At 42.1% G+C, this 53,823-nt stretch carries 50 protein-coding genes; 25 read left to right on the forward strand and 25 right to left on the reverse strand.

Annotation, left to right across the window (positions count from 1 at the left end):
- Positions 1-46: 46 nt before the first annotated feature.
- A complete protein-coding gene (locus tag E1160_RS14600) occupies positions 47-2,326 on the forward strand; it encodes an adenylate/guanylate cyclase domain-containing protein (protein WP_155156481.1) in 2,280 nt (759 codons plus the stop codon).
- A 294-nt stretch (positions 2,327-2,620) separates the two neighbouring features.
- Here E1160_RS14600 and E1160_RS14605 read toward each other — a convergent pair whose 3' ends face one another.
- Complete coding sequence (locus E1160_RS14605) at positions 2,621-3,487, reverse strand: LysR family transcriptional regulator (RefSeq protein WP_155156483.1); 867 nt, start codon at positions 3,485-3,487, stop codon at positions 2,621-2,623.
- Between the two features lie 140 nt (positions 3,488-3,627).
- Here E1160_RS14605 and E1160_RS14610 point away from each other — a divergent pair, with 140 nt between their 5' ends.
- Together E1160_RS14610 and E1160_RS14615 are read left to right on the forward strand one after the other, a co-directional pair.
- Entirely contained in the window at positions 3,628-5,175 is a 1,548-nt protein-coding gene (locus E1160_RS14610) for a trimethylamine methyltransferase family protein (protein ID WP_155156484.1), read from the forward strand.
- 14 nt (positions 5,176-5,189) lie between these two features.
- Positions 5,190-6,287, forward strand: a complete 1,098-nt coding sequence (locus E1160_RS14615) for an aminomethyltransferase family protein (RefSeq protein ID WP_155156486.1) — start codon at positions 5,190-5,192, stop codon at positions 6,285-6,287.
- 193 nt (positions 6,288-6,480) lie between these two features.
- Here E1160_RS14615 and E1160_RS14620 read toward each other — a convergent pair whose 3' ends face one another.
- The 19 genes from E1160_RS14620 to E1160_RS14705 form a co-directional block, all read right to left on the reverse strand.
- Positions 6,481-7,710, reverse strand: coding sequence for a beta-ketoacyl-ACP synthase (locus E1160_RS14620; protein ID WP_328597166.1), 1,230 nt, complete (start codon positions 7,708-7,710; stop codon positions 6,481-6,483).
- Complete coding sequence (gene fabG / locus E1160_RS14625) at positions 7,711-8,445, reverse strand: 3-oxoacyl-ACP reductase FabG (RefSeq protein ID WP_155156488.1); 735 nt, start codon at positions 8,443-8,445, stop codon at positions 7,711-7,713. It abuts the gene before it with no gap.
- A 1-nt stretch (position 8,446) separates the two neighbouring features.
- Complete coding sequence (locus tag E1160_RS14630; protein ID WP_155156490.1) at positions 8,447-8,908, reverse strand: ApeP family dehydratase; 462 nt, start codon at positions 8,906-8,908, stop codon at positions 8,447-8,449.
- Positions 8,905-10,077: a beta-ketoacyl-ACP synthase gene (locus tag E1160_RS14635; RefSeq protein ID WP_155156492.1), complete on the reverse strand. Its 1,173-nt coding sequence runs from the start codon at positions 10,075-10,077 to the stop codon at positions 8,905-8,907. The genes E1160_RS14630 and E1160_RS14635 overlap by 4 nt, the downstream gene beginning before the upstream one ends.
- Before the next feature lies 1 nt (position 10,078).
- Positions 10,079-10,639 (reverse strand): DUF3261 domain-containing protein, encoded by a 561-nt coding sequence (locus E1160_RS14640; protein ID WP_155156494.1) that lies wholly within the window; start codon positions 10,637-10,639, stop codon positions 10,079-10,081.
- Positions 10,630-11,865, reverse strand: coding sequence for an NAD(P)/FAD-dependent oxidoreductase (locus E1160_RS14645; RefSeq protein WP_218048929.1), 1,236 nt, complete (start codon positions 11,863-11,865; stop codon positions 10,630-10,632). The genes E1160_RS14640 and E1160_RS14645 overlap by 10 nt, the downstream gene beginning before the upstream one ends.
- Entirely contained in the window at positions 11,866-14,172 is a 2,307-nt protein-coding gene (locus E1160_RS14650) for an MMPL family transporter (protein ID WP_155156496.1), read from the reverse strand. It abuts the gene before it with no gap.
- Positions 14,173-14,174: 2 nt separating this feature from the next.
- Positions 14,175-14,750 carry a LolA family protein gene (locus tag E1160_RS14655; RefSeq protein WP_155156497.1) on the reverse strand — a complete coding sequence of 192 codons (576 nt, stop codon included), beginning with the start codon at positions 14,748-14,750 and terminating at the stop codon, positions 14,175-14,177.
- Positions 14,741-15,154 carry an acyl-CoA thioesterase gene (locus E1160_RS14660; protein WP_155156499.1) on the reverse strand — a complete coding sequence of 138 codons (414 nt, stop codon included), beginning with the start codon at positions 15,152-15,154 and terminating at the stop codon, positions 14,741-14,743. The genes E1160_RS14655 and E1160_RS14660 overlap by 10 nt, the downstream gene beginning before the upstream one ends.
- 14 nt (positions 15,155-15,168) lie before the next feature.
- Entirely contained in the window at positions 15,169-16,713 is a 1,545-nt protein-coding gene (locus tag E1160_RS14665; protein WP_235914170.1) for an HAL/PAL/TAL family ammonia-lyase, read from the reverse strand.
- A gap of 43 nt (positions 16,714-16,756) precedes the next feature.
- A complete protein-coding gene (locus E1160_RS14670; RefSeq protein ID WP_155156503.1) occupies positions 16,757-18,430 on the reverse strand; it encodes a glycosyltransferase family 2 protein in 1,674 nt (557 codons plus the stop codon).
- Positions 18,427-18,789, reverse strand: a complete 363-nt coding sequence (locus tag E1160_RS14675; protein ID WP_155156504.1) for an ApeI family dehydratase — start codon at positions 18,787-18,789, stop codon at positions 18,427-18,429. Before E1160_RS14675 ends, E1160_RS14670 begins: the two co-directional genes overlap by 4 nt.
- 51 nt (positions 18,790-18,840) lie before the next feature.
- Complete coding sequence (locus E1160_RS14680) at positions 18,841-20,145, reverse strand: AMP-binding protein (RefSeq protein WP_155156506.1); 1,305 nt, start codon at positions 20,143-20,145, stop codon at positions 18,841-18,843.
- 2 nt (positions 20,146-20,147) lie between these two features.
- Positions 20,148-20,630 carry a COG4648 family protein gene (locus tag E1160_RS17195; protein ID WP_218048930.1) on the reverse strand — a complete coding sequence of 161 codons (483 nt, stop codon included), beginning with the start codon at positions 20,628-20,630 and terminating at the stop codon, positions 20,148-20,150.
- Between the two features lie 73 nt (positions 20,631-20,703).
- Positions 20,704-20,952 carry an acyl carrier protein gene (locus E1160_RS14685; protein ID WP_155156508.1) on the reverse strand — a complete coding sequence of 83 codons (249 nt, stop codon included), beginning with the start codon at positions 20,950-20,952 and terminating at the stop codon, positions 20,704-20,706.
- 3 nt (positions 20,953-20,955) lie between these two features.
- Positions 20,956-21,216 (reverse strand): phosphopantetheine-binding protein, encoded by a 261-nt coding sequence (locus tag E1160_RS14690; protein ID WP_155156510.1) that lies wholly within the window; start codon positions 21,214-21,216, stop codon positions 20,956-20,958.
- Positions 21,209-21,979, reverse strand: a complete 771-nt coding sequence (locus E1160_RS14695; RefSeq protein WP_155156512.1) for a lysophospholipid acyltransferase family protein — start codon at positions 21,977-21,979, stop codon at positions 21,209-21,211. The genes E1160_RS14690 and E1160_RS14695 overlap by 8 nt, the downstream gene beginning before the upstream one ends.
- On the reverse strand, positions 21,972-22,712 hold the full coding sequence (locus E1160_RS14700; RefSeq protein WP_155156514.1) for a beta-ketoacyl synthase chain length factor: 741 nt from the start codon (positions 22,710-22,712) through the stop codon (positions 21,972-21,974). Before E1160_RS14700 ends, E1160_RS14695 begins: the two co-directional genes overlap by 8 nt.
- A gap of 15 nt (positions 22,713-22,727) precedes the next feature.
- Complete coding sequence (locus tag E1160_RS14705) at positions 22,728-23,123, reverse strand: hypothetical protein (RefSeq protein ID WP_155156516.1); 396 nt, start codon at positions 23,121-23,123, stop codon at positions 22,728-22,730.
- A gap of 211 nt (positions 23,124-23,334) precedes the next feature.
- On the opposite strand from E1160_RS14705, the gene E1160_RS14710 reads away from it, so the two are divergent.
- The gene (locus E1160_RS14710) at positions 23,335-23,883 is read left to right on the forward strand and encodes a 4'-phosphopantetheinyl transferase family protein (RefSeq protein WP_155156518.1); all 549 of its coding nucleotides are present in this window, start codon (positions 23,335-23,337) and stop codon (positions 23,881-23,883) included.
- Positions 23,884-24,099: 216 nt separating this feature from the next.
- Here E1160_RS14710 and E1160_RS14715 read toward each other — a convergent pair whose 3' ends face one another.
- Both E1160_RS14715 and E1160_RS14720 read right to left on the reverse strand, forming a co-directional pair.
- Entirely contained in the window at positions 24,100-26,190 is a 2,091-nt protein-coding gene (locus tag E1160_RS14715; RefSeq protein WP_155156520.1) for a 3-hydroxyacyl-CoA dehydrogenase NAD-binding domain-containing protein, read from the reverse strand.
- Positions 26,191-26,221: 31 nt separating this feature from the next.
- Positions 26,222-27,049, reverse strand: coding sequence for an alpha/beta hydrolase (locus E1160_RS14720; RefSeq protein WP_155156522.1), 828 nt, complete (start codon positions 27,047-27,049; stop codon positions 26,222-26,224).
- A gap of 143 nt (positions 27,050-27,192) precedes the next feature.
- On the opposite strand from E1160_RS14720, the gene E1160_RS14725 reads away from it, so the two are divergent.
- The 14 genes from E1160_RS14725 (at position 27,193) to pcaF (ending at position 40,970) form a co-directional block, all read left to right on the forward strand.
- Positions 27,193-29,487 carry a bifunctional salicylyl-CoA 5-hydroxylase/oxidoreductase gene (locus E1160_RS14725; protein WP_155156524.1) on the forward strand — a complete coding sequence of 765 codons (2,295 nt, stop codon included), beginning with the start codon at positions 27,193-27,195 and terminating at the stop codon, positions 29,485-29,487.
- Positions 29,484-30,239 (forward strand): SDR family NAD(P)-dependent oxidoreductase, encoded by a 756-nt coding sequence (locus E1160_RS14730; RefSeq protein WP_155156526.1) that lies wholly within the window; start codon positions 29,484-29,486, stop codon positions 30,237-30,239. The genes E1160_RS14725 and E1160_RS14730 overlap by 4 nt, the downstream gene beginning before the upstream one ends.
- An 8-nt stretch (positions 30,240-30,247) precedes the next feature.
- Positions 30,248-30,715 (forward strand): MarR family winged helix-turn-helix transcriptional regulator, encoded by a 468-nt coding sequence (locus E1160_RS14735; RefSeq protein ID WP_155156528.1) that lies wholly within the window; start codon positions 30,248-30,250, stop codon positions 30,713-30,715.
- Entirely contained in the window at positions 30,696-31,511 is an 816-nt protein-coding gene (locus tag E1160_RS14740; RefSeq protein WP_218048932.1) for an enoyl-CoA hydratase family protein, read from the forward strand. The genes E1160_RS14735 and E1160_RS14740 overlap by 20 nt, the downstream gene beginning before the upstream one ends.
- Positions 31,511-32,674 carry an acyl-CoA dehydrogenase family protein gene (locus tag E1160_RS14745; RefSeq protein WP_155156530.1) on the forward strand — a complete coding sequence of 388 codons (1,164 nt, stop codon included), beginning with the start codon at positions 31,511-31,513 and terminating at the stop codon, positions 32,672-32,674. The genes E1160_RS14740 and E1160_RS14745 overlap by 1 nt, the downstream gene beginning before the upstream one ends.
- Positions 32,675-32,676: 2 nt before the next feature.
- Complete coding sequence (locus E1160_RS14750) at positions 32,677-34,299, forward strand: benzoate-CoA ligase family protein (protein WP_155156532.1); 1,623 nt, start codon at positions 32,677-32,679, stop codon at positions 34,297-34,299.
- 96 nt (positions 34,300-34,395) lie between these two features.
- Entirely contained in the window at positions 34,396-35,532 is a 1,137-nt protein-coding gene (locus E1160_RS14755) for an ABC transporter substrate-binding protein (RefSeq protein WP_155156534.1), read from the forward strand.
- Positions 35,533-35,590: 58 nt separating this feature from the next.
- The gene (locus E1160_RS14760; RefSeq protein ID WP_155156536.1) at positions 35,591-36,508 is read left to right on the forward strand and encodes a branched-chain amino acid ABC transporter permease; all 918 of its coding nucleotides are present in this window, start codon (positions 35,591-35,593) and stop codon (positions 36,506-36,508) included.
- A 2-nt stretch (positions 36,509-36,510) separates the two neighbouring features.
- The gene (locus E1160_RS14765) at positions 36,511-37,494 is read left to right on the forward strand and encodes a branched-chain amino acid ABC transporter permease (protein ID WP_155156538.1); all 984 of its coding nucleotides are present in this window, start codon (positions 36,511-36,513) and stop codon (positions 37,492-37,494) included.
- Positions 37,487-38,245, forward strand: coding sequence for an ABC transporter ATP-binding protein (locus E1160_RS14770; RefSeq protein WP_155156540.1), 759 nt, complete (start codon positions 37,487-37,489; stop codon positions 38,243-38,245). The genes E1160_RS14765 and E1160_RS14770 overlap by 8 nt, the downstream gene beginning before the upstream one ends.
- The gene (locus tag E1160_RS14775; RefSeq protein ID WP_155156542.1) at positions 38,242-38,931 is read left to right on the forward strand and encodes an ABC transporter ATP-binding protein; all 690 of its coding nucleotides are present in this window, start codon (positions 38,242-38,244) and stop codon (positions 38,929-38,931) included. The genes E1160_RS14770 and E1160_RS14775 overlap by 4 nt, the downstream gene beginning before the upstream one ends.
- A 3-nt stretch (positions 38,932-38,934) precedes the next feature.
- Positions 38,935-39,351 carry an acyl-CoA thioesterase gene (locus tag E1160_RS14780; protein ID WP_155156544.1) on the forward strand — a complete coding sequence of 139 codons (417 nt, stop codon included), beginning with the start codon at positions 38,935-38,937 and terminating at the stop codon, positions 39,349-39,351.
- Positions 39,341-39,736 carry a RidA family protein gene (locus E1160_RS14785; protein WP_155156546.1) on the forward strand — a complete coding sequence of 132 codons (396 nt, stop codon included), beginning with the start codon at positions 39,341-39,343 and terminating at the stop codon, positions 39,734-39,736. The genes E1160_RS14780 and E1160_RS14785 overlap by 11 nt, the downstream gene beginning before the upstream one ends.
- 28 nt (positions 39,737-39,764) lie before the next feature.
- Positions 39,765-40,970 (forward strand): 3-oxoadipyl-CoA thiolase, encoded by a 1,206-nt coding sequence (gene pcaF / locus E1160_RS14790; RefSeq protein ID WP_155156548.1) that lies wholly within the window; start codon positions 39,765-39,767, stop codon positions 40,968-40,970.
- Positions 40,971-40,984: 14 nt separating this feature from the next.
- Here the strand turns inward: pcaF and E1160_RS14795 are convergent, their stop codons facing one another.
- Entirely contained in the window at positions 40,985-42,007 is a 1,023-nt protein-coding gene (locus E1160_RS14795) for a helix-turn-helix domain-containing protein (protein ID WP_155156550.1), read from the reverse strand.
- A gap of 224 nt (positions 42,008-42,231) precedes the next feature.
- On the opposite strand from E1160_RS14795, the gene E1160_RS14800 reads away from it, so the two are divergent.
- The 3 genes from E1160_RS14800 to E1160_RS14810 are packed head-to-tail and all read left to right on the forward strand — an operon-like array spanning position 42,232 to position 46,531.
- The gene (locus tag E1160_RS14800) at positions 42,232-43,962 is read left to right on the forward strand and encodes an amidohydrolase (protein ID WP_155156553.1); all 1,731 of its coding nucleotides are present in this window, start codon (positions 42,232-42,234) and stop codon (positions 43,960-43,962) included.
- Between the two features lie 38 nt (positions 43,963-44,000).
- On the forward strand, positions 44,001-44,954 hold the full coding sequence (locus E1160_RS14805) for a CobW family GTP-binding protein (RefSeq protein WP_155156555.1): 954 nt from the start codon (positions 44,001-44,003) through the stop codon (positions 44,952-44,954).
- Positions 44,951-46,531: a zinc-binding metallopeptidase family protein gene (locus E1160_RS14810; RefSeq protein ID WP_155156557.1), complete on the forward strand. Its 1,581-nt coding sequence runs from the start codon at positions 44,951-44,953 to the stop codon at positions 46,529-46,531. The genes E1160_RS14805 and E1160_RS14810 overlap by 4 nt, the downstream gene beginning before the upstream one ends.
- Positions 46,532-46,560: 29 nt before the next feature.
- Here the strand turns inward: E1160_RS14810 and E1160_RS14815 are convergent, their stop codons facing one another.
- Entirely contained in the window at positions 46,561-47,163 is a 603-nt protein-coding gene (locus tag E1160_RS14815) for a TetR/AcrR family transcriptional regulator (protein ID WP_155156559.1), read from the reverse strand.
- Between the two features lie 144 nt (positions 47,164-47,307).
- Here E1160_RS14815 and E1160_RS14820 point away from each other — a divergent pair, with 144 nt between their 5' ends.
- The 4 genes from E1160_RS14820 to E1160_RS14835 are packed head-to-tail and all read left to right on the forward strand — an operon-like array spanning position 47,308 to position 52,672.
- Positions 47,308-47,520 carry a hypothetical protein gene (locus tag E1160_RS14820; protein ID WP_155156561.1) on the forward strand — a complete coding sequence of 71 codons (213 nt, stop codon included), beginning with the start codon at positions 47,308-47,310 and terminating at the stop codon, positions 47,518-47,520.
- A 10-nt stretch (positions 47,521-47,530) separates the two neighbouring features.
- The gene (locus E1160_RS14825; protein WP_155156562.1) at positions 47,531-48,439 is read left to right on the forward strand and encodes a DUF7379 domain-containing protein; all 909 of its coding nucleotides are present in this window, start codon (positions 47,531-47,533) and stop codon (positions 48,437-48,439) included.
- 39 nt (positions 48,440-48,478) lie between these two features.
- Complete coding sequence (locus E1160_RS14830; protein ID WP_155156564.1) at positions 48,479-51,901, forward strand: acyl-[ACP]--phospholipid O-acyltransferase; 3,423 nt, start codon at positions 48,479-48,481, stop codon at positions 51,899-51,901.
- Positions 51,902-51,910: 9 nt separating this feature from the next.
- On the forward strand, positions 51,911-52,672 hold the full coding sequence (locus tag E1160_RS14835; RefSeq protein WP_155156566.1) for a ceramidase domain-containing protein: 762 nt from the start codon (positions 51,911-51,913) through the stop codon (positions 52,670-52,672).
- 150 nt (positions 52,673-52,822) lie between these two features.
- On the opposite strand, the gene E1160_RS14840 is transcribed toward E1160_RS14835, so the two are convergent.
- Positions 52,823-53,797 carry an alpha/beta hydrolase gene (locus E1160_RS14840; protein WP_155156568.1) on the reverse strand — a complete coding sequence of 325 codons (975 nt, stop codon included), beginning with the start codon at positions 53,795-53,797 and terminating at the stop codon, positions 52,823-52,825.
- Positions 53,798-53,823: the final 26 nt, after the last annotated feature.

The raw sequence follows: 53,823 nt of genomic DNA on the forward strand, positions 1-53,823 counted from the left end.
ATTTATCTAAATTGATGTTAAACTCACTTTGTTGCTGTGGGATAAAATGGACGACCCAACATTGAAAAAAAATGATGATGCCGAAAAACCATCAAATGATGGTGGTTCAAAGGAAATAGTATCGGTAGATACATCGACGCCAGTCGCGAAACCACAGTTTGGTAATGATGGTACTTCAGTTTCATCTGAGCCTAAACGTGAGTATCATCGTCGTAGCTATGAACAAACCAATCGTTTCCGTATCAGTATTAAGCCGAGCTTGGTCATGCTGGCAGTCTTGATTACTTTGGCGACGTCTGCGGCTATTCATTTTCCTTGGATGTATACGGCGACAAGCAATGTTAAAGAGTTAGTTGCCCAACTTAATCAAGAAATTATCAGTGATATTTCAAGTGAAGTAAAAGTTATTTTTGATAATGCAGAACGTGTTCAAGATACCATTGCTGAGTCCATGGAAAATGGGGCAGTCGACGTTAACTTTAAAGGGCGACTTTTAAATTATTTTTTCCCCTTATTGAAAAATAACCCCGACGTAACCTGGATTAGTTACGGTGTGCCTAATGGGGATTTTTATGGGGTTAATCGAGTGAATTCTCAGAATTTTCAATCAGTTAGAAGTTATTGGAATGAAGAAGACAGTATAGCTGATCGCCATTATAATAAATATGTCCTACAAGAAGGTCGTTTGTTCCAAACGCAATCTTCTACAGAACAAAGGAAATATGACGCACGTGAGCGTCCATGGTACCAAAAGGCTATAGAGCTACCAATTGAAAGTTTAGATTCTGTATGGACAGATGTGTATATTTTCTCCACCAGCCGTTTACCGGGAATTAATATCGCACGTCGTGTTGATAAAGAAGGAGAATCTATAGGGGTTGTTAGTATTGCGATTGAATTGGAAAGACTGTCCAATTTTATGCGTCATAAGTTTAAAACAAAACCAGGGACCGCGGCAATATTACGTGGTGATGGCTCAATGGTTGCTTTTGTAGACGCGAATGAGGTTACCTATCTGGATGAAATAACGAATAAGCCCAAGTTACGCCCAATTAGTGAGTCCTATCATCCGCTTTTAAGTCTCGCCGCCAAAGCTATTGCGCAAAATTCGGTAGCCCTTGATCAATTAGATGACTACCTGCATTTTGATTTGGAAGATAAAAATCAGGATAAGTATTATGTGACACTTGCACCCGTAGGGCATCAAGACTGGTCAATAGTTACAATCGTACCGGAAAATGCATTTTTATCATCCATTAAAGAAAATAATAAAAAGCTATTGGTTACGATTTGCTTGTCTATCTTTGCCGTTGGTGTTTTTGCTGTCTTGGTTGCACGTCATTTGATTACTAAACCAATCTCCAAGATTATTAAACAAGCAGAGTCCATTGAGAAATTTGAACTAAACAAAGTTCGTAAAGTCAATTCACCCATTTCCGAATTGGATGATTTATCCAATGCTTTCAATAAAATGTCGCGTGGTCTTGGTGCTTTTAGAAAATACCTTCCCTCAGAATTGGTTCAGATTTTGGTGCAAAATGACCAACTCGCGCGCGTTGGTGGTATTAATCGGACGATGACCATTTATTTCTCCGATTTGGAGAATTTTACGACGATTTCGGAAATTCTAGGCCCTGCTTTGGTTCCGCATTTATCAGAATATCTAGATCAAATGTCTGGTGAAATTCATGCGGAGAATGGCATCATTGATAAATATATCGGCGACGCAATTATGGCCTTTTGGGGCGCGCCAAATGTGAATGATGACCAGGCCGTTGATGCTTGTCGGGCGGCCCTTCGTTGCCAACAGTTACTGTCGGCCATGGCGGAAGTTTCCAAAGATCCCAGCCATCCTGTGTTTAAAGCGCGTATTGGGTTGAATACTGGACGTGTGATTGTTGGTAATATTGGGTCGAACTCACGCATGGATTATACGGTTTTAGGAGACCCTGTGAATTTGGCTGCGCGTTTGGAAAGCCTAAACAAAACCTATGGGACCCGTATCCTAATTGGATCTACAACCTATGAATTCGCGAAATATGAAGTTGTTGCCCGGAAGATAGATACAGTGAATGTGAAGGGCAAAGATCAAAAAACTCCAATATATGAATTGTTGGCAATGCGGACGCATAGTGGTGCCATAATGCCTGAATATGATTGGGTTAATACTTATGAAGAAGCGCTGGATCATTATGAGCGTCAGGAATTTGAGAAATCGATTAAATTGTTTGAAAACGTGATTTCTGAACGTGGAGGTGAAGATGCGCCTTCTTCCTACATGATTGAGCGTTGCAAAGCGCGCATCGCGGCAATTACCAGCTTATAAATTGGCTTTTTTAGGTAGTTTAAGGATTTTCTCACGGTGACTTTCACAAAGGGAATCGTATAATCGTCAGACGGTCCTCGATTAATTGTTTGTATCACTCCGTGTGAATACCATTGATGAGCAGTAAATCATCAATCAACTCGATCAATAGGAAATTGAAACGTAGAGCTTAGCCAGACAAAATTTCGCTTTGACTGAGTGGAGGTTGTTTACAGCTTAAGTTTAGCGACAATTTTCCGAAGTTTTGTTTAAAGTATTTACTTTGACACTGCTATTTCCCTTTATAATCAGGCACTAACCTTGAGTCTTTATCCAGTCAATGAAGGCCATTACATTGGGATCGTTTTGTACTTCTTCAGAATAGACTAAGAAGTAGCCATAGTCTGACAATTCACAATCACTCAAACGAAACAATTGTCCCGCTTCGATTTCATTTGAAATAAGATCATCATTTAACGCCACACCTTGCCCATCCAATACGGCTTGAACGCGTACATTTGGGTCAGGAATAATCAACGTGTCATATCGTGTCCCGTGTTGGACACCAACTTTATTATACCAATTTGTCCAAGCTGAGCTTTTGTCACTGTCACGTAACAATGTGAATTTAGCAAAGGCGCTCTCAAGACCTTCTCGTTGAACTTTCTCATAAGCATCTTTATTCCCGGTAGGCCAGGCGGGGCAACTAAATAGCTTGGTCACTTCAACATTACGCCATTGTCCATTCCCCCATCGAATGGTGATCTGAATGTCTTTTTCAATCTTGTCAGACATATCAAGAATAGGTTCGATCCGAAGTCTGATATTTGGGTTGGTATTCATAAATTCCATCAAACGTGGCGATAGCCAACGAGAGGCAAAATAGGTGGACATACCAATCGTTAGTGCGTTATCGGAAATTTCTTTCAAATGAAAGATCTGGGATTCTATCTGCGCGAAAGAATTTTTCGCTTGCATCAATAGATCTTCCCCTTTGGGTGTTAGGGTTATCCCACGCACATTTCGTTTAAATAACATAAACCCAAGAGTTTCTTCTAAACGTTTAATTCTATGACTAAGAGCCCCTTTAGTAAGGTTCATCTTCTCAGCAGCATCAGATATACTGTTGAACTGCGCAATATCTACAAAAGATCTTAAGTCATCAAAATTACGAAAAGCCATCTATATCGTTTAATTAATTTAAACGATGGAGTCAAAATTTTTCGATTTTCATAAAGTAAGATATGCCCCACATATCTCATATAAACGCAAATCAACTTGTACATGATGTTCAAAAGCAAATCATATTAGGTTTCCCTCTCATGACAGAAACGTCACCAAGAATCAAGGTAACAGATCGTCGCAGCAGACGCGGCAATCGTATAAAGTCGGTTGCGAAGCAAAAGTCACCAATCCTGTCTAAACGATTCATAGCCCCCTACGAACTTTTGTCAGACTCTGTTTTGGAGAGGTTGGAAGAACAGGCTGATTGGCTTTTGGAAAATGTTGGCATGGAATTCCCAGAGGGAGATGATTATCTCGACATATTTAGGTCGGCTGGTGCAAAAGTTGAAGGAAGACGTGTCAAATTTAGAGTAGGTCAAGCCCGTCAATTCTGTGAAACCGCACCTACCGTTTTCAAACTTGAAGCACGTAACCCGGTCCATAGTCTTGAACTTGGTGGAAACAATATTGTTTTGATGCCGGGCTATGGGTCGCCATTCGTCACAAGTCGAGACAGTTCAAGGCGATATGCAACACTGGACGATTTTAAGAATTTTGTGAAGCTGACTTATAGTACTCCTTATTTGCATCATTCCGGTGGTACTATTGTCGAGCCCTCAGACATTCCAGTAAACAAGCGTCATCTGGATATGATGTTAGCCCATCTTACCTTGTCCGATAAACCATTTATGGGATCTGTCACACATCCTGCACGGGCACGTGATTCCATTGAAATGGCGCGCCTTGTATTTGGTCAGGAGTTTATGGAAACAAACGCAGTTATGCAGGGGAATATCAATATTAACTCCCCCTTTGTTTTCGACAAGACAATGGCCGATTCTCTGCGCGTTTATGCAGAAGCTAATCAATGTGTTTGCATTTCGCCGGCCATTTTTGGAGGCGCAATGGGGCCTGTTACACCAGCGGCAATTGCAGCACAGACACTGGCTGAAAGCATCGTCGGCATTGCACTTGTCCAACTAATTAACCCCGGATGCCCAGTTGTTATGGGGAGTTTTCATTCTACAATGAATTTACGCACGGGATCCCTGACCTTCGGGACACCTGAAGCCAATCTGGTCAGTATGGCCTTGGCACAATTGGGGAAAAGGCTGGGTGTTCCCATACGTTCTGGTGGAGGGGAGGTTACTGCTGCGAATACAGCAGATGGTCAAGCAATGGCAGACAGCACAAGCGCCATGTGGGCCACCTTATTGTCCGGTGCCCATCAGGTGTGGCATGCCGCAGGCTGGTTGGAAGGCGGGCTGACCATGTCTTACGAAAAATTCATTCTGGATATTGATAATTGCGGTGCCCTTCTCAGGATGCTGCAAGGTATGTCGGTAACGCCAGATACTCTTTCCAAAGAAAGTTATGAAGAGATTGGTCCAGGTCAGAATTTCCTTTCAACCCGCCATACCCTCGCCCATTTTGCCGATGCGAACTACGAATCCTTGCTTCCTGACGTTGGCCCCTACGAATCTTGGAAAGAGGCGGGCAGTTTATCTGCGGATCAAAGGGCGACAAGCGTCTGGAAGAACATGCTGGAAGCTTACGAACCACCTCAACTGGATTCAGAAATATTGTTGAATCTCAACGACTATGTGGCATCGCGCAAAGAAGAGATGCCTGACGCTTGGTATTAAAAAAGGAGTTTGATATGACCAAAGAACTAAGCCGTATATCTGCATTGGCTTCCCGACATACAGAATTAGGATCCGGCCTGGAAGACTGGAATGGTATGGGCACTGCCTGGAGCTATAACTCAGATCCAAATGATGAGCATGATGCCATTCGGGAAAAAGCAGGTATGTTTGATATGTCTCCCCTTAAAAAAATATTTATCCGCGGCAAAGATGCTGCCGAAGTACTTGATCATCTGACCACACGGGAGATGAGTAAGATTAATCCTGGTCAGGCGGCCTATTTATGCGTTTTGACTGAAGAAGGAACGCTGGCAGATGATGCGATTGTCTCCAATAATGGAGGAGATGAATGGATGATCGTACATGGGTCAGGTGAAACCATGGCACTTTTGGAGCAGTCTGCCACTAATCGAGATGTGAATATTGCCTTTGACGACGACTTGCATAATGTTTCGGTTCAAGGACCAAAATCACTTGAAATTCTTAATCCGCATTGTGATTTTGACCTACAGGCACTTGCTTATTTCCATCATCAACCAGGACTGTTATTCGGTCATCCCTGCCGTATTTCACGTACGGGATATTCAGGGGAGCGCGGCTACGAGATATTTGCGCATGGATCCGTTATTGGGGATATTTGGGATAAACTTGCGGCATCCGGGGTAATGCCTTGTTCTTTTGCGTCCTTAGATAAAGTTCGTATTGAAGCAGGGCTGTTATTCTATGGCTATGATATGACAACAGATCATACTCCCTTTGAAGTCGGATTAGGCTTCACAATTAGCAAAAACAAGAAAGGTTTCAGAGGCTGTGAGGCTTTATGGGCTAAACAAGGCAAAGAGCAAATTCAAAATGTTTGTTTAGACATTAACCTTGATGACATGGCAGTAGGCGGTGAGATTTTGTTTATGGAACAGCGCGAGGTGGGTGTCGTGAATAGTCCTGCCTATTCGCATCGTCTTCAAAAATCACTTGCTCTAGCGCATGTTCATGCAAGCTTGGCGAAGCCCGGCACTGTTCTGGAAATGCGAGGCGATAATATGAGCACTACTGCCACCATCGTGGAAATGCCAATTTATGACCCTGATAAGTCTCGAACGCATGAGGTTTAGCTTTTCAGGTAGATCTCTTCGTTAAAACTTGGCTTGAATGACTTTGCTTCAGAACGATAGCATTTAGACGCGGTTTTTATAAAAATTATTAGCGAGTTTCATTATTTGTGGTGCGCAGTTGAAAATTTGCGCCCATCTTCCGAAGTTTTGTTTGAAATATTTACTCGCGCACTGCCATGAATACTTATTGACTCTAGGAACATTTTCTAAAAATCAAAGACGTGTTTATGCCCCCAAACGCAAAATTATTAGACATCATATATTCAGCATCGAAGGTTCTGCCTTCGCTTACTATATAGTCTAAATCAGCACATGCGGGATCGACTGTCTTCAAGTTGGTTGTATGTGTGAACCAACCATCATGCATCATCTCAAGACCTAGCCAAGCTTCAAGCGCACCACAAGCACCCAAACTATGACCAAAATAGCTTTTTAATGAATGAATAGGCGTTTGACCGCCAATAACTTTCAACGTTGCATGGCTCTCTGCAATATCTCCACGCTCTGTAGCAGTACCATGCGCGTTGACATAATCAATTGCACTAGCATCCAGTTTCGCATCTTTTAACGCTGTCTGAAGGGCCATCTGCATTGTTTCTTGAGTGGGTTGTGTTATATGATTTCCATCGGAATTTGTTGCAAAGCCAACAACTTCACCATAAATCGTTGCGCCACGTGCCTTGGCCCGTTCATATTCTTCAAGAATAAGTGAGCCTGCACCTTCTCCTATAACCAACCCATCTCTATCTTGATCAAAAGGACGGGGGGTCAAGTCAGGTGCATCATTCTTGGTCGATGTGGCATAAAGCGTATCAAACACAGCTGCCATAGACGGACAAAGTTCCTCAGCACCGCCAGCAACCATGACATCCTGCAACCCATATTTAATGGATTCATACGCATAGCCGATCCCTTGGCTTCCAGATGTACAAGCACTTGATGTAGGTATAACACGTCCTGTTAAACCGAAAAAAATACCAATGTTAACCGCAGCCGAATGGCTCATCATTTTAACATAGCTAGTTGCGGTCAGATTTTTAATCATGCCGGTATTAATCAACTCAGAAAACGCCGTCATAGGTTGGGTGCTGCCAAAAGAGGAGCCATAGGCCACCCCCATACGACCACTGCCAAAGAGATCACTATCTCCGTCCAAACCAGCATGTTTTAGGGCAACCTCAGTCGAATAAACCGCCATACGGGATACAGGCCCCATAGAGCGCAACTGTTTTCTTGAATAATGCTTATCAACATTAAAATCCAATATCGGGCCAGCCAAACGGGTATTCAGGTCTTTGTAAAAGTCCCATGAATCCATTTTTTTTATGCCCGTTCTATTTGCACGGAAGGCTTCTCGAATAGTTGGCCAATCTTTGCCAAGCGATGTCACACCGCTCATACCAGTTACAGCTACGCGTCTCACTTAATACATTCCCCCATTAATTGATAGCACTTGCCGTGTTACATAAGCAGCTTCATCGGAACATAAATAAGACACAGCGCCAGCGACCTCATCAGGGGTCCCTAATCTTTGTAATGGGATCGTTTTTTTGATTTGGTCTAAAGGCAAATCATCTATCATTTGTGTTTCAATTAAACCGGGAGCAATAGTGTTTACAGTGATTTTACGCTTACCCAATTCTACCGCAAGAGATTTCGCTGCCCCGATCAAGCCAGCTTTTGAGGCACTGTAATTTGTCTGTCCCCGATTACCTACTTCACCAGAAAGAGAGCTCATGACGACAATACGACCTCCTTTACGAGCAGATACCATCGGCATGACAAGTGGATGCAGAACATTATAAAAACCATCCAGATTTGTATGGATGACTTGGTCCCAATCAGCAGCAGTCATGGCAGGAAAGGCGGTGTCCTTGGCTATACCTGCATTAAGTATTGCTCCGTAAAATGCGCCATTTTCTGAAATAAAACTTTCTATTTTCTCTTTGCATTCCATACGGTCAGCAATATCAAATTGTATCAAGCTGCCCTCACGACCCACATTTTGTACTTGTTGCAAAGTTTGCTGCGCCCCATCCCAGTCGCGACCATAATGAATGACGACATCAAAACCGTCATGGGCCAATCGGGTGGCAATTGCTTGTCCGATTCCTTTACTCGCGCCGGTCACAAGAATACTACGTCCTGTATTCGTCATTTCAGGTCATCTCCATAGCGTCAAAATTATCTGGTTGATAAACATTCAGTGTCGCGTTAGAGACTTTCACCCCTTCACGCATAATGATACATTCGAAAGCTGCCATTTCACCATCGTTATAAAGAACGCTTGCTTCAATCTCAAGGATATCACCAAGAAGAAAATCACTTTCCGATAGGGTTAATTTTCTCGTCCCCAATAAGAAGCCAATCTTAACGTCCTCCCCCAGATCCAAAGCTAGGACTCCTTTATGACAAGCAATGGTTTGTGCCATATATTCCACGGCGATATAGGCCGGTACTGCATCTCCATATAGGAAAGGTGCCTTTTCATTAATGCAGACAACAGACTTAATTGAAGTTTCATTATACCCAACAACTTTATCGACTAAGATCATTGGGGCTTCATGGGCCAATAAATCATTAGTTGAATAATGACAGCTTTTTAATTCTAGTTTACTCATAATGATCCACGCCCCAGAATAACACTCACATTATTGCCACCGAACGCAAATGAGTTACTCATCATATAATTGGATGAAGCTTCAGCCTTCGACGACACTAAGCGAATGTCTTTTGCCATTTCCGCAAAATTTTCACCACAATAGTGTTGGGGTAGCTTGTTATGTTGAAACGCCAAATATAAAAAAGCAATTTCATTAATCCCCGCAGCACCTAGCATATGACCTGTTAATTGCTTGGTAGAACTTACATAAGGTATATTTTCCGAAAAAACAGACCGGATAGCCTTGACTTCCATCGCATCATTAAGATGTGTACCAGTTCCATGTACGTTGATATAGCAAATATCTTTTACCTTTATATCTGCATCTTTGAGCGCGAATGACATGGCATTAGCAGCCCCAGTGCCTTCAGGATCAGGTGCACTCACATGATACGCATCACTGGTTTCACCAATACCCAATAATTCGGCACCAACCATTTCTCTTGTCAAAAGAAAAGCGGCAGCGCCCTCGCCGATATTAATGCCGTCCCTTGTTTCAGATAACGGATGACACAAACCATTTGACAGCGCTTCCAGTGCCTTAAAACCATTCAAAGTCAACTGACATAATGTATCAGCGCCCCCTACGATAACTGCATCACAAAGCCCAGTTGCAAGATAACGGCGTGCAGTAGATAAAGCTTTTACACTTGAGGTGCAGGCAGTTGAAATCGTCAATGCAATGCCATCGAGCCCGTAATAAGCACGCACAAATTCTGAAATTGAACTTGGTTCCTGTTTTTCATATTCAAAACTTTCGCCAAAACTGCCCAATTTACTTTTAAGCATAATCTGATCTTCATTATCAGAGATACCTGTCGTGCTGCTGCCTAAAACAACCGCAACTCTATCTTTCCCATATCGTTTTATCGCCTTTTTGATTTGTGCCTCTATTTGCATAAGAGCCGCCAACATCATACGATTATTACGACTATTAAATCGTTCAAACTCTTCAGATATCAAAGGAAGAGAGGATGAGACTTCACCGACAATAACAGACTGACCTTTGATCAAATCCATGCGTTCTTGCATCCCTAGCAAAGACGGTTGGAAAAGATTATATGCCACTTCGGTTGACGTCTTTCCCAAAGGATTGATAATCCCAAGGCAATTCAAGAAATACCCCATATTATGCCCCGACCTTTTGAGAATGGATGATTAACTTATAGCCAACGTCTTCATTAACTAGGGTAACATTTTGCTGCCACCGGTTATTAGGCGAGTCTTCGGAATGGATGATGACATGTGTCATTTCTGATTGATGAATTACACGTTGTCGTCCATCAACTTCAACATGTTGAATTGAATTATCAATATCTTTAAGGCGGTCCACAGGCCAGAAACTATAGACCATATCTCTGAAAATATGATGCATAGATATGGTTTTTGGAAAATGTTCATAAGTTTTATAGTCTACACCTTGTTCAGACCAATATGCCTCTGCCAAACGTTGACCAAATGTATCTAGAATAATCACTTTAATACCAGAATGACGAATGGAAAGTCTGGATTGAAAGACAAAATTCTTTTGCTTAAAACGTCCTTGCAAAAGCTGGATAACTTCACCTTCAAAGTTAGGTGATTGCCATTGCAATTTAGACGGTATTGTTTCTTTATATTCTAACGCATCAAGCTGGTCGCCTGAACAAGCACTAAGCAACAGAAAAAGCCAGATCAGAATTATTCGCATTGGGCAGCAACCAAATTGATATAATGGGCAGGTCTTCTGACAAATGCATTCTCTTGATCCCAAGCATAACCTGCCAAAATTGAGGTGATCATACGTTTGATATCATTATCAGTATTTGGGGATTGTTTGATAATGCGTTGAAGTCTGCCATCGTACCACGAAGAGACGAATTCCCTGAAACAATCCACTCCTACCATGAGTGGTCTTACATATTCCTGAGTCCAATCAATTTTACTTTCTTGTTTTTGTTTAAGATAAGCATCTACCGCTAAATCGGCAGATTTCATCGCAATAGTTACACCGGATGAAAAAACAGGATCCAGAAATTCTGCCGCATTCCCTAATAAGGCAAAACGTTCTCCAGCGAGTTGACGCACATTAGCAGAATAACCGGTGATTTTCGAAACTGACCTGATCTCTTTTGCGTCAGATAAAAGGTTTTTTAATTCCGTCATGCCGGAAATACCTTGCCATAGGATCTCCGCATTGCTTTGCGAATTATCTGCTGATTTGTCTGTTGGCATAACAATACCAATAGAACTCACATTGTTCGAAAAAGGAATCAGCCAGGACCATATATTCGCATCCTTTTCATGCACTGAAATTAGAATTTTATTGCGGTCAAATTCTTTCTTATCTAGTTGATCATGAATATGTGTGAAAAATGCAGTACGTGACGGAAAATCAGAAGGTTGATCCAGGTTCAACAATCGCGGCAATACCCGTCCATAACCGCTAGCATCCATCACAAAATCGCATTCAATTTTTTTTGTGTTTTGATGGTGATCTTGGATTTGCAACTCACATCCTGAAGGATCAATATGCGCTGCTATAACCTCACATTGATAATGGATAGAAATACCTGCCTTTTCAACGGCATCGGCAAGAATTTTATCAAAATGTTGGCGCTGTACTTGGAAGGTTGTGTCCCAACCATCTGCGGTTTTTTCCGAGAAATCAATACTAGCGAAGCCATCTGGAAATTGAAAATTAGCGCCATTTTTATATTGGAAATTCGCTTTCTCAACAACCTCAATCAAACCAGCCCTTTCCAAATATACCATCGATTGAGGTAGTAAGCTTTCACCAATCACAAAGCGGGGGAATTGCTGCTTTTCTAATACGATTACATGACATCCCGCATCATATAATCTTTTTGCAGCTATCGCACCAGCAGGCCCAGCGCCAATCACTACGACATCACATCTTTCCACTATGTCTTGCACTTATATATTCTCCCGTGACGTTCTTGCTAATGGAGCAAGAACAAAAGCAATTGTCACTCCTATTAAAACTGTTAATCCAAATGTATGAAGCGCATAATGATTACTAAAAACAAGTAATCCAAAAGCTAGTGCTGAAGAGATGGCAGATAATCCATTTGCATAAATGCTAATTGGATAATGTTCGTCACTGCTTTCAGCAGCAAACAAGGCATAATCCATCCCTAATGCAAATACCAGTATTAACCCCACTGCCGTAAAGAAAGAAAAACCATGCCCAAAACTCGATAATAATACAGGTGTAAGAAGTATCGCTATAGCTACTGGTAAAACGATACGCCAGCTATGTCGCTTTCCATACTTGAAAGCTAAAAGCCATGTAACCAGCAGTAGCGTAATACCTAAAAGGTGAACGATCTTTTCACGATAAAAAGCGAAACTTGCAGAGATATCCCCAGCAGGATCAACAAATGTAACATTTGGCATTTCAGATATTCGCATTAAATCTTGAATTTTCCTAATATCCGTTACTCCATCCAAACGAATGATATGTGCTGCACCAGACGTTGTGGCATCCTGAGTTAATATCTGCTTATTGACTTGCTCTACGAGGCGCTTATCTAAAACATTTTTAGGCGTAAGTAGCTGCCCTAAACTATCTTGATAAGCGGTTTTCGTTAAAAGTGGGTAGGCAGACCAATCGACATTCTCGAAAGCCTCTTGAATCAGTTGTTGATCTTCCAACTGTTGTCTTATTGATGGAAAAAATTCAGAAACCATCATATAATTTGTAAGATATCCTCGGTACAGCATATTTTCTAATACTGGTTTAAAGACCTCTTCGCTTTCCAAAACATCCTGTGTGTTTTGTCCCTCCACGATGAAAAATTGATGACTGGAGTTGGTTGAAAGCAAAGTTTGAATATGCTGTTCCTGCCTCTGAAGACTTTCAGATAAAGACTGCATCTTTCGAATATCATCATTCACATGTAAATTTGGTATAAACAAGATGAAAGCAATAATGGCGCCGCCTAAAATCAAGGCCGGTTTATGCCCTTTTGAATGGCGTTGCCAAAATAAAATCAAGCGGTTAGACAAAATAAATAAAGGACCAGATGGGGATTTAGTTTTCATACGATCAAGGTGCGGGATCACATAGCCCACCGTTAAGTAAGATCCAACTAAACCTGTTATCGCAAATAAACCTATTTGCTTTAGGCCAGGAAACGGTAAGAAAAAGAAGCAAAAGAAACCGACTACAGAACTAAGCATCCCTAAACGCATAGCTTTGTTAACAGCATGATGACGTTCTGTGGTCGTGCCTATATTTTTCACGAAAATAGTACTGCCATAATGGAAGCAATAATCGACCGTCACTCCTAGAATGGCGACTCCAAATACAAGGGTAAATGCATAAATTTGCTCATGGATAAAAAGAACAATCGCAATTCCCGAAACAAGTCCTGTATATATTGCAATTAAGGCATAGAAAATAGGGTAAGCAGAGCGAAAAGAAATCAATACAAGAAACAGAACACCAATTAGTGAAATACTGCCCAGTATTGTTGCTTCCCCCTTACCTTGTTCTATACCTTCATATGTATAAAAAATAGCGCCAAGCCTATGCAAATCCAGATCTATATATTGCGCCTCAAACTGCTCAATCAGCGGTAATAAATTTTGTTGAATTTCAGGGGCAAACGCACTTCCTGATAATTGGAATTCCAACAGTGCATGATATTTCCCATCTTTCATTAAAAAGGGAATGCCGTTTTCATTATTCCAATTTTTTTGATCTGCATTTAATTGTTGTAACCATCGTGCCTTCAACAATAGAGGATCATGGTAAACTGTATTCGCAGATAAAATGGAGAAAGGGTTTATTAATTGCGCCATTGTTTGTTGTAAGACATCGTTAATTTGCCCTGACTTTAACAATATCCTCGTCTCTACATCCAGTAAGCCTGAGCGATAAAGTTGCAGATTTTCAAATAAAGTAGATTTATTCAAATTTGAATGAATCTCAGGAGTTTCTTTCGTCAAACCAGCTTGCTTTAGATTTTCAAGAAGTTTGCTCGTTACAGACAACAAGAATGCTTTTTCTTCATGGGATAGAACCAGCAAAACACGGTTTTGTACATCTTCGGCAATTTGTTTTTTTGCTTGTTGTTTCCAACTATTTTGTGGCGCATCAGATGGAAGCAGTTCAAGTAGGTCGCCATTGATAGGTAAACCGCTGCGACTTTCCCATATAACAAAACTTGATAGTAATGCGAGACAAATTACCCAGATTGAAAACGCAATCCTCATCTTTAATTAGGCTCCGGCAGGCTTGGCATCTCACTTAACGGTAACAGTTCAATTTCCCCGAATTGTATTTCTTCCCGATCGCCTGTTTTGCGCTTCATATAAACAGAAGACAGCATGTTCTTTTGCCCGTTGAACCTGATCAGGTCAAAAGGTGTATTCTTCAACTTTTGCGTAGGGAGAGCGAATATCCAACCGGCTTCATTTTCAAGTAATTCTACTTGATATGTTTTGCTTATTTCTTCCTTAATATCCTGGCTGTCTAAAGTAAGCAGTAATGAACGAATAGATTGTAAAAACGGAAGTTGGCTTATGGGGACTTCCATTGATTTTTCCTTCGCAACAAATTGTATTATATTTGTTTCCGAAATTAACATCTCCGTCTCAAAGGGGAATGTCACCTGCCAATAGATAATATCTGAGGGATAAATACTTAAATAGCCTTCTGACTTGATAGGCTGATCCATACCCGATAGCCATTTATGTTGTAGAAAAGCAATGCGGCTACCCATTTGATTTGCTTGCGCCAGACCGATTGGGACAATCAAAAGAATGGTAAATAAAACAAGAATCAGACGCATTGATAAGCTTCCACCAGATTGATCAAAACATCCGGCGAGGCAAGGCGCATTTCCTGATCTTCAATACCCACAGCAACCTGCACAGTATAACCTTTATTAATCCGATGGCCTGTCTCTTTATCGGTGATCAAATATTCAATTTTTAAGCGACTTTCATACTCAACCAATTTTGCTTCTATGATCACTTCTTGCGCAAAGTGTATTGGTTTAACATATTTCAAGCGCATATCGACAATCGGCCACGCATAGCCGGACTCATACATCTCGTTATAATTATAGGATATTCTATCAAGTAATGCTGATCGGGCTTGCTCAAAAAAGCGAACATAATTTCCATGCCAAACGATTTGCATGGGGTCCAAGTCATAAAATTGTGCTTTTATTTCTATAGACGCTGTAATCATTTAAATATTCTATCTCACTTATATAGTTGCCAGTGACGCTTGCGTATATCAACAAGCAAGCCACGCAAAACAGCTTCAAGAGGCTTATCTTCGGTAATGAAGTCAATTCGATCTTTCAACTGAGTCTGAAAATTCTGTATCGCAATGGTCATTCTGGACATATCCAGTTCTTGATTGCGTTCACGTAAACGCAAGGCCTGACAACAAGCTATCAAATGCCCTGCAATAACCTGTTCTGTTAATTCTATGACACGCAAACAATCTCTTGCGGCTATGGTTCCCATACTCACTTTATCTTGGTTATGGCATTCCGTTGATCTGGAAAAGACACTGGCGGGCATGGTGTTTTTCAATGCCTCAGCCGTCCATGCAGAAACACCAATTTGCACGGCCTTTAAACCATGGTTCAAAGGTGCTCGCTCCCCAATGGCGCCTGATAGGTTCGATGGTAACCCATTGTTGAATTTTACGTCCACCAACAAGGCCATTTGTCGGTCCACTAAATCGGCGATATTTGCAATTAGATTTTTCATCCCATCCATGACAAATCCGATATGTCCTCCATAAAAATGCCCACCATGAAGAATACGTTCGGCTTCACCATCGATGATAGGATTGTCATTGGCACTATTTAATTCTGTTTCAATAAATTGCCTGAAGGTTGGTAGCATATCTTCCAGAACACCAATAACATGCGGAGCACAACGGATAGAATATCGATCTTGCAGACGATCCAGTGGTACATCTTCCATACAATTTGCAATATCTTCTCTAATATAAGCGGCAATTCGATTTTGACCCGGATGCGGTTTAGCAGCAAACAAAACTTCATCAAAATGTTGTGGATTGCCTTTCATAGCAAGGCTAGTCATCGCTGTCAGACGTGCAGTCAATTGACATAGATAATCCGCCTGTATATAGGCGAGACAGGCAAGTCCTGTCATGACGGCTGTGCCATTCATAATTGCCAAAGCCTCTTTAGGGCGCATGACAAGCGGCGTTACATTCAACTCCTTAAAAACATCCATAGTGGGGCGGCGTTCATCTTTATAAAGCACCTCACGCTCCCCAATGAGAACCGCTGCTACATAAGATAAAGGCGTCAAATCTCCACTGGCTCCAACGGAACCTTCTTCAGGTATAATTGGTAAGATATCTTCATTCAACAACGTGGTCAGTAAACGCAATAGATCAAAACTTACCCCTGACACTCCGCGACAAAGAGAGGCGAGGCGAACAGCTAAAACAGCACGCGTTTGGTCAGCGGAAAGAATTTTGCCCAACCCACAACCGTGAAAACGTGATAAATGGATAGGAAGTTCATAGGCATTTTCTACTGCAACGCCACGTGTTACGGAATCTCCATAACCTGTTGTCACGCCGTAAATAACGCCATCTTCTTGAAGTTTATTATCAAGGAAATCTGCACCTTTTTTGATCTTATCAACAAAGGCAGGTGTTTCTGATAGGAATGCTGTTCTTTTTCTTTGTGAGATTGCAAAAACATCTTCGATAGATATTTCGTCTTCACCAAAAATAACAGGTGCATTATCCAACATTTTCATTCTCTTTATAACAGAAGCTTCTAAAAATTTGCTCTTCTTAACGATGGTTATTCCAGAAGTCAAAGAAGTTAAACCATTGGTAGGGATAGCGCATACAATATTTCTCTAAAAATGTTGTATATTGTTTTTGATACCCAATGATGGCCTCTTCCTTATTTCTTCGAGGTAAAGTAATTTTCTCTGCCAATTTATCGAAAACCAAACGGTAACGATCTCCCTCTTCCATACATAACATCATATATGTAGGGGCTTTCAATAACGACGCCAAAATGACTCCACCTTGTGGGAAATAGGCTTCTTGCCCCAAAAAATCTATCTTTGAGACACGTCTACCTGCATCAACAGGTGTACGATCAGACGCAATAACAATCCATTCGCCTCTTTGGAGACGCTCTTCCATCTCAATCGCAGTTGCTGGGCCCATTTCGGTCACTTCAATCATATCGATCGCTGCTGCTGGATTATAATATGTCAGCATTCGATTAAACTTTATCGCATTCTTTGTATGTGCAAAAACCGTGATCTTTATTTGGTGTATATTCGAGGAAAGCGCCCGTGCAATTTCGATATTGCCAAGATGTGACGTCAACACCACAATTCCCTGTCCTGATTTAACGACCTCTTGAAAATCAGGATTTTCAGGTAAAATAATGGAGCTTTGGCCGATATCACCGGTCCATACCGCCAGTTTATCAAGCGCCGCGCGACCAAAATGCTGGAAATGCCGAAAGCTCTGACGCCAACTTACTTTTCCTGTCTTCCCAAGCGCCCGAAAAACCTTCTCAAGATATGAAATAGACGCTTTGCGTGGGGCCGATTGGCTCAAAAAGAAGTAAAGTAAAATTGGTTGCAAAATTGCCAAACAGATTGAGCGTCCAAATAGTTTATAGGCACCCGCAAGGAAACAAATTCCCCAATACATGCCTCTTTCACCGCGTTCAGACCAATGAAGGTTATCTCCTTTGCCAGACGCAGGCATCATTTTTCGCATAAGCAGCACCGGCATTCTAAAGAGCATCTCAAAAAACAATTTCGAATGCATTTTACTGATTCTGATATTATCTTCAAAGGTCTGGAAGTTAGATGTGTTATCTGCAGGGTAAGTTACTTTGACCGGAACATTTCGAATTTGTATGCCATCCCAGGCAAGTCGGACCATGATTTCAATATCAAAATCCATACGTAATCCGATTTGACGACGATTTAACAAATTCGAAACTGGTTCTAGGGGATATACACGAAAGCCACACATGCTATCTTTAATTTGGAAAGATAAGGTTTCAATCCAAACCCAAATATGGGTAATCCAGCGTCCAATTTTTCGGCTTAAAGGGATTGTATCATCATAAACAGGCACCCCCGTTATCAAATCTCTTGGGTGCTTTTCAGCAAGCGCAATTAAATCAGGTATGGCTTCAAGGTCATGTTGTCCGTCCGCATCGACTTGCAAGACATGTGTAAAACCCATTTCTTTGGCCAATTCAAAGCCATGGATAACCGCCTTACCCTTACCCTGATTCACGTCAAGATGATGCGCATATAGATGATTATCGGGATCATGTAGATTTGCAACAATTGATCGTGTTGGTTCTGAGCTGCCATCATCAATAATAAGAACGACATGCCCTTCACTTACCAGTTTTTTTGCAAGTGATTCGATAACCCTTGGATGATTATAGCAGGGAATAACGACACAGAGCCTGAAATTCATTGTGGCCTCAGCTTAATAATACCAGAGGAAAAAACATCGTCTAAAGAACTGTAACGGAAAGCAACGTGGTTTTTAACAGCCTGATAATCCAGCTTTAATTGAACGGTCATATCGGGCTCTATAAATTTGCGATATTTTAACTGCGATATTTCATGAATGGATGAGTGGATTTCAAAATATTGTCGGGTATATCTCACCGCCCAATCCAATTGTGCGACGCCCGGGAGAATCTTTTTTTGAGGGAAATGTCCCTGAAATTGAAATAAACTCGCCGTGGCGCATATATCCAATGTTAAGATATTCTCGACGCGATCTATTTTAATAATTTCTGGTTCTATATTTGAAGTCTGCCAGTCCATGTTCCGCCCATTTGAAATACCGCGACAATATAGGGGTTTCACTCATAGCTATCAATCAAACAAATCACGTAACTGTTTTATATTTCTCTTACCCTGACTATTGACGGGAATTTCATCAACGAAGCGCCATTTTCTAGGCAAAGTGACCCGTTCAAAACGCCCATTCAAACGTTTTTTCATTTCCAAACCCAATTGATACTTACCCATCTCTTCCATGACTTTCAAACCATAGGATGTCAAAACTACTATTGCGACCAATGACTGGCGATCATCCTCTAATCTGAGACAGACTGCATCTCTCACAATATCTTCATCCATGAGCGCATATTCCAGTTCAGGCAAGGAAAGACGCTTGCCTTCTATTTTAATAATACGATCATTACGCCCTTTAAGAATGAACCGACCATCTTGAAAAATTGAGACGCAATCATTGGTCTGATAGGCCTCGGGTAAAAACGGCGAGTTGATCAAGAGGGCATCGTGATGGGTTGATATCTTAATACCTGAAAAAGCAGTCCAGGCCGTATCGGTTTCAATCTGTTGACGATATGCAATACCTCCTGTTTCCGTACTGCCATATACTTCGATGGGCAATGCTCCCAATATATCAAAGGATCGTTGTGCATCTTCATATCTTAACGGTCCACCTGATGAAAATATTCCCTTGATTTTATTTTCTTTAGGCAGGCAAAAGCCTTGAGGATAGCGTGACAAATGAGCTGGACTGCTGATTAAGATCGATCTGTCAAAATCATGTATCAATAACTCTTCCCAAAAATGGATTTGTTCGTTGACAAATGAATGACCCGCACAGATGGGCCAAAGCAATTTAAAGATCAACCCATAAATATGCTGATGTGAAACGGTTGACAGGACGACGTCGTTTTTCCTTATTTCATACCACTGAGTATGCTGACATAAAATCTCAGCATCTAATTGCCAGAACGCTTTTTCGACTGCTTTTGGATTACCCGTTGACCCTGAAGTATAGAAGACGAGTGTTTGTTCGTCATAAGAGTACACTTCTTCAATCTCAGGAGTTTGAATTTCGCCATCCACGCAAATTGCAATTCCTTGCAGCAAATAATCTTTTAAAGTTTCGGACGCCCCGTTTTGAGGCAATAAGATTGTTTTACCTAAACGATATAAGGCAAAAAAATTAACTAGGAACTGGTAGCTATCCTGATGGAACAAGGCAACAGCAGATGATTTTACATTGGAAAAATTGGTTTGTTGTACATCCACATCTTTCTGAAAGCTGGAAAAATGGCATGCCTTATTTTCAATATATGCAACGACACATTCTGGATGTTGTTTGTAATTGGCAATATCATTTATTGAAAGAATGGACGTCATTATTAACTACTTTTAGTATGTTTCTTTTTGGCGTAGCGGCGTATAATAAATTCACCACAAAATAATAAGCCGATTAAAAGGTAAGATATAAATCCGTTATATAGAGTCCAGATCTCCAAAGAAGAGAAAAAGACTGTATAGACGGAAATCAAGGCGTTTAGGACAAAAAATCCAGTCCAAATTATAGTAACGTTACGCGTATATCTCACGCCCGCTTCGTTTAGATTTGGTTCTTGCATGCGCGCAAGCCGTTCAATCACTGTTGGTGGCTTGATCAGCGAAATTAGAAAAACCCCACCGAGACCGACGCTGACTAAGACCGGATAAAATTTAATCGCCGCAAGTTGATTAATAAAAAACAGTCCCACAAAACACAGAATAACCGGTGTCAAATAAACTTTAGGGGGGGTGATCGTTGGTTTCAAAAGCAACAAGCGGCACATAATTAAGACAGAAATTATCCCTACAAAAATTATAGGGGACAATTTCTGGATACCCAAATAAACCAGAAAAGGGTAGGTGATACTGAGCAGCGTCAGTATGATATCTATAAGGGTTTTATTTTTCTGAGACCAAGGCACTGACTTGATCTACCACATCCGCAACAGTGCGTACGGTTCGAAATTCTTCTGGTGCAATCTTTTTACCTGTCAGGTCTTGAAGTTTGATCACAAGATCAACGGCATCAATACTGTCAAGATCCAGGTCTTCGTATAAACTAGAATCCAGAATTACATCCTCTTCCGGGACATCAAACAATTCGACTAAAAATCCTTTAAGGTGGTCGAGAATTTCTTCACGAGTCATTTATTAATCCTTACGATTTTTTGATATAAATTCAGCTAGATTTTTAACAGAGGAAAAATAGCTTTTTACATCTGGATCTTGTGCATCAATCTTTGCACCATATTTTTTCTGAACCGCCATACCAAGTTCTAGAGCATCAATAGAATCTAAGCCCAAACCTTCTACAAATAATGCATCATTCTCATCAATTTCATCAGAAGAAATGTCTTCTAAATCCAAGGATGAAATAATCAGCTCTTTAATTTCTTCAATTAGCTTATCCATCTAATCGACTTTCATTATAATAAGTTTCAATATCTTTGGTGAGATGACGAACTGCTATCGATTTCCGTTCCTGCCGCAGATACGGTTCTATTTCCCATATTTGATCATAACTGACAACAAAATCCGCACGTCTTGATGGTACTTTATACCATGGCACGCCTTTGGATAGGGTAATAGGGTTACATTTAATCTTTAACATGCATAAATCTGCCCGTGCCCCCAAAGCCACATTGGCAAATCCACGCTTAAACTTCAGCTTCTGGTTTGGCTTGCTCCTAGTGCCCTCTGGAAAAAGAATTACATTCTCCCCACGCTCTAAAATATCCTCACAGGCTCTTAACAATTCTTCGGGATCTTCATTGTTGCGAATATATCCAGCTGCTCGCACAGGGCCGCCTAAAAACTTATTATCAAACAAAGCTGCTTTCACGACACATTGTGCTTTGTCCATCATGGACATCATGACGACAACATCGATAAGGGTTGGATGATTGGCAATAATCAATATACCTTTCAATCCTTTTAAAGCCTCATGACCAGACAAATGAAATCTAAACAACCCAAAACCACTCAGCAGGAAAACAAAGCATCGAAAAGTTCTATGAATTAGCTTTTGGCTTCTTTCATGTCGAAGTGTTGCATCTTTTGTGGTCAAATTTACGACTGGAAAAACCAGAGTTGTCAGCACAACACCGCCTAGACCGAATAGACAGAAGCAAAGACCAGTCCCCAAAATACGCCAGAGATAATTTAAGTTAGTCATCCGAATATTTCACAGTCCAACTTAAATTACCAACGCGCCAATGCCACTCTTCTGTGGCATTTGAAAGGAATCGAATAAACGATTTCAAACTATTCTTTTTAGTTGGTTCATTATCTGCAGCTGAAGCGATCATTTGCTTTCCGCCTACCTTAGCCGTTTGCTTTCTTTCAATGAGTAAAGCAATTGCTTGTGTTTCTTTATTTTCTGAAACTTCATAGAAATCAGGTAAAGGCGCATCATAATAGACAAGAAGAACTTTATGCTGACAACTTTCGGAAAGTAATGTTACAGCTTCGAGTAACGCAGCTTGAAAACTCTCTGCACCCGCCGAAATTGCTGTATGTGGCGCTTTATTCTTCTGAAAAATAGAAAAGACACCGGCAATTGCATTGTGGACAGACATGGAAAATTTTGCAGGAGAGACTAATGCTTCAGCTTCCAATTCCTGAAAAAGGGAGAGCGTGTTGGCCGCGTCACCATGGCGCGAAGAAAAAATAAGATGTATATCGGATGGCAATTGCTGATCTTTTAACACATTCAAAGCCACACGAAATACCATACGTCCTGTATCCTTTAACCGGCGACGTTGCATCATAGGCATTTCAGTTAGTTGAATTTTTTCATCACTGGATTTGGGCCCAATATTTTCCAATTGTGCCCAGTTTTCTTCCATATATAAACCAGGTATCCAAGCAGACCAAGCCGCTATGTTAAATTCAAAATTTGGCGTCATTCCAATAACTTGAATTTAATTCTGTCTAGCTAAACGCGACAAATTTATCCGAATATCATGTTCTAAATTCCGTATCCAGCGATTGTAATTTGTATGAATGTTACCATTCTTATATTTAAGGTTTTTACTATCAACATACTCAATACTGAATTCCGTTTCAGTGAATGTAATATCGACCATAGATACATGTGTGCGAATATATAACGAAGCAGCAATTTTATTGGACGAACGTTTCTCCATCACCCAACCTCTAACTTCACCCGCCTGCATAATAGCTTCCGCCACATCATCCAATGTCACATTGCTGTTAGAGTATGAAAAGGTTTGATTAGTTACGTTATAAACAGGCTTGGTCACGCAACCAGCCAAGATCACACAAAAGAATAATGCAGAAAGAAAACGTTTGCTCATTTCTATTTTTCCCAATTTAATACAGCCAAAAAATACATAGCGTAGATTCTCAAAAAATCGGCTATATTACTAACCAGAATTTCACTTTCTGCAATCAAAAATAGCCTGTAATTTTTTTCATTTCCCCCACCTGTAACGAATTAAAATGCTCAAACTCTGCCAACTCTCAATTCACTCTCCGTTTAGCCAGTTTTTGATCAAAGAATATGCAATGGAAGAAGATTTTAAATATGCCTCTCACTTCAAGCGGACGGAAAGGCAACAACAAAGCCTGCTTGGCGCATGTATGGGAAAAATATTGGCGTCCTCATTTACGGAAACACATCCTCTTGATTGGAAGGTATTAAGAAAAAATCGCAATATCCCAATTTTATCATCAGATAAAAAAAATGATCCTATATATCTGAGTATTAGCCATAGTCAGGATCAAGTCCTTGTGGCAGTCAGTACAAAATATAACATAGGTATTGATATAGAAATAATGAAACCAACCAGAGATATTGGCCGTATCATCGGGATGATCACCCCGCATATTTCCGAAACACTTCCAAAAACAATGGACGAATTATACGTTATCTGGACACAATTCGAAAGCTACTACAAAGTATCAGGCTATGCTCAGCTTCCAGCTCTTCCTAGACATATCAACAGTCATATCTCTAGCTTAGTTACCAAAAACAATCAGATAAGTCACATCTTCTGGGGGAGCAAAAAAGAACATGCCCATATAAGCTTGTGCCTTTCGACTTGTTCTATATAATTTCGGCTGTTCAGAACTAGTATTTCCTGATTATGATCCTGTTATGGATAACGTGGATATTTAATGAAAAAGTTCAAATTTTTAGGCGCTTGAAGATAGTTAAGTCAAGATGACATATGCGGAAGTGATATCTTCTTTAAAAATTTTGGTCTTTCCAAGAGAATTTGCAAGGAACAGCTATCTAACCTTTTCGCTTCGTTTAGTCATATACGTTGTTTAACTATTTAGATCGGAGAATGTCTTACCTTCGGCTACAAGTTTTTCGAGTAGGGAAGCGGGTTCCCAGAACCAATTATCTTCATTTTGTAATGCTTTAATGTCGTGTAAGATTTTAGCTAGACCCAATTGATCCGCATAATGCATCGGGCCACCTTTCCAGCGTGGAAAACCATAGCCATGAATCAGGGTCAGGTCGATATCAAGGGGGCGATGTGCAATGCCTTCTTCCAAAATTTTACAAGCTTCATTAATCATAGCAAGTAGGTAGCGTTTTGCAATTTCGTCAGTAGAGATATGCCTTGGTGAAATGCCTCTCTCATTACGTTCTTGATTGATTAATTCAAGGACTTCAGGGTCTTCCACGCCATTTGGATTTAGTTCATCATATAGATAGTATCCGCGCTTAGTCTTGCGTCCAAAACGACCCATTTCACATAGTTTTTCCATATAGTTAGTGACAAGTTCGCGTGGATCACGGATGGCAGCCCGCCGTTTTCTTGATGCCCACGCAATGTCAATTCCTGCGAGATCGCTGACCGCATAGGGACCCATGGCAAATCCAAACTTCACAATTGCTTGATCGACTTCATAAGGGCTGGCACCTGCGATGACGGCCGCATCGGCAGCAAGGCGATAGCGCATCATCAGCCGATTGCCGATAAAGCCATCACAAACACCTGAGCGCACAGCAATTTTTCCAAGGCGTTTGGCAAAGTCAAAGCAATTGGCTATGATCTTTGCATCAACCTGATCAGGTATGACAATCTCCAATAACTTCATGATATGTGCTGGGGAGAAGAAATGTAATCCGATAACATTTTGAGGGCGTGTTGTTGTCTGTGCAATTTCATTGAGGTCTAGATAAGATGTGTTTGAAGCCAGAATGCAATGGTCTGGACAATAGGATTCAAGTTGTTGGAAGACCGCTTTTTTGGCATCGAAATCTTCAAAAACGGCTTCGATAACTAAATCAGCATTTTTAAAGATTGAGTATTCTGTTGTGGCGATAAAGCTAGCTTCTATTTCATCATATCTTTTGGCACTTATGCGCCCTCTTTTGACAGCACTTGCCAGCATTTGGAAAACCGTTTGTTTTCCTTTTTGGGCCGCTTCCTCATCTCTTTCGACCATGCAGGTGTTATATCCTGCCAGAAGACAACTAACGGCAATACCTGCCCCCATGGTGCCACCGCCGACAATCCCTATCTGAGAAACTGAACCTGATTTTATATTTGCCAGATCGGGTAGCTTGGCCGCTGCACGCTCTGCAAAGAAAACATGCGTTAGTGCTACTCTTTGATCGCTTTCTCTGAGGGACATAAATATAGCACGTTCTTCTTTCATGCCATCAGCGAATGAATGGCTAGCAGCCATGTTAAGGGCCTCTAAGCATTTTAAAGGTGCGATTTGGCCACGGAATTTTTTCTTTAAAGTTTGCTGCCAATTGGATGCAATTTTTGGCTTAAGTGCTTCACAAGTTAAGCTGGAGAGGCGCTTGATCGGTGCTTGGTTGTTTAATATTATATGTGCAAAAGCTTTACCTGCTTGCAGTGCATCGGTCTCATCGGAGAGGTCATCAATAAGACCAATTTCCAAAGATTCGCTGGCGGACACAGGTTTCCCAAAAGTGGCTATTTCTATAGATTTCTCAATACCGATTAATCGAGGAAGTCGCTGAGTACCGCCCGCACCAGGGATAAGGCCCAATGTCACTTCAGGCAGGCCAAGTTTAGCATCTTTTAAGGCGACCCGAAAATGTGCGCCTAAAGCAACTTCAAGGCCACCGCCTAAAACCGAGCCGGCCAGAGCGGCTATGACAGGTTTCGTGCATTCTTCAATGATTTGAATTGTGTCAGGAAGGCTAGGTTCTTTTGGGGGAAGGTTGAACTCGCGAATGTCCGCACCGGCGATGAAATGTTTTCCTTGTCCATATAGGATGATTGCTTCGACATCAGTATCTTTTTGGGCTTCTGTGATAGCGTTAACTAAACTTTCTCGTATGGTTTGTGAAAGTGCATTGACTGGCGGATTGGAGATTTCAATAAATGCAAGATTATCTTCCATTGTGAGCGATACAGAGCCCGTCATGAATTTGCCTTTCTAAAATAATATGCTGAGTTTAACGGTGATCCAATAACGCATTTACGAATGGGCTATCAGAATCCTTAAGACCATTAATGACTGAAAAATGGTGATATGTGGACTCAACAACAAGTCTGGCGTTTGTGGCAGTTTTCCCCCATGCCTCAGAAATCAATGCTGATTGGCGTATAAATTCTGGTCTTTCTTTGCCTCCGACCCAAGCAATAACTTCCGCTTTACCTATCGGTTTATGGAGTGCGGAACTTTCGCTTATGCAAGAATCTTCATCTAAGCCAAGAATGTCATTCATCGCATGTAAACGAAGTGGTCTTAAATCATGGAGGCCGCTAATTGATATAACACGTTGAATACGTTCGATCAGATGAGTAGGAAGATCTATATCATCACAGATCATTCTTGTAGCCAGATGTCCACCGGCAGAATGGCCTGCTAGAAAGATGGGTCCCTCAATTAAATCAGCTGTGGTTTCAAGAGCTCGACAGATTTGTTGGGTGATGTGGGGTAAAGTTGCATCAGGTGCCAAGGTGTAGCTCGGCATTGCAACTGCATATCCTCTATCTACAGGGCCTTTTGCTAGGAAAGACCAATAGGATTTGTCGAAAGCTTTCCAGTAGCCGCCATGAATGAACATGACCAACCCTTTTGGGGCGTCTTCGGGGAGAAAAATATCTAGTTTTTCACGTTCTGCCTGACCATAAGAAATATCAAGTTTACCATTTGCACATGATTGACGAAAAGCGTCGGATTGTTGCGACCAACTATCCGGATATTTATGGGCATTCTCTATATAACTGCCATTTTCAAATGCGTCTTGCCAGTCGATGCCTGATGTCTGATTGCTCATTTGATCCTCCTGAAGAAGTGAAAATATGTAGCAAGAGAGCCGATTTATTTCAAGCTTAAAATTTTAAGCTTGAAATAAATTTTGGATGCCATATAGTTTTGGGCAATTGAACGAATTTTCTTCAGGCAGGGAGAGCTTTTGCAATGAAGATCTTATGTATGGGCGGCGGCCCGGCGGGTTTGTATTTCGCGATCAGTATGAAGTTGCGTGATCCGTCACATGAAGTGACGGTTTTAGAGCGTAATAAGGCGAATGATACTTTTGGGTGGGGAGTCGTTTTATCCGATGATGCGCTTGAGCGTATGGAGAAGAATGATCTGAAAAGTACAGAAACGATCCGTGATCATTTTGCTTACTGGGATGATATCGCAGTAGAGCATAATGGTGTTCGCACTGTCTCGGGAGGGCACGGTTTTGCGGGAATTGGCCGCCGCCAAATGTTGGTAGATCTTCAAGCAAGAGCAGCAGAGCTTGGTGTTGATATGCAGTTTGAGACTGAGTTTAAAGCAGCAGAAGAATATCGCAAAGATTATGATCTTGTCGTGGCAAGTGACGGGATTAATTCCTTGGTTCGTAGAGAATATGAACAACAATTCCAGCCAGATATTGATATGCGTGAATGTAAATTCATCTGGTTAGGCACGCATCAAAAATTTGATGATGCATTTACATTTATCTTTGAACAAACAGAGCATGGCTGGATGTGGGCGCATGTTTATCAGTTTGATGATAATACAGCGACTTTTATTGTGGAATGTCAGCAAGCTACATGGGATGCATGGGGCTTTGAAGATATGACGAAAGAAGAAACCGTTGAGACATGTCGCAAAGTATTCGAGAAATATCTAAGTGGGCACGAATTGATGTCCAATGCAGCCCATTTAAGAGGGTCAGCTGTCTGGATGAATTTCCCAAGAGTTATTTGTGGTAAATGGTATCATGAAAATGTGGTGTTAATGGGGGATGCTGCTGCGACAGGTCATTTCTCTATTGGGTCGGGGTCTCGTTTGGCATTTGATAGTGCGATTGCGTTGGCAGATTATCTTCATAGCGAACCGGATATGGAGCAGGCTTTTGAACGTTATCAAGAAGAACGTCGACTGGAAGTTTTACGCCTTCAATCTGCTGCGCGCAATTCACTAGAATGGTTTGAGCAGGTAGAGCGCTATCTTAATCTGGATCCTGTGCAGTTTAACTATTCTTTATTGACCCGTTCGCAACGGATTAGTCATGAAAATTTACGCCTTCGCGATCCAGCATGGGTGGAGACAGCGGAACGTTGGTTCCAAACTAAGTCAGGAATGGCGGAGGATGCACCTGTGCGTCCGCCAATGTTTGCACCTTATAAATTGCGTGAAATGGAATTGGATAATCGGATCGTTGTCTCCCCTATGGCACAATATAAGGCTGTTGATGGATGCCCGGCGGATTGGCATTTAGCACATTATGGGGAGCGTGCTAAAGGTGGCGCTGGTTTGGTTTATACAGAAATGACCTGTGTTAGTGCGGAGGGTCGAATTACACCGGGATGTCCTGGGTTATATGCCTCAGAACATGAGCTTGGCTGGAAGCGTATTGTTGATTTCATCCATCAAGAAACGTCAGCAAAAATTTGTTGTCAGATTGGACATTCCGGTCGTAAAGGTTCGACCCAAGTTGGCTGGGAAACTATGGATGCGCCTTTGGAAAACGGTAATTGGGAGGTTATATCCGCCTCTGCAATTCCATGGTCATCAAAAAATACGATGCCACGCGAAATGACGCGAGAAGACATGGATGACGTGCGCGATCAATTTGTGGCTTCTGCAGAGATGGCCGATCGTGCAGGTTTTGATATGATAGAACTACATGCGGCACATGGATATTTGATTTCGTCCTTTATCTCACCAACATCCAATCAACGTTCTGATGAATATGGTGGAACGCTTGACAATCGTATGCGTTATCCTCTGGAAGTATTTCAGGCGATGCGTGCGATTTGGCCAGAGGATAAGCCAATGTCGGTCAGAATTTCTGCCAATGATTGGGTGGGCGAAGAGGGGGTTACTCCTGAGGACGCGGTGGAAATTGCCCGTTTATTTGCGAAGGCGGGTGCAGATATTATTGATGTGTCTGCGGGTCAGACTTCAACAGATGCAAAGCCTGTCTATGGGCGGATGTTCCAAACCCCATTTTCTGATCGTATCCGTAATGAGGCGGGCATTAAAACCATGGCTGTCGGGAATATCTATGAAGCAGATCATGTGAATTCGATCTTAATGGCGGGACGTGCAGATTTAGTGGCCGTGGGGCGTCCGCATTTATCCGATCCCTATTGGACGTTGCATGAGGCAACTCGTATTGGTGATCGTCATGCTATATGGCCTTTGCCCTATGAGGCAGGGCGGGATCAGGCTTGGCGATTGGCAGACCGTGAGGCGGAGATTATTCGAGTATGAGGCTGTCCGATCAAAACCTATCTGGTAAAAATGTTTTAATCACTGGCGGTGGCAGTGGTGTCGGCGCTGCTTTGGCTGTTGCTTTCGTAAATGCGGGAGCCACTGTGGTGATTGCAGGCCGCCGTCTTGAGGTATTGGAAAAAACAGCGGTTTATTCTTCGGCAATTACACCAATAGTCGCAGATGTGACGAATGAAAGTTCCGTTGCCGATTTATTTAAAACTGCAGGTCAACAAGATGTGGTTGTTGCAAATGCGGGTGCAGCAGAAACAGCACCTTTTGGAAAGGTAAGTCTAGACTCCTGGGATAGAATGATTGCTGTTAATCTAACAGGTGTTTTCTTAACATTGCAGGCTGGCCTCAACCAGATGAACGGCTGGGGGCGCTTAATCAGTGTTGCCTCAACGGCAGGTTTGAAAGGATATCCATATGTTTCGGCTTATACAGCTGCAAAACATGGTGTTGTAGGTCTTACAAAATCCCTAGCACTTGAAGTTGCGAATAAGGAGATTACGGCCAATGCTTTATGCCCGGGGTTTTTGGATACGGAAATGACGGAAAAATCCGTTGAGAATATTGTTGAGAAAACAGGTATGACCTCTGAACAAGCAAAATTGAAATTGGCAGAACATAATCCGCAACAACGCCTTATCCGTCCCGAAGAAGTCGCAGCAACCGCTCTTTGGCTTTGTGGGGCTGGTTCTGAAAGCATTAATGGACAGGCGATCTCTATATCCGGCGGTGAAGTATGATGGGGGAAATGACACTGAGCCTACGCCGCCTGAGAGCATGGTTACGCCTTTTACGTTTGGTGCGTGGGTTAGAAAACCAATTACGAGAATTTTTGCGCGTGGATTATAACACGACTTTGCCTCGATTTGATGTGGCGGCTGCACTTTATCGTCATGACGGACCATTAAAGATGAGTGATCTGAGTAAGCAGTTGCTGGTTTCAAATGGCAATGCAACCTCAGTTGTGGATCGTCTGGAAAAAGAAGGTAAAGCAAAACGGGTTCCTCTTAAAGAAGATAAGCGTGTTGTTTTGGTTGAGTTGACAACAGAGGGGCGTGAATGGTTTAGCGAAATTGCCAAGTCACATGAAAAACAAGTGAATAAAATATTTTCAGGGTTAACGGATCAAGATTTGGATCAGTTACGAGACCTTATCAGAATTGTAGAAATAACCAATCGTATCACGGAAAGTGTGAATGATGAAAAAAATGCATGATTTAAAACCTCAATATTTTCAATGGGAATGGCAGGACCGGGTTGCGACAATTCGTTTGAATCGTCCCGATCGGAAAAACCCATTGACCTTTGAAAGTTATGCAGAACTTCGCGATACCTTCCGAGCGATGGTTTATGCAGAAGATGTTGATGTGGTTGTATTTACTTCGAATGGGGGTAATTTTTGTTCCGGTGGCGATGTGCATGACATCATTGGCCCGCTTACCAAGATGGATATGAAAGGACTATTGGCTTTCACGCGTATGACAGGTGATTTGGTTAAAGCCATGATCAATTGTAGCAAGCCGATTATTGCAGCAGTAGATGGGGTGGCTGTTGGGGCCGGCGCGATTGTCGCAATGGCTTCTGATATCCGTCTGGCGACACCGGAAGCAAAATGCGCGTTTTTGTTTACCCGTGTTGGGCTTGCAGGATGTGATATGGGGGCATGTGCCATGTTGCCGCGTATTATTGGGCAGGGGCGTGCAGCAGAACTATTGTATCTGGGGCGAAGTATGAGCGCGGAAGAAGGGCATTCATGGGGCTTCTGGAATGCGCTTCATTCTGCAGATGATATTGAAAATGAGGCACAAAAAATGGCGGCACGATTAGCGGCAGGTCCGGTCTTTGCGCATGGCATTACTAAAACGCAACTAAATCAAGAATGGAATATGGGGCTGGACCAAGCCATTGAAGCAGAAGCACAGGCGCAAGCTATCTGTATGCAAACACAGGATTTTGAACGTGCTTATAATGCGTTTGTTGCAAAAGAAAAACCAGTGTTTGAGGGGAACTGATGGCAGATAAAAGTTTTCTAGACTGGCCGTTTTTTGAGCCAAAGCATAGACAATTATCAGAGGCTTTAGAAGTCTGGGCTGCGCATAATCTTGTTGATGTTGATCATGGTGATACAGATGCGACCTGCAAGAGGCTGGTTCAGATGTTGGGGGCGGAGGGTTTCTTAAAACATTCAGCTATTGATCCAAAAACAGGATCCGGTTTGGATGTTCGCAGTCTTTGTTTAATTCGGGAAACTCTTGCTCGTTATGATGGACTTGCCGATTTTTCTTTCGCGATGCAAGGTTTAGGGACTGGTGCGATATCGCTTTTTGGAACTGATGAACAGAAAAATCATTGGTTACCTCTTACTCGATCCGGCGAAGTAATTTCAGCTTTTGCGCTGACTGAACCTCAATCCGGATCAGATGTGGCTAACTCTACAATGACGGCGACACGCGATGGGGATAATTATATCCTTAATGGTGAGAAGACATGGATATCAAATGGTGGTATCGCGGATATGTATACTTTATTTGCCCGCACCGGTGACGCACCGGGCGCGCGCGGTTTATCCGCTTTTGTAATTCCTGCTGACATTTCGGGTTTAACGATTGAAGAAAGATTAGAAACTATTGCCCCGCATCCTTTAGCGAGATTGAAATTTAATGATTGTCGAATTCCAGCTTCATCAATGTTAGGCGATGCTGGACAAGGCTTCAAAATTGCTATGTCGGTCTTGGATGTGTTTCGTTCTACCGTGGCTGCCGCGGCTTTAGGATTTGCAAGACGTGCTTTGGATGAAGCGTTGGAAAGAGTTTCATCGCGTCAAGTGCAGGGAGCTCCCTTGTTCGATTTGCAAATGGTGCAAGGACATATTGCTGATATGGCGATGGATGTGGATGCGGCAGCTCTTTTGGTTTATCGCGCCGCGTGGATAAAGGATATGGGGGCATCGCGCATCACACGCGAAGCGGCGATGGCAAAATTGTTTGCTACAGATCAAGCGCAGCAAATTATTGATAAGGCCGTACAATTACATGGGGGAGATGGTGTGAAGTCAGGAGAAACCGTTGAAAGGCTATATCGTGATATTCGTGCCTTGCGTATTTATGAAGGCGCATCTGATGTTCAACGCATTATTATCGCCCGACAAACAATGACTGATTTTATGGGAGGATAAAGATGTTAGGCCCTACCACTCATATTGATACATTCACCCGTGATGGTCTACCGCCTATGGATCAATGGCCTGATTTCTTGTTGGATGGGTTCGAGTATCCTGATCATATCAATGTTGGCGTTGAGTTAACCGATGTCATGGTGGAGAAGGGATTCGGTGATCATATCGCCCTGATTGGAAATGGTCGAAAGCGCACGTATAAGGAGCTTTCAGATTGGACCAATAGGCTCGCGGGTGCGTTGGCGGAAGATTTCGGTGTAAGGCCTGGAAATCGTGTTTTGATACGTTCTGCCAATAATCCAGCAATGGTGGCATGTTGGTTGGCGGTCATGAAAGTTGGTGCAGTAGCGGTTAACACAATGCCCATGCTACGTGCAGATGAGTTAGGCAAAATCGTTGATAAGGCTAGGATTACTCATGCATTATGCGATACACGTTTAATGGATGAAATGGTAAGTTGTGCAGATAAAAGTGATTTTCTTCAAACGCTGGTAAGTTTTGATGGCACATCCAACCATGAAGGAGAGCTGGATCGCATGGCATTGCAAAAGGCTGTTACTTTCGATGCTGTGCCAACAGGGCGGGATGATGTTGCACTTTTGGGTTTTACTTCAGGTACAACAGGAGAGCCTAAGGCGACGATGCATTTCCATCGTGACTTACTGATTATAGCAGATGGATATGCGAAGGATGTTCTGGGCGTCACTTCGGATGACGTATTTGTTGGATCCCCGCCTTTGGCATTTACTTTTGGCCTTGGTGGATTAGCTATTTTCCCATTAAGGTTTGGGGCCACCGCCACGCTTCTTGAAAATGCATCTCCCCCCAATCTAATTGAAATTATTCAAGAATATAAAGCAACTGTATGCTTTACGGCACCAACAGCTTATCGTGTGATGTTGCAAGCGATGGAAGAAGGTGCAGATTTATCCAGCTTACGAGCAGCTGTTTCTGCAGGTGAAACATTGCCAGCTCCCATTTATGAAGAATGGCAGGCAAAAACAGGGAAGCCAATGTTGGACGGCATTGGGGCGACTGAGATGTTACATATCTTTTTGAGTAACCGTTTTGATGATCATCAGCCAGCTTGCACGGGAAAGCCTGTGAACGGATATGAGGCAAAAATTATTGATGATGAGGGTAACGAGATTACCGATGGATCAGTTGGTCGATTGGCAGTTCGTGGACCAACGGGATGTCGATATCTTTATGATGAAAGACAGTCAAAATATATCAAGGATGGATGGAATATCACAGGGGACAGTTTCTCTCGTGATGAAAATGGTTATTTTCATTTTGCTGCACGTAACGACGATATGATTGTTTCTTCAGGCTATAATATTTCTGGGCCGGAGGTTGAAGCAGCTTTGTTGTCTCATGAAGCTGTAGATGAATGTGCGGTTATTGGTACGCCGAGTGAGGAAAGAGGAATGATTGTGCAAGCTCATATTGTTTTAAATGATGGATTTAAAGCGTCTGAAGGGCTGACTAAATCTCTACAAGATCATGTGAAGGCGACAATTGCACCTTATAAATATCCACGTTCTGTTTGTTATCGTGATCAATTGCCGAAAACACCAACAGGGAAGATACAGCGTTTTTCCTTACGGCAAGAAACTAACTAGTTTAGGGATACAGATTCTAAAGGTTCGACATTCCAACGATTGAACTATACATAAAATTGATGTCAGAAACTAAATAAATTCTTCAGGGAGAAACCTATGAAATTAAAACATATTTTAATGGCGGCTTGTGCTGCGATGATTAGCACCAGTGTTCAGGCAGAAGATTTAAAAGTCGGCATGATTACAACACTTTCTGGCGGTGGAGCCGGATTAGGTATTGATGTACGTGATGGCTTTATGCTGGCGATTGAGCAATCTGGTCGTAATGATATTGAAGTGGTTATTGAAGATGACCAACGTAAACCAGATGTGGCGGTTCAACTTGCGGACAAGATGATTCAGTCTGAGAAAGTGGATGTGTTGACAGGCATTATCTGGTCAAACCTTGCTATGGCAGTTGTGCCGGCAGCGGTGGCACAGGATAAGTTCTATCTATCCCCAAATGCAGGGCCTTCCCCGTTAGCTGGTAAAGCATGCCATAAAAACTATTTCAATGTGGCTTGGCAGAATGACAATTTGCATGAGGCAGCGGGTGCGCATGCAAATGCAGCAGGCCATAAAAAAAGCTTTATTCTGGCGCCGAATTATCCGGCAGGTAAAGATGCCCTGACAGGGTTTAAACGTTTTTATTCAGGTGACCTTGCTGGTGAGGTTTATACCAAGTTAGGCCAAACTGATTATGCCAGTGAAATCGCACAGATCCGCGCGTCAGGTGCAGATAGTGTCTTTTTCTTTTTACCCGGTGGTATGGGGATTTCTTTCTTAAAACAATTTGCTGATAGTGGTGTTGATGTGCCTGTGGTTGGGCCGGCATTCAGTTTTGACCAAGGTATTTTACAAGCTGTGGGCGAAGCTGCACTTGGTGTGAAAAATACATCGCAATGGTCAAAAGACATTGATAATCCAACGAATGCGGCTTTTGTAGAAAGTTTTAAGGCCAAATATGGTCGTTTACCTTCTCTATACGCAAGTCAGGGATTTGATACGGCAAAACTTCTTATTTCTGCGATGGATAAAGCAAAAGTTACGGATCAAGATGCTTTCCGTGCTGCCTTGAAAGAAGCGGATTTTGCATCGACACGCGGTGATTTCTCATTTGGATCGAACCACCATCCAATTCAGGATATTTATGTTCGTGAGGTGATCAAAGAAGGTGATGTTTACACCAATCGTATTGTATCTGTTGGACTAGAGAACCACGCAGATGCATATGCATCCCAATGTAATCTATAAAAAAGAAACGCCCATCTTGCTTATGAAAAGCAGGGTGGGCAAATTTAAAGGGAAATCAATGTCTGCTATTCTTTTCATTGAACAGATGCTTAATGGCTTACAGTTCGGTGTTATGCTTTTTTTGATGGCGGCCGGTCTAACCTTGGTCTTTGGCGTGATGGGGTTAATTAATCTTGCTCATGGATCACTTTATATGATCGGGGCTTTTGCCGCTGCCGCAGTTGCAGCGGCCACAAATTCATTTTTATTCGCCCTTGCAGCGAGCCTTGCAGTTGCAGCGATCGCCGGAGTTCTGATTGAGGCTACGATTATTAGGAGGCTTTATAAACGAGATCACTTGGATCAAGTTTTAGCAACCTTTGCATTGATTTTGATTTTTTCTGAAGGAACACGCTGGATATTTGGATCCTTTCCTTTGTTCCTAGATCGTCCTGATTATTTAGCAGGTACAGTCGCATTGCCATTTGGTATTGAATATTCCTTGTATCGATTAACCTTGATTGGTGTCGGGCTTGCCATTGCTGTGGGCTTATATCTAGTGATTATGAAAACCCGAATTGGTATCCGTATTCGTGCAGGCGAAAATGATCGCGAGATGATAGGTGCGCTTGGGGTGGATATATCTATGCTCTATACATTGGTATTTGCACTGGGTGCTGCTTTAGCGGGTCTTGCTGGGGCGTTAATCGGTGCGATTCAATCTGTTCAAGTTGGGATGGGGGAGCCTGTGTTGATCTTGGCCTTTGTTGTGATTGTGATAGGCGGTATTGGGTCGATAAAGGGCGCGTTGATTGGGGCAATACTTGTGGGCTTAACAGATACATTAGGGCGATTTTTACTGCCTCAATTCTTTAGTCTATTTCTCGAAAATTCCACTGCGACCTCTGTAGGTGCTTCGTTAGCATCCATGTCTATTTATATTCTGATGGCGGCTGTTTTACTCATTCGTCCTAAAGGTCTGTTTGGCGGGGCGTAATTATGAAAAAAGAAATGTATTTAAATATCGGCTTAATGGCCTTGATGTTGGTGGTGCCATTGGTCGCGTGGGTTTCTGATGAACCCTTTTGGATTACACTTGCGACCCGGGCGGTTATTTTCGCAATTGCTGGTATTGGATTGAATTTTGCTCTTGGTTTCGGTGGCTTGGTGAGTTTTGGCCATGCTGCTTTCTTTGGTCTTGGTGGGTATGCGATGGGTATACTGGCCTATCATGCACAAACATATACACCCGTTTTTGAATGGCCTTTCCTTCTAGAGGGCTCCAAATCCATGTTGTTAATATGGCTTGTTGCAATCGTTGTAAGTGCATTAGCTGCCTTGGCGATTGGTGCGCTCAGTCTGCGCACCACCGGGGTGTATTTTATTATGATTACCCTCGCTTTTGGGCAGATGTTTTATTATTTTTCAATCTCTTGGTCGACCTATGGCGGGGAAGATGGATTGCCGATCTATGTGCGCAACGAGTTTCCCGGTTTAAACACGATGGATCCGATCCAGTATTTTGCGATATGTTATGTTGTGTTGACCCTGATTTTGATATTGGTTCATCGGATGTCCCAATCCTCATTTGGTATGATGTTGCAAGCTGCACGACAAAATGAAAAACGGGTGCAAGCTGTTGGACAAACGCCATATTCGCTTTACCTTGTTGCTTTTACTATTTCTGGTGCGATCACAGGCTTGGCCGGCGCATTATTTGCTGACTTAAATCGATTTGTAAGTCCAACTATGTTCAGTTGGCATGTGTCTGGTGAGATAATGATTTTTGTTATCCTTGGCGGTGTGGGGCGTGTCTTTGGCCCACTTGCCGGGGCCGCATTATATATTCTGCTTGAACATACCTTAGGTGGTTTAAGTGAATATTGGCATATCTATCTTGGTGCGCTTTTACTTGGTGTTGTGTTGTTCACGCGTGGTGGGATTTATGGCCTTTTTGCAGGGCGGGAGGTCGCCCATGACTAATAATCCAATTTTGGCAGTGCGCAGCTTAACGAAAAGCTTTGGCGGATTGGTTGCCAGCAAGAATATCAATATCGATCTATATGCAGGTGAAATACATGCCTTAATTGGGCCGAACGGGGCCGGTAAATCAACCTTGATCCAGCAAATTACAGGTGGTCTTACGTCTGATGAAGGGGAGGTGTATTTTGATGGTCAAGAGATTAGCAGTTTGAATACTGCCGCACGCACGCGCCTTGGCATGGGACGCACATTTCAAATTTCGTCGCTGGCGATGGAATATACTGTTCTTCAGAATGTTGTCTTGGGAGCTATAGGATTTCGGGGAAAGGTTTTCGATTTCTTTAATAACGCGATGAAAGACAGGGAATTAATTAATCGTGCTGAAACGGCGTTGGTTCAGGTGGGGCTTGAAGATTTTCGAACCTATCGTACATCCGATCTTTCACATGGGCAGCGTCGACAATTGGAAGTCGCGGTTGCCTTGACGCTGTCCCCGAAAGCTTTCTTAATGGATGAGCCGATGGCGGGCTTGGGGGCTGAAGGCTCTAAACGCCTCACCGGATTTCTTGATGAATTGCGTAAACAGGCACCGATTTTACTTATTGAACATGATATGGATGCCGTTTTCTCCCTAGCCGATCGAATTAGTGTATTGGTTTATGGTGAAATCATCGCGACAGGAAGTGTGGATGAAATACGTCAAAACCCGCAAGTTCGCAGCGCCTATCTAGGAGAGGAAGATACATTATGAGTCTTCTGAAACTTTCAAATATTTCAGCATTTTATAATCACTCACAAGCCTTGTTTGATGTACATTTGTCTGTGGAAGAAGGAGAAGTTCTTGCGTTGATGGGGCGCAACGGCATGGGTAAATCTACCACGATAAAAGTCATATGTGGATTATTGAGTAATCGTGGAGGTGTGCTGCAGTTTGGCGAAGATAATATTGTCGGAATGCCGGCTCATAAAATCGCCAGAAAAGGAGTTGGCTTAGTACCTGAAGGGCGTCGTTGTTTTGCTGACTTGACTGTTTTTGAGAATTTGATCGCAGCTGCACGTTCAGGTGAGTGGGACTTTGAAGCCGTGACTAAGTTATTTCCAAGGCTTGCGGAACGAAAAGACCAAGCTGCAGGAACACTTTCTGGCGGGGAACAACAAATGTTAGCCATTGGGCGTGCGCTAATGACAAATCCTAAGTTATTGTTATTAGATGAGGCAACAGAAGGTCTTGCCCCAGTTGTCCGGCAGGAAATTTGGTCGGCAATTGCCAAATTAAAATCGGAAACCGCAATGGCAATCATTGTTGTAGATAAATCTCTTAAGGAGCTTTCATTGGTTGCCGATAAAGCAGTAATTCTAGAAAAGGGTGTTTCCGTCTGGAGTGGGGATTATGGTAGTTTAACCTCTGATATTACGGATAAATATTTAGGAATTTAACCCATGTCTTTTACGTATCCGCAGAAAGTATTGTTCAAACATTGTGATCCGGCAGGGATCGTTTTTTATCCGCGGTATTTTGAGATGATAAATGATTGTGTCGAGACGTTTTTTGACGAAGTCCTTGTTGCACCTTTTTCAGAGATTCACCCTGATTCAGGTGTTCCTACAGCAGAAATTTCAACACGTTTCTTGGCGCCTAGTCGATTAGGAGATGATCTGAAATTGACGTTAGAAGTGATAAAAATTGGGGGGAGTTCCATGAGATTAAGTATAAGGGCTTCCTGCGACCAAGAAGTCAGGTTCGAAGCAAGTTCAACCTTGGTTTTTGTGAATGAAAAAGGCAAACCTCAAAAATGGCCAGAAACAATTAGAGCGAAAATTCATCTATTTATGGAGGATGGCGAAAATGAAGAATAAAATTATTCAACCGGATAACTGGGCGCCTGCAAAAGGGTATGCGAATGGTGTCCTGACCCCAGATGGTGAACTTTATGTTGGTGGGCAAATTGGTTGGGATGAAAATCAGGTTTTTCAATCTCATGATTTTATTGGTCAGATGGAACAAACCCTTTGCAACATTATGGCTGTTGTAGAAAAGGCTGGAGGCGCCGCGGAAGATATTGTTCGATTAACTTGGTATGTGACGGATAAGAAAGAATATCTCGCGCGCCAACGTGAAGTTGGAGAAACCTATCGTCGCGTGCTTGGACGCAATTTTCCTGCCATGACAATGGTCGTGGTTGCAGGTTTGGTTGAAGATGAAGCTCTATTGGAAATAGAAGCAACAGCGAAAATCCAGTAATATCAAGTTGTATGGTTAGGATGCGAAGATGACGGCTTTACGTGACGTATGGATATGCGATTACATTCGAACACCTTTTGGTCGATTTGGAGGGGGATTAGCATCTATACGTACCGATGATCTAGGGGCATTTCCAGTTAAGGCGCTGATAGAACGAAATTCGAAGTTGGATACCAACCAAATTGATGAAGTGATATACGGATGCGCTAATCAGGCGGGTGAAGATAATCGGAATGTAGCACGCATGGTTGCGTTATTAGCTGGCCTACCTGAAACAGTTCCGGGGACAACGATCAATCGGTTATGTGGTTCCGGTATGGATGCGATAGGGCAGGCGGCACGTGCCATAAAATGTGGTGAAGCAAGTCTTATTATTGCTGGTGGGGTTGAGTCTATGAGCCGCGCGCCTTTCGTGATGCCAAAGGCAGAAAGTGCGTATTCACGTCAAAGTGAAATTTATGATACCACAATCGGTTGGCGATTTGTGAATAAGAAAATACAGGGTTTATTCGGGACAGATAGCATGCCTGAAACGGCAGAGAATGTCGCCGAAGAATTTAACATTTCACGTGTGGATCAAGATGCATTTGCAACTCGATCCCAACAAAGAGCTGCAAGCGCAACAGCTTGGTTGAAAGATGAAATACTGCCAATCACTCTTCCTCAAAAAAGAGGCGGCCCTCTTATTGTGGATATGGATGAGCATCCACGCGCCAATACTACTTTGGAAAAACTCGCTAAACTTCCAACGCCATTTCGTGATGATGGTAGCGTAACAGCAGGTAATTCGTCTGGTGTGAATGATGGGGCAGCTGCGGTCATCTTGGCAACCAAAGAAGCTGCACTAACGAACGGGCTAAAGCCGATTGCCAAGATCACTGGGATGGCAACAGTGGGGATCGCGCCTCGCATTATGGGTTTCGGCCCTTCACCTGCGACTAAAAAACTTATGAAACAACTTAATCTTAAAATTGATGATTTTGATATAATTGAGTTGAACGAGGCTTTTGCAGCTCAAGTTTTGGCTGTAACACGTGATCTTGGTCTTGAAGATGATGCAAGCCATGTAAATCCTAATGGTGGGGCAATTGCTTTAGGTCATCCGCTTGGGGCTTCTGGCGCGCGACTTGTGGGAACTGCGTCTCGTATGTTGTCTGATGGTAAGGGCAAACGTGCTTTATGTACAATGTGTATTGGTGTAGGGCAGGGTATAGCACTTTCTCTAGAAGTTTGAAGTTATGTCGTTAGTTATGAAACCTTTTCGCGATATTGTTCCGGTGTAGTTTTATATTTTTTGGTAAATGCACGATAAAAACTTGGGGGATGCTCGTATCCCGTTAAATATGCAATTTCGTTAATGGATAATTTGGTGCCTAATAGATATTGTCTGGCAAGAGTCATTCGGGCTTTATAAAGAACATTGCGGAAGGTTGTATCGCATCTGGTCAACCGACGTCTAAATGTATGCTCGGGCATTCCAAAATATTCAGCTGTTTCTTTTATATTTGCATATGCCACATTTGCTGATTGTAACAAATACAGGCGCACGTCATCCACCAGATTATTTGCTTGCTGCATTAAAGGTAATGTAGCTAAGCTTTGCTCAAAGCAAAGTTTTGAAACAGCGCTGTTACTAGAGGAAAATGCTTTTTCATTAAATTCTATCGGGAAGGAATAAAGAGTATTTGGTTGATTAAAAAGAATCTGCCCGGGAAAAATTTCAGTATATATGTGGCTATAGGCAGGTTCTGGAAAGCTAAGATGGATTTTAATGTCAGGACAGCTCTTAATCTGTGGTAACCGTTGACAGGTCCATTTCCATGTACTGGTTAGCCATTCTTCAAAAAGCGCAATAGTTTGAAAATCATCAAGTGGGGAATTGCCCAGAGAAATTTCAACATGACCTTTGAATACATGTCTTTCTGTTTTAATCAAATGAGGTACAAGTGCCGATGAAAGTTCCCAAGAGCGTTCTAAATTAGCCGTGCTGACTAGCGCATATCCGACTAATCCCAGATCGAAAATATCATAACTATCTCCAAGCCTTAAGAAGAAACCTCGATCCCAGCAAGATGGGGCGATCAGCTGTAAGGTGCGATAATAAAGTTCGATCGTTACTTTTTGTTTTTCTGAATCGATATCCTCCCTATTCAACCCAAAAGATGCTAGTTGCTCATTGAGTGCTATGTCCGGGCAAAGATCATCCCAGCAGGAAAATAAGCGCTGGAAAAACTTAAGAGCCATATTTTGATTTTGGTTCAAATCAACCACGATTGAAATCCTCTATCACAACCACAGAAAGCAGTTTGTTATTAAAAGCTATTAATTTGTTATATAATGCTATTGAGAAGCGCAAGGCGGTATTTTAAGATTATAGGACGTGTGAAGAGGTATCTATCACCAACAATTTCTTAAATTCCCAAATGTTAAATTATCGCAGAAGAAGATTCGTATATTTAAGATTGGTTGCGTTCTTTGAATGGCAGGTATCACTTATGAAGAATATGCAGAACTTTTCATCCACAAATTGTCATCCTACGATGACAACGGCAGAGATACTTTTAAAGAACGGAAAAATATATACTGTGAATTCAGACCAGCCTTGGTGTGAAGCGGTGGCAATTTCATCCGGTATCTTCATTGGTACAGGGACGTATGAAGAATTAGAATCTCTTATTGATGAAAATACGCATATTATTGATCTTCAAGGTCAATTTGTGATGCCGGGCCTTTATGATATGCATACCCATCCGGATTTGGCTTTGGCCCCGGGATATGCAGGATATCTTGATATTGCAAAGGAAGACCCGACACCATCGGAAGTGAAAGATGCCATATTGCAATATGCATCGGAAAACGAAGAAAGATGGATTTATGGTCAGTATTTTGTGAAATATACTTTTAAACGTGAAGGTATTATTCCGGATCGATATTGGCTGGACAGTTTTATCAAAGACCGCCCTGTGGCAATTCATGATCGATCTTGGGGCTGTATCTTGGCAAATAGCATGGCTTTGGAGCTTGCCAATATCACCAAAGACACAAGAGATCCGGGAAATGGCTATATCGAACGAGATCCGTTGAGTGGAGAGCCAACAGGTATCTTAGTGGATGGTGCTTATTCACTCATTTATAAGGCGATGCCGCCAACGCCTTCTCATGCGTTGGAACGCGCTTATCGAGATGGTTTGAATTATCAGGCAAGTCGCGGCGTTGTGGGTACTAAATACGTACATGTATGTGAACATCGTCTTGATGCTTTAAAAGCGATTGATGAAGCAGGGCAAATGTCTGCCCGTGTTGAGGCAGCCATCAGTTGGCAAGACGATATTTTCCCTGTGAAACGCCGATGGGAACTTCTAGCCGGGGAAAGGCATTATTACCGAAGCAGTCGTTTGAATGCCAATGCGGTGAAGTTCCATTTTGATGGTACTCATGAATCCCGTTCATCTTATTTATCAACCGCTTGGCCGGGTGAAAATAAATGGCGTGGTGGCCTAAACCTAACTCCGGAACATATTACGGATATGCTAGTCGATTTGGATCGACGGGGCATTCGGGTGATTGCACATTGTACAGGGGATGGGGCGTCGGACTTGTTTTTAGACGCCGTGGCAGAGGCACGTCGGGTTAACGGGCCAAATGGCGTGCGTCATCAATGTGCACATTCAACGAACTTACTTGATGAGAATTTACCAAGATTTGCTGCATTGAATGTAACAGCTGAATTTTCACCGGTGGGTTGGTATCCATCGTCTTTTGCCAAAGCGCGCCAATCCGTTGGAGAAGAGCGTTGGCCGCGGATGTATAATTTCAAAGGTGTTTTAGATGCAGGCGGGATTGCGGTGATGGGAACTGATTGGCCCGTTTCTCATATCAATCCATGGGTCGGATTTGAAGCCATGATCACAAGGCAGAACCCTCTTATTGATAGTGACGAAGTCTTTAGTGGCGTTGCTGTTTCTATTGAAGAAGCTATTCGCATCATGACGTTGAATGGTGCTTACGCCATGGGAGTAGAGGAAAAAGCTGGTTCTATTGAAGTTGGAAAATCGGCTGATCTGATCGTTTTGGAACATAATCCATTTGAAATTGAGATACGTGGAAAACTTCATCAAACTCAAGTTCAGCTGACTATGCTGCAAGGTCAATGTACTTGGGATGAGATAGAGGTATTTACAGGTTCCGCAAATGAAGCCGTTTGGAAAGAGCGACCAAACTTTTAGCACTAGGCTATGTTTGACAGGATAAGACTGGAAAGAATATGAAAGTAACCCCAGTACCAGTTTGTGTGATTAGTGGTTTTTTAGGCGCAGGTAAAACCACATTGCTGAACAATATATTGAATGGTGATCATGGCTTAAACATCACGGTTTTAGTCAATGATTTTGGGGCAATTGATATTGATAGTCAGCTTCTGGCAAAGCAAGAAGGGAACACGATCAGCCTTAAAAATGGCTGCATCTGCTGTAGTTTACAAAATGATCTGGTGTTTGAACTTCAGGCACTCCTATCTAATCCTGATGGTCCACCTGAATATATTGTGATTGAGGCAAGTGGGGTGTCCGATCCATCTAAGATTATCAGTGCATTGAAATACCCCCAAATACGTGATGTGTTTCAGATTGATTCAGTTGTTACATTAATTGATGTGCAAACCATTCAAGATTTGGAAGGGGATGTGAAACATCTTGCAATGTCTCAACTGGATACTGCTGATATTATTGTCATGAATAAGGTTGCGGATGTTTCAAAGGCTGATCTTCAACGTATACATGACGACTGGCTTTACCCATCTGCGCGCGTGATTGAAACGAATTATTCCGACGTTCCGTTGGATATTCTGTTTTCCCTTTCAGGTCGGAGCAAAGCATTGATGGATTCCTCAAACCTTAAACATGAACATTCCCATAAGGGGTTGTTTCATACGTGGCATTGGAAAAGTGATCAGCAAATAGATGTAACAAAGCTTCGCAGTGCCATCATGAAGCTTCCCAAAGATATTTACCGTGCAAAAGGTGTTTTCTTTTCAGATGCATATCCAGATGAAAGGGTGGTGTTACAGGTGGTCGGGGCGCGACAGGAATGGTCCAAGGATCAATATCAAAACCAAGATCGGCAAAGTCAATTGGTCATGATTTCAATGAAAAAAGAAGTCGATATGTCGGCCATTCAAGAACAGTTGGATGATTGTGTTCTGGGAAGTATCGCAAAATGAAGAATATAAAAAATGAAATCTTGGCATGGGTTGACGATAACGCATCAGATTTATCGAATTGGCATCAAACTATCTTCAATTATGGGGAAACAGCGTGGCGTGAATATAAGTCCTGCGCTTGGTATGTGAACCGTTTAAGAGAAGAAGGTTTTGAAGTTGAAGAAGGCAGTGGTGGCATGCCGACTGCATTTTGTGCGATTTGGGGAAATGGAGATGGCCCCACAATCGGCAGCTACGCAGAATATGATGCTGTACCCGGGAATTGCCAAGCTGCAGATACTGTGCAACGAGCGAGAGATAATTTAAGTGAACATGCAGGCGGTCATACGGACCCTCATTCAGCGCTGGGTATTAGTAGTCTTGGTGGTTTGTTAGCGGCCAAAAAAATGATGGAACAGCATAATATTCCGGGTACTTTGAAATATTTTGGTGAACCTGCTGAAAAGGTGCGTGGTTCCAAACCAATTCATGCGGCCAATGGTTATTATGATGATTTGGATGCAGCAATCAGTTTCCATCCATTTTATATGTTGCCTTTATCCAATACGACACGATGGAATACCCATTGTGGCGCGGCCTATGCCATGATTTATACTTTTGAATGTAAAGAGCCGGAAGCCTGGTTATCGCAAAGTGATGAGGCGGCTTCTCCAATTGCGGCTTCTCATACATCTGCACGGGCACCGGGCGCAAATGATGCGCTGATGCAGATGTATAGTACCTCCAAACTCTTAAAAGAATCTATGGTGGCTGCAGGTACGGGATGGTCCATGAATGAATGCATCTTAACAGCAGGACAGGCAACAGCAGATAATCTGCCAGCACAAATTGCCCAAATTCAATATATTATGCGGGTACCTGATCTTGAAATGGCGGAAACGGTTACACGCGTGTTGGATCAAAATGCGGCGGCAGCGGCTCAAATTTCACATTGTAGTTGGAAAAAAGATTGGGTTTGTAAATCCCGGCCCGGCCTTCCTAATCATGTGATGGCACAATTAACTTATGATAATCTGGAATTTGTAGGTGCCCCAAAGTTTAATGAAGGAAAAGCAGCTGTAAAGAAAGCGCAGGAAATCCAACGTAATCTTGGCTTGGATGAAATGGATGCCCCATTCATGACGGAATGTGAAGAATTGATTTCGCCACAAGACGCTGAGCGTGAATTAAGAAAGCAATTACCTGAATGGCAAAAGAATTTCACTTCAGATGACTATACGGAATATTGCTGGCATGCCCCAACGGTGCGGTTATATATCGCGCGTCCAACCTTGAAAACGCCTGATAACGGAAAGAAATATCCTGCTTGGGTAATGAATGCACTGGGCGGGATTCCTGAAACGATAGACCCGATGATTTTATGTGCCAGTAAGACAATTGGAAACACAATCATTGATCTGTTAACCAAACCAGAGGTTTTGGCAAAAGCGAAAGAAGAGTTTGAGGAACGCACAGGTGGTATTGGCGGTGAAAATTGGATTGCACCGCAATGTGACTATCCGTCGCCTCATAATTTCCGTTGGCCGGAATATATTGAGACAGAACGTGGTCTTGAATGGTGGATACCTAAAAATTAGTCGAGTTTGAATAGTAAAACTTTAAACATTTATTTGAATTGTTGAAGCCCGGCGATATAGTTGGTGACTAATGAGTTGCTCAATTCTATCGCGGGGTCTTTTGTCATGATTTTTAGCTTATCGGCTGTTGCCAAAGAACAGATGCCGTGAAGAGAGCTCCATAACACGCGCGCCGCCTTTTTAATTTCTTCTTCAGATATAGTTGTTTTTAGAGGGGCGAGGGCCGCCTCAACAATATTTAAAAGTAGGTCAATTTTCTTGTTATACCAATCAGGTAAGGTCTCACCTTTGGGTAGGCTATGTTCAAAAAGTGCATTCCACAAATTTAGATTTTGAAACGTGAAGTCTATATAGCTATGCGATAATTTTTTGATATCGCTTTCCACATTTCCACTAAACACAATTGTGGTCAGATTATTGTGAAGTGCATCAAGCGTGGTGGCATTTAAGTGAATGATTAAGTCATCTACATTGTTAAAAAGATTGTATATGGTTCCCACGGCATAGCCCATTTTTGTTGCCACTTTTCGAACAGTAAGAGCTTTTGTTCCTTCTTCGATAATCAGACTGCGTGCTGCTTGAATCGCCATCTGCAATAATTCTTCGCGGCTATGGTCATATCTTCGCGCCATGATTTAATCCTAAACTTATCATTGTATTCCTAGAAAAATAGCGGGGATGGCCCTTAAAATCAAATTAATTGAACAATGATCATTGACAATTGAACATCGTTCATATAACTCTAAATGAGCGGTGTTCAATTAAGGAGATTGGTTATGACTTATGAAACTCAAAACTTGAATATGAAACAGTTGATCAAAATTGTTGTGGTTGCTTTGACTGCACTATCTGTATCAGGCTTCCTGATTGGGCATATGATTGGCACAATCTGGGCGATCAATATTAGTGGAATGGAGCAAGCGCTATTTAGTTTTGTTGAATTGTTTGAAGCAGAAACGATACAACAACTTGCTTTGGCTAGTGATTAAGGGGAAGGATATGCGCCTTAATAAGCAAAGAAGATTTCTTGGTGGATTGGCAGTGATTATTATTTGTATGACATCTGTCATTGCGGGCGCAAAGGAAAGTTTATTTGTTCCGACGCTTGGAGGAAAGCAAATTTGGTCTGATGTCCAGATTCAAAATGACTGGCGCCTTCAAGAAAACGTTTTAACAGGTCATCACCGTCTTTTGGATGAAAATGATAGGCGTGTCACTTGGGGAAGTTTGCAAGAATGCCAACAGGTTCTGGCTAAATCTTTTGATAAAGACGAAGTGTCACATTTGGTGATTTTTGTACATGGTATTTTACGTTCTGCAGGATCATTTGCATTTCTGGAAAAACAATTGCGTCAAGCAGGCTATAAAACAACTGCCATTAGCTATGCTAGTACGCGTCTGACCATTGAAGAACATGCAGAAAATTTAAACATTCTTCTGGATCAACTTGGAAATGTAGAAAAAGTCTCCTTTGTGTCCCATTCCATGGGTGGTTTGGTTCTGAGGCAAGCTTTAGGAACACGGGACTTAGATGAGGACGTGTTTGAAATAGGGAACGTGGTTATGATCGCCCCGCCTAATCAAGGCTCACAAATTGCTGATGAGCTGAAGGGGAATTTATTTTACCAATTAGTATATGGTGTTTCAGGGCAGCAATTGACATCAGATACTGCATCCAATTTTCCGTTGTTAACCATGCCTGTCGGTATCATTGCAGGAGTCTCTTCAAGCGATGAGGGTTATAATCTTTTTGTAAAAGGTAATGATGACATGGTAGTTTCATTGGAAGAAGCACATCTAGAAGGGGTAGATGACTTTCTTCTGATCAACGGACTGCATTCCACATTATTATATCAAGAAGCGACGGCTTCAGCTGTAAAGCAATTCTTGAAAAATACGAAATTTTAGAAACAGGCCGAGGGTATATCTGGTCTTTGGAGATAAAAAATGGGTGATGGCAATTTCAATATTCTGGGTAGTAAGAGGTTTTTACCTCTGTTTTTGACCCAGTTTTTAGGGGCAATGAATGATAATGTTTTCAAGAATGCTCTGGTGATTTTGATTGTTTATAAACTGGCAGACCAAGCCGGACTAGATGGTCAGTTGATGATCACTGTGGCTGCTGGGATTTTTATTCTGCCGTTTTTCTTATTTTCCGCTTTGGCCGGGCAAATTGCAGATAAGTTTGAAAAATCACGGCTCATTTCATTTATCAAATTTGCCGAGATACTGATCATGATATCCGGTGCATATGGAATCTTTTCAGGACAGCCATATTTTCTACTATTTGTACTATTTTTAATGGGATTACAGTCAACTTTCTTTGGACCTGTGAAATATTCTATTTTGCCGGATCATTTGAAAGAAGACGAGTTGCTTGGCGGTAATGCCTTAATTGAGGCGGGTACTTTTCTTGCGATTTTGATAGGTACGATCTTCGGTGGGTTATACATTTTAGGCGAAAACGGCGCCTCGGTCATTTCTGTTGCGATTGTTGGCTTCGCTATTCTTGGATGGTTGACCAGTTTACCTATTCCAAAAACCAATATTGCGGATCCTGATTTAAAAATTAACCTCAATTTCCTAGGACAATCCTTCAAAACGATCGCGCTTGCACATGAAAGAAAAGATGTTTTTTTATCTATTATGGGGATTTCCTGGTTTTGGCTTGTTGGTGCAACATTCTTGGCGCAATTTCCTAACCTTGCCAAAGGATATTTAGGCGCAAATGAAGAAGTTGTGACTCTATTCTTGGCAGTTTTTTCGATTGGAATCGCTATTGGGTCCATGATTTGTCACAAGCTATTAAAAGGCGAAATTTCAGCACAATATGTCCCGCTTGGTGCTGTTGGAATGTCAATCTTCATTGTGGATCTTTATTTCGCAGTTAGTGGATACCAACCGAGTATTGGACCAGATTTTATTGGTGCCTATGAGTTTATTGGCACTCTCGCCGCCATTCGTATCATTGCAGATTTGGTTGCGATTGCAACTTGTGCAGGACTGTTTATCGTGCCGCTCTATGCGATTATGCAAAATAGAAGTTCTGAACAACAAAGATCCCGTATTGTTGCAGCCAATAACATTTTGAACGCAGCATTTATGGTGGTGGGTGCCTTGGCAGCGACTGTGATGTTGGCTGTTGATCTATCTGTCATCGATGTATTCTTAATTGTGGGATTACTAAATGCCGTTGTGGCCGTTTATGTATGTGGCTTATTGCCCGATGCTATTGTGAAGATGACTCTGAAAGCGGTTTTAAAGTTATGCTTTAAAGTAGAAGTTAAAGGGTTAGATCACTATAAATCCCTTGATGAAAAGGCGGTAATTGTTGTTAATCATGTCTCTTTCCTAGATGCCGTACTATTAGCGGTTTTCTTACCGCGTAAGCCTACTTTTGCTGTCGATAGTCATGTGGCTAAAAGCTGGTGGATTCAGCCTTTCTTGAAGATTGTGGATGCCTATCCAATGGATCCGACAAACCCGATGGCAATTAAATCCTTGATTAAGGCGGTAGATGAGGGGCGGCATTGTGTGATTTTCCCTGAAGGGCGTATTACCACTACTGGCGCATTGATGAAGATTTATGAAGGGCCCGGATTGATTGCGGATAAGGCAAACACACCCATGGTGCCAATCCGGATTGATGGTGCACAATATACAATTTTCTCACGTCTTAAAGGCACTGTGCGTCGTCGTCTCTTCCCGAAAATCACAATTACGATTCAGGAGCCTCGTAATTTTGAGATTCCGGCCGATATTTTTGGGCGCGAACGCCGTCAAATGGCTAGTCAGAAATTATATGATGTAATGACCAATCTGATTTTCGAGACACAGAATGACCAACAGACGCTTTTTGAAGCTTTGTTAGACACAAAGGCCATTCATGGTGCCTCTAGTTTGGCGGCTGAGGATATTGAACGTAAACCCTTATCCTATAAGAAACTTGTTTTAGGAAGTTTAGTTTTAGGACGGAAACTTAAGTCTTTCCTCTCAAAAGGTGAAATTACAGGTGTGCTGTTACCAAATAGTGTTGGCGCCTCTGTGGTTTTCTTTGCCTTGCAAGCCTTTGGTAATGTGCCGGCTATGTTGAATTTCTCTACAGGTTCTGCAAATTTAGTGTCTGCTTGCCAAACAGGTAAGATTAAGAAGGTTTTGACTTCTAGAAGGTTTATTGAACTGGGTAAGCTGGAAGATTTAGTCGATGCAATTTCTGAACATACAGAATTGGTATATTTGGAAGATATAAAACAGAAGATTAACTTCCTAGACAAAATTGTTGGTTTACTATCCCTTCCATTTGCAGGTGAAATTCATAAGGCTAAAGAGATTTCTTCGGAAGATCCGGCTGTTGTCTTATTCACATCTGGTTCGGAAGGCGTGCCGAAAGGAGTGGTTCTGAGCCATCAAAACTTACTGTCTAATAGATTTCAGTTAGCTGCATGTGTGGATTTTAATCCAAAGGACATTGTATTTAATGCCTTGCCAATTTTCCATTCATTTGGATTAACGGGCGGGATGTTGTTACCTATTCTGTCTGGTATCAAAACGTTCTTATATCCTTCTCCATTACATTATCGGATTGTACCTGCGCTTGTATATGATAGTAATGCGACGATTATGTTTGGTACGGATACTTTCTTGACCGGATATGCTAAAGTTGCACATCCATATGATTTCTATGCCGTGAGATATGTTTTTGCAGGGGCAGAAAAAGTCAAAGATGAAACGCGTAGAATTTGGTCTGAGAAATTCGGCTTACGTATCCTTGAAGGCTATGGTGCAACAGAAACCTCACCTGTTCTTTCTACGAATACCGCCATGCATTTCAAGGCCGGAACTGTTGGTCGTTTAATGCCGGGATTGAAGGCAGAGCTGGAACCAGTACCGGGTATTGAGGAAGGTGGAAAGCTGATCGTTTCAGGCCCAAATGTGATGAAAGGATATATGTTTGCTGATAAACCGGGTGAAATCCTGCCACCTTTGAATGGGCGATATGATACAGGTGACATTGTAGATATTGATGCTGAAGGTTTTGTAACCATTAAAGGACGCGCTAAGCGATTTGCCAAGATTGCAGGCGAAATGGTCTCATTGGGTGCCGTGGAAACCTTTATTGCCAAAAACTGGCCTGATCAAATGCATGCTATAGTTACAATACCTGATCCCAAGAAAGGGGAAGCTTTAGTCTTGGTGACAGAAAATGCCGAACTTGAAAGAAAAGCTTTATCAGAAGCAGCCAAATTAGAAGGTATGGTAGAATTAATGATCCCGAAACAAATTCTGACAGTTGATCAGTTGCCAGTATTAGGTACGGGCAAGACGGATTATGTGAGCATTCAAAAGCTGGTTGACCAAGAATTAAGTTAAGTGAACGTGATGTTTAAAAAGGAAGTTATACTTATATTCTGGATACCATTGCTTTTCTTTATTTCACTCAAAGCGATGACCTATCCCATTGCACAAGATATCTCGTATCATAACTTTGCGGATCAAAGGAATATGTTGGGCATTGATCATTTTTTGAATGTCTTAAGTAATATCTTCTTCTTGATAATCGGGGTGTTGGGGAGTTTTAAATCCCTGCAAATGGAGGGTGAATATATAAAATATAGGCTTGTAGCCCTGATATTTTTTATTGGTGTTGGATTGGTTGCGTTAGGGTCGGGATATTATCATCTTGACCCTAACAATATGACTTTAGTCTGGGACCGTCTGCCTATGACTATCGCATTTATGGCGTTTTTCTCAATGGTGGTTATTGATCGGATTGATGCCCGAATAGGTCAGAAAGTTGTTCTGCCAATTTCTCTCCTACTTGGAGCGCTAAGTATTTTGTATTGGGTCATCACCGAAAATATGGGCGTTGGAGACTTGCGCGCCTATGCCTTTATACAATTCTTTCCGGTTATTCTCATTGGATTGATTTGCTGGATGTATCGTCAGGCAAAGATCATGAAAGTTAGTATGCTTAGCTATGTTTTCTTATGGTATGCAATTGCAAAAATTCTGGAACATTTCGATTTGCAATTTTATCAACTGACTTTCGGGCTCGTTAGTGGGCATAGTCTGAAACATGTTGCAGCAGCCATCGCAACTTGGATTGTCTATCGGTCGATACGACACGTATTTCCACAATAAAATAGAGGTATCAGTAAAGCTATGTCTAAATGATACAAGTCGTTTGTTGATTTGAAATTCGGGATTTCAACGTGTTATTTGCATAGACATTATACTAGTGTCAGCCAAAATTTGTGATACTAATAATTACTATTAATAAGTTGCACCAAATTAGTTTCTTACTTCATAGGGTTCAATGGCAAAGCGAAGTGCGTCATAAAAGGCAGGGGCATTGGCAATTGCATGTTCCAAACCGCCATAAATTTTAAACTCAACATCAATTCTCCCCTCTGTGGAAAAAAGCATATCTTGTAATTCATTTACATTACTGACCATGCGATTTTCTTTGAGCCATTTTCTCCGGAAATCTGCATTTTTGCTATATTTCTCAGACCAACCTGTAAGTTCTTCTTCTTCACCTCCGACTGTTAGTCTTAAAGGTACTTTAGAGTTTGTAGATGCAAGGGTGTTATGAAAGTCAATAATGTCATTGATGATCTGACGTTTGTTGAACCATAGAGATGGGCTTGCAGCTGCGAAACGTTCAAAATGTTCTGTCTTACTATGAAGCGCATGTAAGGTAAGTAGACCGCCTAAAGAATGGCCATATAGAGTTTCTGCTGATGTATCGACATTATATCGACTTTCAACGAAGGGTTTGATGTCTTGGATTAGGATATCAAGGAAGTCGTCACCGCCACCTATATTCGACCACTTTTTACCATTTGGACGTTTGGGTAAATCATAGTGATCTGCGTAAGGTGTAAGATCTTTTAGACGTCTCTCGAATGCTTTTTTAAGATCACCATATCCGATCGATACCACGATTGGTGGCTTTAGATCGGACCGTCTAGCCATTCTAGAGACCAGAGAGGTTAAAGTCGTCATCATCCCGAGCGATAAATCTGCATCAAATGCATAAACGACAGGATAAGTCCTAGACGTATCGTAACTTTCCGGCCTTATGATATAAAGCTTTAATGGTATGTCCAGTTGATCAGGATGAATTTCATATTCATTCACATGTTTAAGATATATTTTTGTGCTGTTGGCATTGTTATCAGCATATGCATGATTTGGTCCGAATGTTATGATTATGCATAGAGTTATTAATCCCCAAATGTGCAATTTTAATGGGTTTTTCATATTCGCATATTCTCTTTATTGAAATT

The sequence above is a fragment of the Curvivirga aplysinae genome (assembly GCF_009711445.1).
In the GTDB taxonomy this organism is placed as follows: Bacteria; Pseudomonadota; Alphaproteobacteria; order UBA8366; family Aestuariispiraceae; genus Curvivirga; species Curvivirga aplysinae.

Coding starts and splice junctions, on each gene's coding strand:
- E1160_RS14600 (WP_155156481.1), top strand. CDS start 47: ATGGACGACCCAACATTGAAAAAAAATGATGATGCCGAAAAACCATCA.
- E1160_RS14605 (WP_155156483.1), bottom strand. CDS start 3,487: ATGGCTTTTCGTAATTTTGATGACTTAAGATCTTTTGTAGATATTGCG.
- E1160_RS14610 (WP_155156484.1), top strand. CDS start 3,628: ATGACAGAAACGTCACCAAGAATCAAGGTAACAGATCGTCGCAGCAGA.
- E1160_RS14615 (WP_155156486.1), top strand. CDS start 5,190: ATGACCAAAGAACTAAGCCGTATATCTGCATTGGCTTCCCGACATACA.
- fabG (WP_155156488.1), bottom strand. CDS start 8,445: ATGACGAATACAGGACGTAGTATTCTTGTGACCGGCGCGAGTAAAGGA.
- E1160_RS14630 (WP_155156490.1), bottom strand. CDS start 8,908: ATGAGTAAACTAGAATTAAAAAGCTGTCATTATTCAACTAATGATTTA.
- E1160_RS14635 (WP_155156492.1), bottom strand. CDS start 10,077: ATGGGGTATTTCTTGAATTGCCTTGGGATTATCAATCCTTTGGGAAAG.
- E1160_RS14640 (WP_155156494.1), bottom strand. CDS start 10,639: ATGCGAATAATTCTGATCTGGCTTTTTCTGTTGCTTAGTGCTTGTTCA.
- E1160_RS14650 (WP_155156496.1), bottom strand. CDS start 14,172: ATGAGGATTGCGTTTTCAATCTGGGTAATTTGTCTCGCATTACTATCA.
- E1160_RS14655 (WP_155156497.1), bottom strand. CDS start 14,750: ATGCGTCTGATTCTTGTTTTATTTACCATTCTTTTGATTGTCCCAATC.
- E1160_RS14660 (WP_155156499.1), bottom strand. CDS start 15,154: ATGATTACAGCGTCTATAGAAATAAAAGCACAATTTTATGACTTGGAC.
- E1160_RS14665 (WP_235914170.1), bottom strand. CDS start 16,713: ATGTTGGATAATGCACCTGTTATTTTTGGTGAAGACGAAATATCTATC.
- E1160_RS14670 (WP_155156503.1), bottom strand. CDS start 18,430: ATGAATTTCAGGCTCTGTGTCGTTATTCCCTGCTATAATCATCCAAGG.
- E1160_RS14675 (WP_155156504.1), bottom strand. CDS start 18,789: ATGGACTGGCAGACTTCAAATATAGAACCAGAAATTATTAAAATAGAT.
- E1160_RS14680 (WP_155156506.1), bottom strand. CDS start 20,145: ATGACGTCCATTCTTTCAATAAATGATATTGCCAATTACAAACAACAT.
- E1160_RS14685 (WP_155156508.1), bottom strand. CDS start 20,952: ATGACTCGTGAAGAAATTCTCGACCACCTTAAAGGATTTTTAGTCGAA.
- E1160_RS14690 (WP_155156510.1), bottom strand. CDS start 21,216: ATGGATAAGCTAATTGAAGAAATTAAAGAGCTGATTATTTCATCCTTG.
- E1160_RS14695 (WP_155156512.1), bottom strand. CDS start 21,979: ATGACTAACTTAAATTATCTCTGGCGTATTTTGGGGACTGGTCTTTGC.
- E1160_RS14700 (WP_155156514.1), bottom strand. CDS start 22,712: ATGACGCCAAATTTTGAATTTAACATAGCGGCTTGGTCTGCTTGGATA.
- E1160_RS14705 (WP_155156516.1), bottom strand. CDS start 23,123: ATGAGCAAACGTTTTCTTTCTGCATTATTCTTTTGTGTGATCTTGGCT.
- E1160_RS14710 (WP_155156518.1), top strand. CDS start 23,335: ATGGAAGAAGATTTTAAATATGCCTCTCACTTCAAGCGGACGGAAAGG.
- E1160_RS14715 (WP_155156520.1), bottom strand. CDS start 26,190: ATGACGGGCTCTGTATCGCTCACAATGGAAGATAATCTTGCATTTATT.
- E1160_RS14720 (WP_155156522.1), bottom strand. CDS start 27,049: ATGAGCAATCAGACATCAGGCATCGACTGGCAAGACGCATTTGAAAAT.
- E1160_RS14725 (WP_155156524.1), top strand. CDS start 27,193: ATGAAGATCTTATGTATGGGCGGCGGCCCGGCGGGTTTGTATTTCGCG.
- E1160_RS14730 (WP_155156526.1), top strand. CDS start 29,484: ATGAGGCTGTCCGATCAAAACCTATCTGGTAAAAATGTTTTAATCACT.
- E1160_RS14735 (WP_155156528.1), top strand. CDS start 30,248: ATGACACTGAGCCTACGCCGCCTGAGAGCATGGTTACGCCTTTTACGT.
- E1160_RS14740 (WP_218048932.1), top strand. CDS start 30,696: ATGATGAAAAAAATGCATGATTTAAAACCTCAATATTTTCAATGGGAA.
- E1160_RS14745 (WP_155156530.1), top strand. CDS start 31,511: ATGGCAGATAAAAGTTTTCTAGACTGGCCGTTTTTTGAGCCAAAGCAT.
- E1160_RS14750 (WP_155156532.1), top strand. CDS start 32,677: ATGTTAGGCCCTACCACTCATATTGATACATTCACCCGTGATGGTCTA.
- E1160_RS14755 (WP_155156534.1), top strand. CDS start 34,396: ATGAAATTAAAACATATTTTAATGGCGGCTTGTGCTGCGATGATTAGC.
- E1160_RS14760 (WP_155156536.1), top strand. CDS start 35,591: ATGTCTGCTATTCTTTTCATTGAACAGATGCTTAATGGCTTACAGTTC.
- E1160_RS14765 (WP_155156538.1), top strand. CDS start 36,511: ATGAAAAAAGAAATGTATTTAAATATCGGCTTAATGGCCTTGATGTTG.
- E1160_RS14770 (WP_155156540.1), top strand. CDS start 37,487: ATGACTAATAATCCAATTTTGGCAGTGCGCAGCTTAACGAAAAGCTTT.
- E1160_RS14775 (WP_155156542.1), top strand. CDS start 38,242: ATGAGTCTTCTGAAACTTTCAAATATTTCAGCATTTTATAATCACTCA.
- E1160_RS14780 (WP_155156544.1), top strand. CDS start 38,935: ATGTCTTTTACGTATCCGCAGAAAGTATTGTTCAAACATTGTGATCCG.
- E1160_RS14785 (WP_155156546.1), top strand. CDS start 39,341: ATGAAGAATAAAATTATTCAACCGGATAACTGGGCGCCTGCAAAAGGG.
- pcaF (WP_155156548.1), top strand. CDS start 39,765: ATGACGGCTTTACGTGACGTATGGATATGCGATTACATTCGAACACCT.
- E1160_RS14800 (WP_155156553.1), top strand. CDS start 42,232: ATGAAGAATATGCAGAACTTTTCATCCACAAATTGTCATCCTACGATG.
- E1160_RS14805 (WP_155156555.1), top strand. CDS start 44,001: ATGAAAGTAACCCCAGTACCAGTTTGTGTGATTAGTGGTTTTTTAGGC.
- E1160_RS14810 (WP_155156557.1), top strand. CDS start 44,951: ATGAAGAATATAAAAAATGAAATCTTGGCATGGGTTGACGATAACGCA.
- E1160_RS14815 (WP_155156559.1), bottom strand. CDS start 47,163: ATGGCGCGAAGATATGACCATAGCCGCGAAGAATTATTGCAGATGGCG.
- E1160_RS14820 (WP_155156561.1), top strand. CDS start 47,308: ATGACTTATGAAACTCAAAACTTGAATATGAAACAGTTGATCAAAATT.
- E1160_RS14825 (WP_155156562.1), top strand. CDS start 47,531: ATGCGCCTTAATAAGCAAAGAAGATTTCTTGGTGGATTGGCAGTGATT.
- E1160_RS14830 (WP_155156564.1), top strand. CDS start 48,479: ATGGGTGATGGCAATTTCAATATTCTGGGTAGTAAGAGGTTTTTACCT.
- E1160_RS14835 (WP_155156566.1), top strand. CDS start 51,911: ATGTTTAAAAAGGAAGTTATACTTATATTCTGGATACCATTGCTTTTC.
- E1160_RS14840 (WP_155156568.1), bottom strand. CDS start 53,797: ATGAAAAACCCATTAAAATTGCACATTTGGGGATTAATAACTCTATGC.